At 67.9% G+C, this 57,671-nt stretch carries 36 protein-coding genes and 1 pseudogene; 27 read left to right on the top strand and 10 right to left on the bottom strand.

Annotated elements, in window-relative coordinates:
* Positions 1-104 precede the first annotated feature (104 nt).
* Positions 105-1,595 carry an ISNCY family transposase gene (locus BFF94_RS09185; RefSeq protein ID WP_128849320.1) on the top strand — a complete coding sequence of 497 codons (1,491 nt, stop codon included), beginning with the start codon at positions 105-107 and terminating at the stop codon, positions 1,593-1,595.
* A gap of 151 nt (positions 1,596-1,746) precedes the next feature.
* On the opposite strand, the pseudogene BFF94_RS09190 reads toward BFF94_RS09185, so the two are convergent.
* Positions 1,747-14,073, bottom strand: a pseudogene (locus BFF94_RS09190) (LWXIA domain-containing protein); the annotation flags it as partial.
* A gap of 590 nt (positions 14,074-14,663) precedes the next feature.
* On the opposite strand from BFF94_RS09190, the gene BFF94_RS09195 reads away from it, so the two are divergent.
* Together BFF94_RS09195 and pal are read left to right on the top strand one after the other, a co-directional pair.
* Positions 14,664-15,875, top strand: coding sequence for a porin (locus BFF94_RS09195; protein WP_128843936.1), 1,212 nt, complete (start codon positions 14,664-14,666; stop codon positions 15,873-15,875).
* A gap of 407 nt (positions 15,876-16,282) precedes the next feature.
* Positions 16,283-16,774: a peptidoglycan-associated lipoprotein Pal gene (gene pal / locus BFF94_RS09200; protein WP_128843935.1), complete on the top strand. Its 492-nt coding sequence runs from the start codon at positions 16,283-16,285 to the stop codon at positions 16,772-16,774.
* 130 nt (positions 16,775-16,904) lie between these two features.
* Here pal and BFF94_RS09205 read toward each other — a convergent pair whose 3' ends face one another.
* The 4 genes from BFF94_RS09205 to BFF94_RS09220 all read right to left on the bottom strand — a co-directional run bounded on the left by BFF94_RS09205 (position 16,905) and on the right by BFF94_RS09220 (position 22,682).
* Positions 16,905-17,483 carry a hypothetical protein gene (locus BFF94_RS09205; protein WP_308286034.1) on the bottom strand — a complete coding sequence of 193 codons (579 nt, stop codon included), beginning with the start codon at positions 17,481-17,483 and terminating at the stop codon, positions 16,905-16,907.
* A gap of 371 nt (positions 17,484-17,854) precedes the next feature.
* Positions 17,855-19,114, bottom strand: a complete 1,260-nt coding sequence (locus BFF94_RS09210) for a cytochrome c (RefSeq protein ID WP_219139229.1) — start codon at positions 19,112-19,114, stop codon at positions 17,855-17,857.
* The gene (locus tag BFF94_RS09215; RefSeq protein ID WP_128849662.1) at positions 19,111-19,806 is read right to left on the bottom strand and encodes a (2Fe-2S)-binding protein; all 696 of its coding nucleotides are present in this window, start codon (positions 19,804-19,806) and stop codon (positions 19,111-19,113) included. The genes BFF94_RS09210 and BFF94_RS09215 overlap by 4 nt, the downstream gene beginning before the upstream one ends.
* Entirely contained in the window at positions 19,803-22,682 is a 2,880-nt protein-coding gene (locus BFF94_RS09220) for a xanthine dehydrogenase family protein molybdopterin-binding subunit (protein WP_219139230.1), read from the bottom strand. The genes BFF94_RS09215 and BFF94_RS09220 overlap by 4 nt, the downstream gene beginning before the upstream one ends.
* 521 nt (positions 22,683-23,203) lie before the next feature.
* Between BFF94_RS09220 and BFF94_RS09225 the strand changes: the two genes are divergently transcribed.
* The 10 genes from BFF94_RS09225 (at position 23,204) to BFF94_RS09270 (ending at position 33,970) form a co-directional block, all read left to right on the top strand.
* The gene (locus tag BFF94_RS09225) at positions 23,204-24,754 is read left to right on the top strand and encodes a sensor domain-containing diguanylate cyclase (RefSeq protein ID WP_128844808.1); all 1,551 of its coding nucleotides are present in this window, start codon (positions 23,204-23,206) and stop codon (positions 24,752-24,754) included.
* Positions 24,755-25,013: 259 nt separating this feature from the next.
* Positions 25,014-25,289 (top strand): hypothetical protein, encoded by a 276-nt coding sequence (locus tag BFF94_RS09230; RefSeq protein WP_128844810.1) that lies wholly within the window; start codon positions 25,014-25,016, stop codon positions 25,287-25,289.
* A gap of 255 nt (positions 25,290-25,544) precedes the next feature.
* Positions 25,545-26,579: a succinylglutamate desuccinylase/aspartoacylase family protein gene (locus tag BFF94_RS09235; protein ID WP_128844812.1), complete on the top strand. Its 1,035-nt coding sequence runs from the start codon at positions 25,545-25,547 to the stop codon at positions 26,577-26,579.
* 30 nt (positions 26,580-26,609) lie between these two features.
* Positions 26,610-26,819, top strand: a complete 210-nt coding sequence (locus tag BFF94_RS09240) for a type II toxin-antitoxin system MqsA family antitoxin (protein WP_128844814.1) — start codon at positions 26,610-26,612, stop codon at positions 26,817-26,819.
* A 313-nt stretch (positions 26,820-27,132) separates the two neighbouring features.
* Complete coding sequence (locus tag BFF94_RS09245; RefSeq protein WP_128844816.1) at positions 27,133-27,693, top strand: GNAT family N-acetyltransferase; 561 nt, start codon at positions 27,133-27,135, stop codon at positions 27,691-27,693.
* 49 nt (positions 27,694-27,742) lie between these two features.
* A complete protein-coding gene (locus tag BFF94_RS09250) occupies positions 27,743-28,690 on the top strand; it encodes an ABC transporter substrate-binding protein (protein ID WP_219139231.1) in 948 nt (315 codons plus the stop codon).
* A 53-nt stretch (positions 28,691-28,743) separates the two neighbouring features.
* Positions 28,744-29,793, top strand: a complete 1,050-nt coding sequence (locus BFF94_RS09255; RefSeq protein WP_219139232.1) for an LLM class flavin-dependent oxidoreductase — start codon at positions 28,744-28,746, stop codon at positions 29,791-29,793.
* Between the two features lie 7 nt (positions 29,794-29,800).
* On the top strand, positions 29,801-31,153 hold the full coding sequence (locus tag BFF94_RS09260; RefSeq protein ID WP_219139233.1) for an LLM class flavin-dependent oxidoreductase: 1,353 nt from the start codon (positions 29,801-29,803) through the stop codon (positions 31,151-31,153).
* Between the two features lie 59 nt (positions 31,154-31,212).
* Complete coding sequence (locus BFF94_RS38190; protein WP_219139234.1) at positions 31,213-33,000, top strand: amino acid ABC transporter permease/ATP-binding protein; 1,788 nt, start codon at positions 31,213-31,215, stop codon at positions 32,998-33,000.
* 34 nt (positions 33,001-33,034) lie between these two features.
* Complete coding sequence (locus BFF94_RS09270; RefSeq protein WP_219139235.1) at positions 33,035-33,970, top strand: ABC transporter substrate-binding protein; 936 nt, start codon at positions 33,035-33,037, stop codon at positions 33,968-33,970.
* Positions 33,971-34,264: 294 nt separating this feature from the next.
* Here the strand turns inward: BFF94_RS09270 and BFF94_RS09275 are convergent, their stop codons facing one another.
* The gene (locus BFF94_RS09275) at positions 34,265-35,233 is read right to left on the bottom strand and encodes an ABC transporter substrate-binding protein (RefSeq protein WP_128849954.1); all 969 of its coding nucleotides are present in this window, start codon (positions 35,231-35,233) and stop codon (positions 34,265-34,267) included.
* Between the two features lie 299 nt (positions 35,234-35,532).
* Here BFF94_RS09275 and BFF94_RS09280 point away from each other — a divergent pair, with 299 nt between their 5' ends.
* From BFF94_RS09280 to BFF94_RS09290, 3 genes are all read left to right on the top strand, one after another.
* Positions 35,533-36,450 carry an alpha/beta hydrolase family protein gene (locus BFF94_RS09280; protein WP_128849952.1) on the top strand — a complete coding sequence of 306 codons (918 nt, stop codon included), beginning with the start codon at positions 35,533-35,535 and terminating at the stop codon, positions 36,448-36,450.
* Positions 36,447-36,890 carry a MarR family winged helix-turn-helix transcriptional regulator gene (locus BFF94_RS09285; RefSeq protein ID WP_128849950.1) on the top strand — a complete coding sequence of 148 codons (444 nt, stop codon included), beginning with the start codon at positions 36,447-36,449 and terminating at the stop codon, positions 36,888-36,890. The genes BFF94_RS09280 and BFF94_RS09285 overlap by 4 nt, the downstream gene beginning before the upstream one ends.
* 501 nt (positions 36,891-37,391) lie before the next feature.
* Positions 37,392-38,837 (top strand): sialidase family protein, encoded by a 1,446-nt coding sequence (locus tag BFF94_RS09290; protein WP_128849948.1) that lies wholly within the window; start codon positions 37,392-37,394, stop codon positions 38,835-38,837.
* A gap of 69 nt (positions 38,838-38,906) precedes the next feature.
* Here the strand turns inward: BFF94_RS09290 and adhP are convergent, their stop codons facing one another.
* Complete coding sequence (gene adhP / locus BFF94_RS09295) at positions 38,907-39,935, bottom strand: alcohol dehydrogenase AdhP (RefSeq protein ID WP_128849947.1); 1,029 nt, start codon at positions 39,933-39,935, stop codon at positions 38,907-38,909.
* Positions 39,936-40,348: 413 nt separating this feature from the next.
* Here adhP and BFF94_RS09300 point away from each other — a divergent pair, with 413 nt between their 5' ends.
* From BFF94_RS09300 to otsA, 6 genes are all read left to right on the top strand, one after another.
* The gene (locus BFF94_RS09300) at positions 40,349-42,427 is read left to right on the top strand and encodes a TonB-dependent receptor (RefSeq protein ID WP_246637257.1); all 2,079 of its coding nucleotides are present in this window, start codon (positions 40,349-40,351) and stop codon (positions 42,425-42,427) included.
* A gap of 617 nt (positions 42,428-43,044) precedes the next feature.
* Positions 43,045-43,713: a hypothetical protein gene (locus tag BFF94_RS09305; RefSeq protein ID WP_246637258.1), complete on the top strand. Its 669-nt coding sequence runs from the start codon at positions 43,045-43,047 to the stop codon at positions 43,711-43,713.
* A 10-nt stretch (positions 43,714-43,723) separates the two neighbouring features.
* A complete protein-coding gene (locus BFF94_RS09310) occupies positions 43,724-44,275 on the top strand; it encodes a PAAR domain-containing protein (protein WP_128849943.1) in 552 nt (183 codons plus the stop codon).
* Positions 44,262-44,933, top strand: a complete 672-nt coding sequence (locus BFF94_RS09315) for a M35 family metalloendopeptidase (protein ID WP_128849941.1) — start codon at positions 44,262-44,264, stop codon at positions 44,931-44,933. The genes BFF94_RS09310 and BFF94_RS09315 overlap by 14 nt, the downstream gene beginning before the upstream one ends.
* 1 nt (position 44,934) lies before the next feature.
* On the top strand, positions 44,935-45,423 hold the full coding sequence (locus BFF94_RS09320) for an OmpA family protein (protein ID WP_246637259.1): 489 nt from the start codon (positions 44,935-44,937) through the stop codon (positions 45,421-45,423).
* A 940-nt stretch (positions 45,424-46,363) separates the two neighbouring features.
* Positions 46,364-47,776 (top strand): alpha,alpha-trehalose-phosphate synthase (UDP-forming), encoded by a 1,413-nt coding sequence (gene otsA, locus BFF94_RS09325; RefSeq protein ID WP_128849939.1) that lies wholly within the window; start codon positions 46,364-46,366, stop codon positions 47,774-47,776.
* Positions 47,777-48,056: 280 nt separating this feature from the next.
* On the opposite strand, the gene ftsH is transcribed toward otsA, so the two are convergent.
* Entirely contained in the window at positions 48,057-50,033 is a 1,977-nt protein-coding gene (ftsH, locus tag BFF94_RS09330; RefSeq protein WP_128849937.1) for an ATP-dependent zinc metalloprotease FtsH, read from the bottom strand.
* A 403-nt stretch (positions 50,034-50,436) separates the two neighbouring features.
* Between ftsH and BFF94_RS09335 the strand changes: the two genes are divergently transcribed.
* Positions 50,437-52,101: an acid phosphatase gene (locus tag BFF94_RS09335; RefSeq protein WP_128849935.1), complete on the top strand. Its 1,665-nt coding sequence runs from the start codon at positions 50,437-50,439 to the stop codon at positions 52,099-52,101.
* Between the two features lie 100 nt (positions 52,102-52,201).
* Here BFF94_RS09335 and BFF94_RS09340 read toward each other — a convergent pair whose 3' ends face one another.
* Both BFF94_RS09340 and BFF94_RS09345 read right to left on the bottom strand, forming a co-directional pair.
* Positions 52,202-53,698 carry an FAD-dependent oxidoreductase gene (locus BFF94_RS09340; protein ID WP_219139237.1) on the bottom strand — a complete coding sequence of 499 codons (1,497 nt, stop codon included), beginning with the start codon at positions 53,696-53,698 and terminating at the stop codon, positions 52,202-52,204.
* 327 nt (positions 53,699-54,025) lie between these two features.
* Positions 54,026-54,235, bottom strand: coding sequence for a hypothetical protein (locus tag BFF94_RS09345; RefSeq protein ID WP_006483048.1), 210 nt, complete (start codon positions 54,233-54,235; stop codon positions 54,026-54,028).
* Positions 54,236-54,695: 460 nt separating this feature from the next.
* Here BFF94_RS09345 and BFF94_RS09350 point away from each other — a divergent pair, with 460 nt between their 5' ends.
* The 4 genes from BFF94_RS09350 to BFF94_RS09365 are packed head-to-tail and all read left to right on the top strand — an operon-like array spanning position 54,696 to position 57,646.
* Positions 54,696-55,112: a nuclear transport factor 2 family protein gene (locus BFF94_RS09350; protein WP_128847101.1), complete on the top strand. Its 417-nt coding sequence runs from the start codon at positions 54,696-54,698 to the stop codon at positions 55,110-55,112.
* Positions 55,113-55,115: 3 nt separating this feature from the next.
* Positions 55,116-55,973: an SDR family NAD(P)-dependent oxidoreductase gene (locus BFF94_RS09355; RefSeq protein WP_128847098.1), complete on the top strand. Its 858-nt coding sequence runs from the start codon at positions 55,116-55,118 to the stop codon at positions 55,971-55,973.
* A 40-nt stretch (positions 55,974-56,013) separates the two neighbouring features.
* On the top strand, positions 56,014-56,772 hold the full coding sequence (locus tag BFF94_RS09360) for an SDR family oxidoreductase (RefSeq protein ID WP_128847096.1): 759 nt from the start codon (positions 56,014-56,016) through the stop codon (positions 56,770-56,772).
* Positions 56,773-56,809: 37 nt separating this feature from the next.
* Positions 56,810-57,646, top strand: a complete 837-nt coding sequence (locus BFF94_RS09365; RefSeq protein WP_246637260.1) for an SDR family NAD(P)-dependent oxidoreductase — start codon at positions 56,810-56,812, stop codon at positions 57,644-57,646.
* Positions 57,647-57,671: the final 25 nt, after the last annotated feature.

Here is a 57,671-nt window from a genome sequence, read left to right on the forward strand (position 1 = left end):
TTGTAGTGGCTAGATAGAAATGTCCGCTTTTGGCTACATAGAAATGTCCGCTTTCGTGCCGCGTAAGCTGTCCGGCCGCCGGGTGTCCGGCGCCGGAGGCTGCGATGGCTGCAACGGAGCGGATCACGATGACGATGCGGGAGCTGGACCGGTTCAAGGTCATTCAGGACGTAGCCGACGGCAAGCTCAAGCCATGGCGTGCGGCCGAACGGCTGGAGTTGACGACACGGCAGGTTCGCCGGCTGGTCGCCAGGCTGCGTGAGCACGGCCCGGCGGGATTGGTGTCGGGACACCGAGCGAAGCCCGGCAACCGCCGCCTCGACCCGGGAGCCGCCGACCGGGCGCTGTCGATCATCCGCGATCGCTACACCGATTTCGGGCCGACGCTGGCCTGCGAGAAGCTCTGGGAATGCCACGGCATTCGGCTGGCCAAGGAAACGGTCAGGAAGCTGATGACGGACGCTGGCTTGTGGGTTCCGCGCCGACAGCGTCCGCCGAAGGTTTATCAGCCGCGGGCACGGCGGGCGTGCCTGGGCGAGTTGATCCAGATCGATGGCAGCGACCATCGGTGGTTCGAGGAACGGGCGCCGGCCTGCACGCTGCTGGTGTATGTGGACGATGCGACGAGCCGGTTGATGATGCTGCACTTCACGCAGACCGAATCGACCTTCAGCTACTTCGAGGCGACGCGGGCGTACATCGAACGCCATGGCAAACCGGGGGCGTTCTACAGCGACAAGGCCAGCGTGTTTCGCAACGTGAAGCCAGGCAAGACCGGTAACCGCGTGACACCGTTCGGCCGCGCGATGTACGAGCTGAACATCGACACGTTCTGCGCAAACAGCAGTTCAGCCAAGGGGCGAGTCGAGCGCGCACATCTGACGTTGCAGGACCGATTGGTCAAGGAGATGCGATTGCGCGGCATCAACACGGTGGCCGACGCCAACGCTTATGCGCCCTCCTTCATGGCCGCCTACAATGCACGCTTCGCGAAGCCGCCGAAGAGCGACTTCGATGCGCACCGGCCGCTACGGGCCGACGAGAGTCTCGACCTGGTGCTGACGTGGCGCGAGCCGCGGAAGGTAACGAAGTCGCTCACGGTGCAGTACGACCGGGTGATGTACTTGCTGGAGGACACGCCGGAGAACCGGAAGCTGATCGACCGCCAGATCGAGGTCTGGGAGTACCCGGATGGGCGGATCGAAATCCGGGCTGACGATCGTGCGTTGCGCTGCAGGCAATACGACCGCCTGGCGGAAATCGATCAAGGTGCCGTCGTCGAGCACAAGCGCTTGAGTCATGTGCTGCAGGTCGCACAAGCCCTTCAAGCGCAACGTGATAACAGCCGAATCGGCAAAGCTCCGTCTCGAACGCATCGTGGCGACTCGACCCGGACCAATCGAAACGAGACTGAGCCAGGCAAGAAGAAGCAACGCAAGATCACGCAGGCCGACGTCGAGCATGTGATCGTGGATCTGGCGCAACGCCGGCAAACCGCAAAGCCACCAGAAAAACCTGGCCGTCGGTCTGCAAAAACTGGAGAAACAGACGTGAGCGCCCTGCCCGTTCAAGCGCCGACCTTCGACACTGCGTAACGGTTAAAGCGAGGAAACAGAAGTAGCAAAACCAACCTGAAAACCGGACATTTTTAAATAGCTGGAAGGTGGACATCTGAATCCGGGTATGACACTCGCCCGGATTGCGCGCCAGATTCCTGTTGAGCTGCAGGATCTCGCTGAGCGCGGCGTTGATTCGCTGACCGTCCGACATCCGCTGCTGTTCGTCGGCCGGCACGTGGGCCGCGGCAAGCAACGACCCTTCGTGACTTTCGGCGATCGTCCACAACGAATCGCCAGGGGCCACCGCCACGGTGAGCGGCGCGGCGCTCGGCGAACTCGTCGGAGGCTGCGCCGGTTGCGATGGCGCGCCCGACGGCTGCGCACCAGGCGTCGACGATGCCGACGGCGTCGCGGACGCATTTGGCTGGGCCGGTGCCGTCGTCGCGCCCGGCGACGGTGCGAACGATGCGCCCGGCGCCGGCGTTCCGGCGTGCGAACCCGAATGATTCGGCTGCGTACCGGGCGGCGGCTTGTGCTGATGGTCCGGCGCCGTCGCCGCGGTAACAAGATTGATCCCTTGCATGACGCCGAAGATCGCCACCGGCGCCAGCGCGATGCCGGTCGGCAAACGCTCCATCCACGGCGTCGCATTCGGGAAATGCGAATGCAGACGCCCGGCGCCGAGCAGCACGCCAGACATCGTCGTCAGCGTGCCGGTGTACGGATCGCCCGTCATCGCGGTATGGATGCCGCTTGCGATGCTCATGGCGGATGTCAGGTAATCGCCGGTCGCGCTCACGGTACGCGCCAGTTGGCTGCGATTTTCGGCATTCACGCCGCGCAGGCTGCCCTTGTAAACGATGCCGGTATAGACGGCGCTGAACATCCCGCCCACGGCTTGCCCGCCGGCCAGCCAGTCCCCTTTCGCGAACGCCCGGGCCACATTCATCGTGATCGAGCCGCCGTAACCGCCCAGCGCCAGCATGCGGCCGACCCGGCCGACCGAATGTCGCGGGCTGCCATGGTGGAGCAGCTTCAGCGACGTCCCGCCGACCACGCCCTGCATCTGCGCGAGCATGTCGGCGGCGATCGCCTTCGTATGCATGACCGCGTCGTCGAACGACAGCATCCCGTCGTTGTTCAGCGCGCGTAGCTGTGCGGCCATCGCCTTGCCTTCGTGCGCGATCTGCTCCAGCTGCGTGCCGCGTGCGGTCACGTCGAAGCCGTTCGCCTTCAGCTGTGCCTGCAGCCCGCGCACGAGACGGTCGACGACGCGGTCGAACACGCGCGGATCGCCGTTCTTCAGGCTGGCCACCGCGCCGTGATGCAGCGCCTGGAACACACGGCCGACCCGCAGCCCCGCATACAGCGAATTCGTCGCGGTGCGCACCGACTCTCGCCCGACCCAGATGAGTCCGCCCGCGCCGGCGCCGCCGGTCAACGTGGCCGCGGTGATGTCGCCAGCGATCCGCCGCTTCGAAGGCGGCGGCGTGTTCTCGCCGATCGGTTCGTCGTGCACCCGCAGCGCATGCAGTTCCGCCTGCGCGCGTTTCTCATCGGGAATGTCGACCTTCGCGAGCTGGGCCGCTTCACGGCGGCTCGCACCGATCGGCTTGGTGCCGTCGTTGATCAGCACCGGGTCGTGCACCACCGCGTTCCAATGTTCGCGCGGGTCGACGGCGGACGGCCGCTTGCCGGTCGTCACCCGGTCGGGCACGTTGCCGCCGTACTTGCCCAGCCAGCGCCCGCCGAACGTGCGTGCGCCCTTGTCCGTCGTGGTACGCGGCGCGTTGCCGTCGGCCTCCCACAGCTTCGTCGCATGCTCGATCGTCGCCTTGCGCGCCTGGTTCAGCCACACGGTCGTGTTGCCTTCGTAGATCTTCTGGCGCAGCGCGGCCACCTCGGCGGGCGTCATCCCGTCCGCGGCGCCGAGCCGCTCGACTTCCGCGAACAGCAACTGATGCTGGTTCGCGAGCGTCTGCCGGTCGACGCGCTCGAACACGCGCGTCAGCGCATCGGCGCCATGCAGCCGGTTGATGATGTCGGGCCGGTTGCGGTTTTCGACGATCAGCTTCGCGAGCGCGCCAGTGAGATCCTGGTTGCCGATGAAGTCCGCGCCGTGCGTGCCGTACGACAGCCCCATGTGCACCCATTCGAGCCCCTTGCGCTCGAGCACCGCGCGCAGCAGCTTCTCGTGTCCCCCGCCCGGCACCGATTCCGGCACCGCGTCCCAGCCGTGGAACGTGACCATCACGTTCGGCGCCGTCGTATCGGGATGCGCGTTCGACCAGCTTTCGAGCGCGGTCATCACACGCACGTAGTCGTGATACGTGTCGTTAGTGCCCGACTGGAACCGGTAGTCGGCGCCGGACACGAGCGCGCGCGACGGCGCGGTCTCGAGCCGGATCGCGAAGCCGGTCCGCGCGGCCTCGTCGAGCCAGCGATGCAGATGCGCGAGATCGTCGAGCGCGAGCGCCGTGCCGTCCGAGTCGGGCCCGGGATGGATCATCCCGTTCTCCCCGTCGAACACCGCGTTCTTCTGGTCGCCGAGCGCACGCACCGCGCGCAGGAAGTCGGGATCGTGCGCCTTGCCGAGCACCGCGGCGAGCGAATGCGGATCGATCACGAGCGTCGCGACCGGCATCACGCCGCCGTACCGCTCGACGAGCGCACCCATCAGCGCCGGATCGTCGCTCAGCGAGAACGAGCGCGCCATCGGCACCATGCGGTCCTGCAACGCCTTGTTCGAGCGCGTGAAGATCTGCAGGATCCGCTTGTCGGCGACGGTCGCCGCGCCCAGGTTGCGCGTGCGCGCGCGCAGCTTGCCCGGCACCGGCAGGAATCGCGATGCCGACGTCGACACGTCGCGCGCGACATACAGCTTGTTGAGCAGCGTGCGCCACATCCCCACGTCGACCATCACGGCCTGCGGCTCGCCCTTCAGCTCGAGGTTCACGTTGCCGGGGCGCTGCGCCTGCTTGTTGTATGCCTCGATCTGCTCGTGCGTCGCGAAATACTGCTCGGGCTTCGCCGCGCCGTTGCGCAGGCCGAACTCGACGACGGTGGCCGCCGACAGGCCCGGCTGATACGGTTCGATCGACAGCGGCGCGGGCGCGGCACCGTTGCGCCGCAAGCGCCGCAGGTCACCGAGCACCTCGTTGTAGCCGTGCCGCGTGCGGGCTGCGAGCGCGCGGAACGGCGCCGAGTTCAGGCTGCGCGCTTCCGCATCCTTCCATTGATCGTGCAGCGCCTTCGCGCGCGCTTCGAGCGCGGCGACGCGGGTCGGCCGCGCGCTGTTCAGGAAATCGCGCGGCGACAGTTGCGTGAGCAGGAAATGCACGTCCGTACCGAAGCGATCGTTGCCGATCGGCATTTCGTCGAGCGGCACGCCCGGATGGTTCGGGTTGTTGGCCTGCGGGATCTTGTCGAACCAGCGCATCTCGCCGTTGCGCTCGGCGATCAGGCCGAGCGGGTCGCCGAGCGCCTCGGCCACCGCCCCGTCGGTCCTGAACACGTAGATCACGTGGCGGCCGCCGTCGAGCGCGCCGTTCCGGATCGCGCTCAGCAGGTGCGACACGCTGTTGCCGCTGAAGTCGACCGCGTTGAGCGCGGACTTGTCCGACGGCAACAGATGCGGATCGACCGGCGGCAGCGGCGCGGCGTTCGCGGCGTCGCCCCCTTCCGCGCGCGAGAGCGGCCGGCGTACCGGCACGATCGACTGGAACAGGTCGCCGGCCGAGCGGAACGGCTTCTTCTCGACGGGGGGGGCCTCCTTCGCCGGCCGGAATCCGCCGATGCGCTCGACGGTCGCGGGCGTCACGTCGCTGACGACGAAGCGGATGCCGCGGCGCGGCGACCGGCCGACCGGAATGCCGCCCCTGCGGCGACGGCGGAACACCGTGCGCAGATCCTGCTCGGGAATCTCGGTATCGCCGAGCGACGCCTTCTCGAAGTACTTCCACTCGTGGTTCGTGTTGCGTTCCGCATGGCCGAGCACCTTGCCCGTCTCGTCGTCGACCACGTGAATCCAGCGTTGCTCGCCGGACACCGCGCGCACGGCCTGGCGCGGCCGCTTGAAGACCGGTGCGTCCTGCAGCTTCGACACATCGGCGGCGAGCGTCTGCTCGATCGTGTGGCCCGACGTCGTCACCGGCCACGACATCTTGCCGTCCGGCGTCTCGATCTTCGACGGGCCGCCGAATCGCACCAGTTCGTCGTGCGCGACCGGCGACACATAGAAATCGTACTTGCCTCGTGCGCGTCGGCCGCCGCTGCCGGCATTCTCCAGCGCCTTGCTGAGCGCGTGCGGTACGCGCTTGCCGTCCAGCATCCGCACCGGGCCGAGCGCGCCGTTCGCGTCGGTCTCGAGCACCGCGACGAATACCGGTGCCGGGCGTGCGGCGGTCCCGGCGGGCGGCTTGGCATGCGACGTGATCAGCACATGTGCGTTGGGGCCGAGCTGGCGAGCGAGCCCGTCCAGCGTCGGTGCATGCCGGCCGTCGACCCGCGTGAGCGTGCGGCGGCCGAGCGTGTCGAGCCATGACGCGGCACGCGCCTGCTCCGCTTCGGCCACGGCGGTACTTTCCGGTGTGGCAGGCACGGCCGAATGACCGGGCACGGCGGCAGGCGTCGAGCCGGACGGGTCGCCCCCGGCGCTCGCGAGACGGCCGGCCGGCCCTCCCGGCCCGATCGTCGGCCAGGTCGGGCTGCCGTCGACCGCGCCGACCGCACGCGTTCCGCCGGCATGCACGACCGTATAGCCCTCCGGCAAGCCCGAACGATCGACGCCGGCGAGCCGGTACGACACGTCGCCGGTCGCCGCATCGCGGGTTCGCACGACATACATGTCGACGCCGGCCGGCTTGTACAGCTCGCCGCCGTCGGGCGTGGTGATGCGCAGCGCGCTCGCCGGATCGTGGCCGAGCGCCGACAGCAGCACAACGTCGGTCGGTGCGGCGCCCTCGACCGCGGCGAGGTTCGCGGCGGCGCTGGCCGCGACGCGCTCCTGCGGCGTCAGGTCGCCCTGTGCGAACGCGGTGCCATCCGGCAACGCTTCGGTCGGCACGTATGCGTGATTGCGCGGCCCGGTTTGCGCGGCATCGAGTGCCTGCCCGAGATCGTCGTGCGCGACCGTCCGCGCGCCTTCCGGCAACGCGAGCGGGGCATCGGCACCCGCGCGGCGCGGCGCGTGCGTTACGGCCGCCGCCGGCGCGTCGGGCACCTTCCCGCTGAACCGGAACCAGCCCGCCTCGGGATCGAGCGCGCCGAAATCGGTACCGCTGCCGAGTTCGATGCTGCCGTCCTGCGTCACGAATTCGACGCGCAGGTTGGTCAGCCCGGCGGCGTCGAACGCCTGCATCACGTCGTCGATCACGCGGGTCGGTTCGGCGCCGTCGAGGAAATAGCTCGGCCAGTACTGGCTCACGGTGCCGCCGGGTTGCGTGACGCGCGCGGCGTCGCCGATCACGCCCGGCCGGTCGGCCAGCGCGGTGCGGAACGGATGGTCGAGCGTGACCGATTCGAACGTGTCGTCCGGAATCGCGCTGAAGTCGTAGTCGGGATCGGCAAACGTCGGATCGGGCACGCGCGGCACCGTGGGACGCGGCGGCGGATCGGCCATCGGACGCGACGCGGTGCGGGTGGTCGTCTGCGCCGGTTCCGCATGCGGCCCTGCGGGCAGCGCCGGGCGGCCCGCGCGCGCAGGGTCGCCGCGGAAGCTTTGCATCGGTAGGCGATCCTTGTCGACCTGACCCGTCAGTCGCGTTCCGCGCACGGTGGCCGAACCGTCGGGTTCCACGAGCAGGATGTCCGGCGGCGCCCAGACCGATGTCGGCCGTCCGGTGATTTCGGACAGTCGCTGGGCAAGCGCCGCCGCGAACGTCGTGCTCGCGGCCCGCACCTGGCCCGGCGCCACGCGCAGCGGATCGTGCTTGTTCGATCCGCCGAAGCAGGAATACAGCGTGACGTCCTGCCCCGGCTCGAGATGCGGCGCGACGCGCTCGGCCACCTCGTCCGGCGTGAGCGGCCGGCCGTCCGGGCCCAGCATCGCGTCGGCCGACATCCCGTGTCCGAACACCACGTGATGACCGGGCGGCGACATCAGCCCGCGCGTGCCGATCGGGTGCAGCGGATCGTCGGGCGACATCAGCAGCGTGTCGGCCGGACGCAGGAATTCGGGATGCTGCGTCGCGTCGACGCCGGTCACGTCGTCGAATCCGGGCTGCAGCACCGAGTCGCCGTGGACCGTCGTCGTGACCACACCACCGTTGGCGATCTTGCGGTCCGTATAGACGCGGCTGGTCGGCGGATAGATTTTCTGCGTTTTCCCCGACAGGCCATCGTCGGCCTCGGCTTCGGCGACCTGCTCGGTGCGCGCGGCCCACTCGTCCGCCGTGAAGATCTGCCCCGGCCCGACCTCCACGAGCGGTGTCGGCTCGTAGACCGGCGGTTCGCCCGCGTCCGGCTCGGGCGCGAGCCGCGGATGCGCGGGCCCGCCGGGCGTCACGCCCTGCCGGCCGGCATGACCCGGCGCACCGCCGGCGCCGCGCCGCCCGCTGTCCGCGTCCGGATCGATCTGCGCTTCGATCGGATGCACCGGTTCAACCGGCGCATCGCCATGCGCGGTCGTGCGCGCCGCCGGTTCGCCGCGCTGCGCAAACACCATCGGCGGGTCGCTGGCATCGGGCGCCTCGGGCACATGCAGATAGAGCCGCGTCGCGACGTCAGGATCGTGAGCCGGCACGCCGATATCGCCGTCGAGCGGATAGATTTCCAGCGCGCCGGTGCCGCGCACCGAGTTGGACGAGATCGACGCGATCACGGGCACCTGCAGCTCATACGCGAGCTCCTGCGCAAACGGATAACCGCCGGAGGCGAGATAGCAGCCCGTCAGCAGCACGCCGTTGCCCTCCGTATAGGCCGGATCCTCCAGCAGCCTGCGCGCGAACTCCTTCGGCGCGATCGTCTTGCCGTCGGTCGTGACGGCGATCGAGCTGTCCCAGCTGACGTCGCTCGGCTTCGTGCCGTGCGATTCGACGATATCGAAACCCGACACCTTCAGGAACTGCCGCGCGGTCGCGTGACCGAGCAGGTTCACGACACTCGACCCCGGTACGGGCCGCAGTTCCAGCGGATTGACGCGAACCGGCTGCGCGCGGCCCGGCGAGAACTTGCCGCTCACGTCGGGTTCGATCTGGAAGCGCGCGAGCCGGCGGTTCGGATTGGGGAGCGCGCGCCACCATCCGGCCGCGTCGTCGTCGCCCAGCCGGCCGAATACCGGCGCCTGGATCAGGTCCGCGAACTCTTGCAGCAACTCGGGATTGGCGCCGCTGCGCGGCCCATCCAGCGCGATCGGCGTGCCCGGCGTATAGCCTTTCCACGCCAGATCCTCCAGCGCGTGCGTCATCTCGAGGGCGCTGGCGGAACGGCCGCTGCGCGGATTGATGATCGACCCGCGTTTCGTCAACATGCGCCACACGTACACGCCGATCGGCACCCGCACGTCGCCCGTCGTCGCGCTGCCGCCCCACTGATTCGACACCGGGCGCGGCGCGACGCCGCTCCAGTTGACCGGATGCGCGCCCTGGTCGATGACCGCGAGCGCCGGCGAGAATCGGTAGGTGCGCGGTTCGCCGCTGACGGAATGGTCCGGTACGCCGTCCCGATCGGGCGCACCGGGCTCGATCAGGATGCCGCTCGTATAACCGGAATCGGGACTGCCGTCGGTGCGATAGCGCGGCGAACGCCATGCGACGAAGCCGCTGGCGCCGTACACGTCGACGCCCAGCACGTTCGCGAGCAATTGCGCGAGCGGACTCACGCGCGTGCCGGCGCCGCACGCATAGAGGATCACCGGCGATTTGCCGTCCCAGCCGCTCTGGCGCACCATCTCGGCCATGTCTTCCGCGCTCATCGCCTTGCCGGTCGCGCTCGCGAATGCATCGGCCCACGCGTGCGCGTACACGGCGAAGTAACCGGGCGGCACCGGCATCAACGGCCGCTCGCCCGGCGGCAGCCGGTTCTCGGGCTGGCCCGCGTTGTTCGAATAGATCGCGAGGTCGGCCTCGCGGCGCGGATAGGCGGCCCACTGCGTTTCGCTCATGCCGAACGGCGCGTTGATCACGTCGACGCGCCGGCCGTCCTCGCTGCGGATCAGCGGCTTCTGCGGATCGAAGCCGCGCGGGTACACCACGCGCAGCGTGCGGTCGTACGCATCGTTCATCGACAGCATGAACGCATCGCCGGCGTCGGTCAGCCCGACATGGCCGACGACCGCTTCGGGCGGCACCGTGCCGTCCGCGGCGAGCGCCCCGTGATCGACCAGCGCAATCCGGTAGCGGCCCCCCGCGACGCCGTCGGCGCCGACCATCAGCGCGTCGTGGTACGTCGTGTAGCGTGTCACGCCGATCGTGCCGTCCTCATCCGGCGCAGCGGCCGCGTGCGCCGGCGCATCGTCGGCCGCCTTCGCGCGCTGCTCGTCCGCCTTCGCCGCGTTCATGTCGTCGAGCAGGTTGCCCTTTTCGGTCGCGGGTAGCCCGTCGTCCTCGGGGTTGCGCACGTTGCCTTCGGCATCCTCCAGCGCATACACGTAGTACTCGACGTCCTCGAGCCGATTGCCGCTTTCGAGGATCCGCCCGACCACTTCGCTCAGCATCGCCCGATCGGCCGCAATACGCGCGGGAATCTCCCACGACGCGGGGCGCGCGCCGTTGGCCGGCACGCCGGCTTTGGCCTGCGACGACGCACCCTCGCCCGCCAGTGCGTCGGCGACGGCCGGCGTCGCCGCGCCGTCGATCGGTTCACCGTCGGGTGCGAGCCGCAACGCGATCGCGCCATCGTCCGGCGTGCCCTGTGTGCGGCGCGCGCGCAGCCAATCGGAGAAGCGCGCCCGCAGCCCCTTGTCGGCCGGCGCGACCGTGCCGCCGTCGTCGGCCGGTTCGCCGAAACTGTGCGCCTGGTCCTCCGCGTGCTGCCATGGGTTGCCGATCTCGCCGACCGCGAGCCGCTGGTTCGCCAGCCCGTTGGCGAACATCGCGTTCGCGACGTCGAATGCGACCGGCCTCGGGATTGTCGGCGGCGCGGGCGTTTTCGTGATCGCGCGGATCGGCCGCTCCATCAGCGTGTGCGAGCCGAGCCCCATCTGCGCGACGCCAATGCCGAGGTTCAGCAGTTGCTGCGCGCGGTCGGATTCGGACAATGCGTCCCAGTTCTTCACCAGCGACGCACCCTGGTCGAGCATCTGGTAGCCGCCGACCACGCCGCCCGACACATTGAGCACGCCGGACGTGCGGCCCGTCGTCTGCGCGAGCGACTGGAACGCGTCGGCTTCCTGCGTGAAACGGCCGAGACCGGCCATGTCGGCGGCGACGCCGTCGCCGCGCGAAGCCACCGTGAGCAGGTCCGAGACCTGCCCCGTCGTACGCAGCAGCGACGAGGCCTCCGCGAGCGACTTCGCCGCCACGCCGAGACCGCCGCCCGCGATGCCCGCGCCGCTGCCGATCAGGCTGATCCAGTCGCCGCGCGCCTGTGCGTTGCCGAAGCCGGTCGACTGGCCGTGATCGCTCAGGTTCTTCAGGTCGCCGATCGCGGCCGGCACGCCGACGGCCATGCCCGCGCCTACCGCCGTCCACGCGGCGCCGAGCAGCACGCCGCCGACCGGCGCGCCGATGCCGCTCGCGACCAGCACGACGCCGCCGGCCGCGGCGAGAATGCCGGTGCCGATCTCGAGGTAGTGTTCGGCGTGCTGGTACCACTCCGTCTTGTGCGCGTCGATCGGCTCGTATTGCGAGAAATCGCCGGACGCGGAATCGCTCGTCAGGCTCTTCGGCACGTACAGCTTGCCGTCGTCCGACAGCGCGTTGTTGTGCTGGTAATCGTCGACGGTGTCGTACTTCCAGCCGCGATCGTCGATCAGCTTGTACTGGCCCGGATGGTCGGCGACCTGCACCTTGAACAGCGCGCTCGGTGCGGTGCCCGTCCCCTTCGACACATAGTAGATCGGCACCAGCGATACGACCGCGTGATCGCCGCCGACTTTCCGGATCTGGTCGACGACGGTCTGGATCATCTGCGTCGCGGCCGAGTTCTGCGCGTACAGCGACTGGCTGTTGACGGCCGTGCCGTTCTGCAACTGCCCGTTGCCGACGATCAACTGCTCGAGCATCGCCATCGACGGCACGTCGTTCCTGTCGGTCGGCACCGCGCCGGGGACGTCGGGCTGGATCCCGAGCCCGGCGCCGACGAAGTTCGTCATCTGATCGGAGCCGGTGGTGAACGTATAGGACTTGTCGTTGAAGTTTTTCTGGAAGTCGTCGAAATACGCCTTCAGCTGCTTGTCCGGATCGGCCTGGAACAGCTTGTAGCTGGCCGACGCAGCCTGCTTGTTCTGGTTGCTCTGCGCGTGCTCGGTACCTTGCTGGTAACGCAGCTGGAAGTCGTTCGCGAAGCCCGCGCGGAAGCGGTCGTCGTTCTGCATCTTCGACAGCAGCGCCTTCGACAACGCCCGATCGACGCCCGACGAAAGGGCCTCGCGCACCGTGTCGAAACCGTATCCCGTGTTGCTGCCGCGCAGCGTATAGATCAGCGTCTTCGCGTTGCCCTTGTCGTCGAGCAGCCAGTTCGCGACGTCGTCCTCGCGCTGCACGGGCACGCCGCTCGCGGTCGGCTGCTGGTCGGCCAGCCCGACCGCCTTGCTGAGCCCCTTGTAGAACTCGGTGCCTTGCCCGTATGGCTGCGGCGTGCCCGTGTTCGTCTGCATCCACTTGTTGCTGAAATCCTTCTCGACGGTGTCGAGCACGACGCCCGCGAATTCGGGCGGCGCATTGTTCAGGATGTCCTGCATCCACTTGCCGGCCTTGTCGGCGTTCATCCTGCCGTCTGAACGCGCCTGCATGCTGGCTGGGTCCGTCGCCTGCGAATCCGGCTTCTGCATCAGCGGATCGATCTGCGAATGGATGAAGCTCGCGTTGAAATGCGGCTGGCCGGCCTGCGTCCACAGTGTCTGGCGCTCGTCCAGCGAGAACGACGCGTCCATGTTGGTCGTCAGCACCTGCAGCGCCGCGCCGGGGTTGCTGCCCGGGTTCTGCATCAGTTGCGCGACCTGCTGCTTCGTGTATTGCAGCCGGACGTCGGGCGCCGCCGCGAGCAGCATCTGGATCTGCTGGTAACCGGGCGAATTCTTGTCGACGTGCGCCATCGCATACGCGAACACGCCGCCCGCCTGGTCGATCTGGCCGTTCAGTGCCTTGGCGTTCGCGTCGCTCAGGCCGTCCGTTCTCACCGGAACGCCCGTCAGCTTGACGAACGCTTCCGCGAGCGGATTCTGCTGGGCCAGCGCCTTTTCCTGCGGCGACAGCTTCGGGTCGTTCGGATCGACGGTCTGGCCGGTGTCCTGCAGCAGCGCGAACGTGACCGGATCGGACTGCGCGAGCTGCTTCATCTGCGGCGACAGCGACGGATCGTCGGGATTGATCGTCGCGATCGTGCGCTTGAGCTGGCTTTCCTCGCCCAATGCGTCGACGAGGCCGGTGTACCACATGCCGTCGTGGTTCTGCTTCACGGACGCGACGACCTGCTTCTGCTCGTCGGGCGTCACGTAGGTCAGCGCGGTGTCGTCGCCGCCCGTCACCACCTTGTCGTACTGGCTCTGCGCCTGCGACATTTCCTGGGTGATGTCGGCCTCGTCGGCACGGCGCAACCCGCCCGGCTCCTTTTGCCACGCCGCGTAATCGGCCTTCGCGTCGTTCAGGCGCAGCGTCGCGGCCGACGTGCTGTATTCGTGGCGCAATGCGGTGGCGAGTGCCGTGTACGCGTTGTTGGCGTTCGTGTCGGCTGTGCTGGCCGCCTCGCGCAGTTGCGCGCCGGTGTCGGGATCGGCGCGCCGGATGCCGCCCGGCAGCGCGTTGTACTGCTGCACATCGGCGTTCGCGGCCTGGTCCTGCTGCATCGCCAGCGCGAACTGGAACGCCTTCTCGCTGGTCGCCCGCTCGGGCGCCGATTCGGCCGAGACCGCCTTTTGCGCATCGTCGAGGACCTCGCCGAGCACGGGATCCTTCGGCGATGCATTGCGCAGGTCCGATGCGACGCCCGCGATCGCCTTGTTCGTGTCGCCGCCGCCTTCCGCGGCGAAGCGCATCTGGTTCTCGACGGCCGCCTGCACCGCGCCCCACGCCGATTCGGCCTTCTTGACCTGGTTGTCGAGATCGGCTTGCGACGCGCCCTGGTCGTTCAGGCGCTTGAGCGTCGCCATCTCCGCCTGCGCGAGCTGGAGCAGGCGCTGCGTCTCGGCCTGCGCCGCGGCGAGGGCCTTCTGTTCGGGTGTCTGGGCCGGAGGGCTGCCGGCGGCGCCGTTAGCGTTCGTCCCGTTGTTGTTCGTCGGGTTGTTGTCATTCTGCGGCTGCGGCACGTCAACCGGTGCGCCCCCGCCTCCTCCCACAGCCATCAACACCATGTCCGTTCTCCCGCGACATGCGTGACAGACCGGGCAAGCGGCAGGCCGCCACGCGCAATAGTCCATTGTGCCGAACCGGTAGCGCGCAAACAGTCGCGAATTACGTAGTCGCCGGCACGGTTACGCCTGCGCCGGGAAACCCGCGCTACGAATGTGACGCGGGCAACGGCCGTTGCTTTCCGATGCCGGCCCGAAGTCGCACGAACGGTAATTTTTTCCCGTGCATCCGGCCGTGCCGTCCATTCAACCTCATTCAAGCGATCAGCAACAAATTCGACCGGCGCGCCGCCCCGCGCGCTCCGGCCGGGCACCCCGACATTCGCAATGCACTACCACCCCGACGACATCGACCGGCTTTTCCCGGGCGTTCCGATGCTGCTGCTGAACCGCCGTTAATCGCCCGACCGACGGGCACGCGACCGCGGCTTGAACTACCCGGCGTCGCGTTCGCAAGCGTCGCGGGCATCACGACGCACTTCCCGCTGCGCCGCCCACTCTCCGTTCCCGACTGAATCCCTCGTCGCCGGCGCGCCGCGATTCCGCGTGATTTCGCAGAGGACCTTTCCTGTGCAACGCCTTAATCGACCGCCGCACGATCTCCAATAATGGCCGCTCGATCCGCCGGCCACCGGGCCGGAAAAACGATAAAAACTCCTATGCATTCCTACAAAATGAACAAGCACGCCACCACTCGCGTCGCGGGGACCGTCATTGCCGCCTGCCTGACCGGCTCCGCGCCGGGCGTCGCGCACGCACAGAGCAGCGTGACGCTGTACGGCCTGATCGACACGTCGATCACCTACTCGACGAACCAGCGCACGCACGGCGCCGGCTCGCCCGGCAGCGGGAATGTCGCGATGACGAGCGGCGCACTGAACGCGTCGCGCTGGGGGCTGCGCGGCCGCGAGGATCTCGGCGGCGGGACGGCCGCGGTCTTCACGCTCGAGAACGGCTTCTCAGGCACCACCGGCGCGCTGTCGCAGAAAGGCGTCGACATGTTCGGCCGCCAGGCGTGGCTCGGCGTGAGTTCGAAGACGGCCGGCACGCTCACGTTCGGCCGCCAGTACGACCTGATCCTCGATTTCGTGACGCCGCTCGGCGCGTCCGGCCCCGGCTGGGGCGGCAACCTCGCGGTCCATCCGTACGACAACGACGATTCGAACCGCAACCTGCGCATCAACAACGCGGTGAAGTACACGAGCCCGACGTATCACGGGCTGACGTTCGGCGCGATGGTCGGGTTCTCGAATACGGCCGGCCAGTTCGCCAACAACGCGGCGTGGAGCGCGGGGCTGTCGTATGCGAACGGGCCGCTGAAGCTCGGCGCCGGCTACCTGAAGATCAGCCGCGACCGCAATGCGCCGAACCCGAACGGCGCGCTCAGCACCGTCGACGGCTCGGCGACGATCACGGGCGGCAACCAGCAGATCTGGGCCGCGGCCGGCCGCTATGCGTTCGGGCCGCACTCGGTCGGCGCCGCGTGGTCGCACTCGACCACCGACGGCGTGACGGGCGTGCTCCAGGGTGGCAACATCGCGCCGCTGAAGGGTGAATCGCTGGTGTTCGACAACTTCACGGTCGACGGGCGCTTCTTCGTCACGCGTGCGTTGAGCCTCGCGGCCGCCTACACGTTTACGATGGGCCGCTTCGACACGCGCACGGGCCAGACGCGCCCGAAATGGAACCAGGTCGTCGCGCAGGCCGACTATGCGCTGTCGAAGCGCACGGACGCGTATCTCGAAGGCGTCTACCAGAGCGTGAGCGGCGGCAACGGCAATCCGGCGTTCAACGCGACCGTCTGGACGCTGACGCCGTCGGCGAACAGCAACCAGGTCGTCGTCGCACTGGGGCTGCGGCACAAGTTCTGACGACGCGGCGCTTCACTGCTGCACCGCTGCGCCGACCGCGCGCCACGCGCATCGAGCCTCGCTCGTTCGTCGTGCCCTACGCTGAACAGCGCCGCGCCCGTGCGCGGCCTGCTTGCCGTGGCATTGCGCATCGCGCGCCGCCAGCGGAAGCAAGAATGTCTCCTCGACTGTCGCGTCGGCGCAAAAAATGCGAAGAAACTGGTCACGCTGTGACATTTTTCCTAATCTACTTGCAGCGACGCCGTGATTCGGCGTTCCGGTCGCAACACTCTTTCATATGGCGCACCACCGGCTTACGAATCCGCATCAAGCCGTGATGCCGGACCTTTCGCGCCGTTGCGGCCGGATATGTACGTGCCGATGGCACGCACCGCGCTTTCTACGCAGTCAATCGCAGGAGACGAACAATGAGCAAAACGAGCCGATTTGCGGTCCTGGCCACCCTCGCGCTGCTGGCCGGTTGTCACCACGCAGCGAAAACGCCCGAGAATGCCGGCATGGCGCCGACGCCCTCGAGCGAAACCGTCGCAACGGTTGCGGCCGACGATCTCGACAATCCGAACAGCCCGCTCGCGAAACGCAGCATCTACTTCGATTTCGACCAGTACTCCGTGAAGCCCGAATTCCAGTCGCTGCTGCAGGCGCACGCCGACTACCTGCGCAGCCATCCGGCGCGGCGCGTGCTGATCCAGGGCAACACCGACGAACGCGGTACGTCCGAATACAACCTCGCGCTCGGCCAGCGCCGTTCGCAAGCCGTGTTGAGCGCGCTCGAAACGTTCGGCGTGCCGGGCACGCAACTCGAGGCGGTCAGCCTCGGCAAGGAAAAGCCGGTCGCGCTCGGCCACGACGAGGATTCGTGGGCGCAGAACCGCCGCGCCGATCTCGTCTATCGTTGATCGCGAGCCGCCGCGACGGCGGCATCTGCACGAAGGAAAGCATGGCAGGCCGCTGGCCGCAGTCGCGGCCACTCGGCGCTGCCCGGTTTGTTCGGTTCATGCGCGTCACCGGTCGCGCACCGCTTTGCGCTCAACGCCGGCGTTCGAGCCGCCGATGCAGCCAGTGCGACATTACGGCCGACGTCACGAGCGCATCGAGCGTGGCGATCGCATTGATGTCGCCCACCTTGTCGCCCTCTATCACCCAGGTCATGAGCAGGACATAGCCGATCATCGTGGCGGTGCCCACGATCACGCCCAGCAACACGAACCAGCGCCGCCGGATACGCGTGCCGATCGCGCCCATGATGCCGCCGGTCACGATCGCGGGCAGGAAATAGCCGAACAGGAACGACGCGAAGAAAATCAGCGGCACCATGCCGGCGCTGACGCCCAGAACTTCCCAGGACGGGCCGTCGATCAACGACCACGCGATCAGCATCACGGCCGGCCAGACGAGCGCCGCGACCAATGGGCCGCCGACGGCAAACGACAGACAGCCGAGCACGACGGGACGGGATGGACGGGATGGACGCGACGGCGGGCACTCTTGGGTAGCACTCATGTTTTTTTGTAGTCGGAATCGGAATGGCGGCGTGCCGGAGTGTACCAAGGCACCGCGCGATGGCTGCGATCCGGCCCCTTCGCGCGCGGCGACGACGATACGCAAAAAGCATGGAATAACCCGCCCGTACGAAACGTTTCGTCATCGCGCAGACGCACGGTTCACGCGAACCGGCCTTGTCCGCGGCCTGCGCGCTGCAAGGAGATTGCAATGAAATCGGCAACGTTGGCTGCGGCGCTGCTCGCGGCACTGATGCTTGTGCTGTCGGCGGGATGTGCGCCGTCGGGCAGCGGCGCTTCGCAAGGATCCGGCATGAGCCGGTACGGCGGCGGCGGCTCGGGAGGCAGCGGAGGCGGAGGGGGTGGCGGAGGTGGCGGCGGCTACTGAAGAACCGCCGCAGGAAGTCGGGCGACGCATCGCGCGCGAGCGCCGGAAACCGGCCGCCTCGCGCGCGACGCCCCGCCCTGCGGCACGACTTAACGCATGGCCTTCACGTCGGCCGGCGTGACGCTCGCGGGCTGGCCGCCCCACGTCGCGCGCAGGTAGTTCGCGAGCTGCGCGAGTTCGTCGTCGCTCAGCGTATGCGCGAAGCCCGGCATCGGCTGCAGGTTTTCGAGGCCGGCGAACTTCTGCTCGTCGATACCGTCGAGCATCGCGACCAGCAGGTTGCGCGGGTCGCCCTGGCGCACCGTCGAGTTGCCGTTCATCGGCACCGCCACGTGCGGCTTGCCTTCGCCGTTGAAGCCGTGACAGCCCGCGCAGACCGCGAGATACACCGAGCGGCCGGCCGCGAGCTGCGCGGCGTCGGCCGACACCGGCTTCACCGGTTGCGGCGCGGGCGGCGTATCGCCGAGCAGGTACACCGACAGCGCGCGCAGGTCGTCCTTCGTCAGGTACTGCGTGCTCAGGTGAACGACCGGATACATCTCGCCGAACGCCGAGCCTTGCGGTGCGATGCCGACGCCGAAGAACGTCTGCAGGTCGGCGCCCGTCCAGCCGCGCGCGGCAAGGCCGGCCGGCGTGATGTCGGGCGCGGCCACGCGGCCGAGCGCGGCGCCCGCGAACGGCTTCGCGCTATCGAGTTGGCCCGTGAACGCGCGCGGCGTATGGCATTCCGCGCAGTGGCCGAGCGCACCCGCGAGATAGCGGCCGCGCGGCCAGTCGGCGGATTGCCCGGCCGATGCATCCGGCAGGCTGTCCTTCAGGAACACCATGTCCCAGAACGCCATCCCGAAGCGCAGGTTGTACGGGAATTTCAGGTCGTGCGCGCGGTTTTCCTGCGCGACCGGCTTGACGGTCTTCAGGTACGCGACCATCGCGTCGGAATCGGCGCGCGTGAGCTGCCGGTACGACGTGTACGGCATCGACGGATACAGGCGCTTGCCGGGCGCCTTGCCGTCGTGCAGCGCGGCGTAGAAGTCGTCCGCGCTCCAGTTGCCGATCCCGTGATCCTTGTCGGGCGTGATGTTCGAGCCGTAGAACGTGCCGAACGGCGATTCGAGCGCCGCGCCCCCGGCGAACGGCGCGCCGTCCTTCGCGGTGTGGCACGCCGCGCAGTCGGCAGCCTTGACGAGATAGCGGCCGCGCGCGACCTGGTCGGCGCCGGGCGCGCCGGAAGCCGCGTTCGCGGCCGGTGCGTCATGGCCGCCGCAGGCGGCGAGCAGCAGCGCGCAGGCAGCCGCGAGCACGGGGAAACCGGCGAGGCGCGCGACGCGATGGGCGAATGTGCGTTTCATGCGGCGTCCTTCACGAGTCCCGGCGTCGTCAGCACCACGTCCTTGACGGCTTCGTAGTAGCGGACATAGCCCGTGCAGCGGCAGAGGTGCGCGTCGAGCGCCTCGGTGATCGTGCGTTCGACGTCGGCCTTCGCGACCGGCTCGCGCTTCAGGCGCTCGATCAGCACGGTCGCCGCGTTGACGAAGCCCGGCGTGCAGTAGCCGCACTGGAAGCTGAAGTGCTCGAGGAACTTCTGCTGGATCGGCGACAGCTCGACCACTTCGCCCGCGTCGTTGCGCTTCGCATGGCCTTCGATCGTGCGGATCGAGCGACCGTGGAAGAAATGCGCGCCGGTAATGCAGGTGCGCATTTCCTCGCTGGTGCCGTCCGGCTTGTCGACGATCACGACGCACGCGTGGCAGACGCCCTGCCCGCAGCCGAGCCGCGAACCGGTGAGGCCCGCGTACTCGTGCAGGAACTCGATCATCATCAGCCCCTCGGGCACCTGCATCGGGCCGACGGACTTGCCGTTGATATTGACCGACAGCGGCTTCTGCTGGAACCGGACGAGCGGACGCTCGACGGCGGCCGATGCTGATGCCGGTACGGCCGGGGCAGAGACCGGTGCGGCCGAAGCCGCGGTCGGCGCGGAAGCGCCGGTCGCAGCCGCGCTGGCGCTCGCGGCCGAAGCCGCGGTTTGGGCGGTCGTCATGCGAGCACCTCCTGAATCTTTTGCGGGGTCACCGGCAGGTCGGTGAAACGATGGCCGATCGCGTGCGCGATGCCGTTCACGATCGCGCCGACGACGGGGATCATCACCACTTCGGCGACGCCCTTCGGCGGATCGGTCTCGGACAGCGGCGGCAGCACGTCGCCGGTCTGCGTCCACACGGCGACGTCGGACGCGCGCGGCAACTGATAGCGGTTGAAGTTCCACGTGCCGTTGCCGGGGCCGTCTTCATAAAGCGGCAGGTACTCGTGCAGTGCATGCCCGATGCCCATTGCGAGGCCGCCCTGCAACTGGCCCGACACGAGCTGCGGCGAAATCTGGTTGCCGCACTCCATGATCGAGTGGTGCGTGAGCAGTTCGACCTTGCCGGTCGCTTCGTGCACGGCCAGCTCGACGAGCGTGCCGACGGCCGTGTAGTACGTGACGGCCGCGTTGTTGCGGCTCGTCGGCGGGATGAACACGCGCTTGCGGTCCAGCACGCGATAGCCGTTCGCGGTCGGCGCCAGCGTGCCGCGCATCGCGGTCGCGCCGGCCGGCGCGGCGGTGCCCGGCAGCGGGCCGTTGTCGGCGCCCGTCTTGGGCGCGCCGACGCGCAGCGACAGCCCGTCGATCGGCAAGCGTTCGACCGTGCCGCCCACGTCGAACTCGGCGTCGGTCCATTGCCAGCGGTTGAACACGTGCACGACGGCGCCGGTCGGCAGGCCGAGCGCATACGCCTGCTTCGCGAGCTGTTCGAACGTCAGCGGCTCGAGACCGTCGGCGGTCAGCTTGCCGTCGACCCAGCGCGCATCCTCGATGCGGATCGTGTACGGCGCCGCCTGGCCGCCGCCGAGGCCGCGCGTCCAGATCGACATCGCGGCCGGCCACAGCCCGTAGCGGAACACGGCGCGCGCGGCTTCGCGCGTGCTGTGCGTGAAGTAGTACGCCGAGTTCGTCGCGCTCGACGGCGACGCATAGCCCGGCGACCAGCGCGGGTTCGCGCTCAGGCGATCCTGCTCGGCCTGCGACATCAGGTACGGATCGCCGCTCGTCTCGACCGGCAGGTCCGGCCACTCGGTCACGGCCACGCGCACTTCGGTTGCCGGACGACCCAGCCACTTGGCGACCGCGACGGCCTGCGACGTCGACATCCCGGTGCCGATCTCGGCCGCCGTGTGCTGCAGCGACACCTTGCCGTTCTCGTCGAATTCGACCTTCGCGAACGACGCTTCCGCGCCCGTGCCGAAATCTTTCTGCACGCACGCGAAGCCGACGCCGTAGCGCTTGCCCGGATTCGCGGCCTCGAATTCGGCCTTGCGCGCGACACGGCGCGTCCACAGCGGATGCTGCTTCGCGCGTTCCAGCACTTCGTCGACGCGCAGCGCGCCGGCGGGAATCGCGCCCTGCGTGTTCTTCATCCCCGAACGCAGCGCGTTGCGCAGGCGGAAATCGATCGGGTCGATGTTCAGTTGCGCGGCGATCTCGTCGACCGCCATCTCGGTCGCGGCCATGCTCTGCAGCGTGCCGTAGCCGCGCGCCGAACCGGCGTCGATCGCGCGCGACGCGATCGCGACTGCCGCGAGGTCGCTCTTCGGGAAGTAGTAGATCGATTGCGCGGCCGTCGCACCGACCATCGCGACCGACGGCGAGAAGTTCGAGCGTCCGCCGCCGTTCGCCTCGAAGTCGCCCTTGAACGACTGCAGCAGGCCGGTGTTGCGGTCGACCGCGATCCGGTAATGCATCTTGAACGCGTGCCGCTTCAGCGACGTCTGGAACTGCTCGTAGCGGTCATTCGCGAAACGCACCGGGCGGCTGTCCGCGTACAGCGCGCAGACGAGGCCGTAGAACGGCACGTTGAAGTGATCCTTGGAACCGTAGCCGACCGTGTAGCACGGATGCACGAACAGCTGCTTCACCGGGAAGCGGCATTTCGCGACCATCGCGGCTGCGCTCTCCGACACCTCGAGCGGCGACTGGGTCGGCACGACGAGGTGCAGCGACTGCGTCGCGGCGTCGTACCAGCAGTTCGCGTTGTCGGGCTCGAGCGCGGCCGTGTCGACCGACTGCGTGTTGTACTCGCGGTCGAACACGAGCCAGTCGGCTGACGGGTGGTCGAGTTCGCCGGCGATCTGCCCCGCGAGGAACATGCCCTGCTCGTCGAGCTTGCCGTGCTCCTTGCCGTCCGGCCAGACCGGCAGGTGCTTGCGCATCATGCTCGGGAAGATCGGCGCGTCCTTCAGGCTCGAATAGACATCATCGTCGTAGGCCGTCTTGCCGCCCACGCGCACGTAGCGGAAGGTGCCCCACGGATCGCGCTCGAGCGGGCCCGTGACCGCGCCGTAGCGGATCACGTCGTCGCGGAACTTGAGCGCGTTCTTCGCGAAGCGGAAGCGCGCGAAGTCGTGATAGATGAGGATCGCGACCGCATGGCCGAGATACGCGGGCGTCTTGCCGGCGGGCAACAGCATGTCGTCGCCGTAGAACGCCGGGAACGCGACGCCATCGCGCGCGAGATCGTCGGCCGTGACCACGCGGTCCGGTTTCAGTTCGTCGCCGAGCAGCGAAAGGTCGAAGCCTTCGTAGGTGCGATCGGCCTGCGCGACGCGCAGGATCAGCGCATGCGACTGCTGCTGCGGCCAGTGCGGCATGTCGGCTGCGCGCACGTCGCGGGCGAACACTTTCGAGCCCGTGACCTTCGCGATGCCGTCGATGCGGAATTGGGGGATGCCGGTGACGCTATCCCATTTGACGGGGGTAAGGAGTTTTTCTTCGAAGAGCGCCGCGAATGCGCGGCTGCCTATGGGCGCGACATACACCGCGACGCCCGCCAGCACGCTGGCCTTCAGAAAACCCCGCCGTGACAGGCCGTGGTTTTTCATGTGGGGGGAACCTCCTGATGCGGCTCGGACGACGATCGGGTGTCGCGGCGTTCGGAGCGGCGCGCATTCTGGCATTGTTTTAGATATATCGCCTATAGGCTTTCCCGCATGAAATACTTATTGAATTTCTTATAACGGGATTCAGCCGGGCTGCGGCGGGCGGTCGCGGGGGCGATTCGCCTGCGTCGACCTGCGTGCGCACCGGTTTCCGCAGGGGCGGCAGCACCCGGCGGGAACGCGCGCCGCGCGTCGCGGCCGGTATCCGGACGGCCGCCGCGCATCGTTCCGTTCGCAACGATGCTGCCTTCGCGCCGTCGCATGCGCAAGACTTTCGCTGGCGTGGCGTGCGACTGGCGGCAGGTGCTGTGCGCGGTGCCGCCGCCCTGCCCGCGCATGCGCCCGGGCACTCCGCGCCGCCAATGTTTCGTGGTAATGTCGTGCGCATCCGGCCTGGCCGGTATCCCGCCATGTACCGTGCGGGCGCCGCCAGCCATCGCGACATCGTGTCGAGGTCAAAAACCATGGCAGTCGGGGCTTCTCTCCTGCACTCCGTTCTCGCCACTCCCCCCTCCGGCAACCACCGCGTGACGGCCGCGCTGCGCCCGTCGATGCTCGTTACCCTGTTCGAGGACGTCCGCCCGATGGCGCTGTCCGGGCTCGCGAGCGGCTTCGTCGCGGCCATCGCGCTGATCCGGCTGCAGCAGCTCTGGTGCGTCGCGTGGTTCATCGGCGACGTCTGCCTGCTCGCCGCGCGGCTCGCGATCGCGCGCGCGTATGCGGTTCGGCGCGACGCCGGCGACGACCGCGCCGAATACTGGGCGATGCGCTATGCGCCCGTGTCGCTCGTCGCGTGCTTCGTGCTCGGCCTCGGCGTGATGGGCTGCGTGCAAGCCGTCGACGTCGAAGTCGGCACGCTGTCGGTGATGGTCGCGGGCGGCGTGTTCGGCGGGATCGCGTCGCGCAATTCGGCGCTGCCGCGGCTCGCGATGATGCAGGTCACGCTCGGCGTGCTGCCGATCGGCGTCGGCGCGCTGCTGGCCCCCCGGCCGGGCGCGTGGCTGCTGCTGCCGCCGCTCGCGATCTATCTCGTGGCCATGCGCACGGTCGTCGAGCGCCACTATCGCGTGCTCGTCGCGCTGATCGCCGCGCGCCAGCGCAACGCCGAACTCGTCGCGCGCTTCGACGCCGCGCTCACCTATATGCCGCACGGCCTGTGCATGATCGACGGCGAGAGCCGCGTGATCGTCGCGAACCGGCGCACCGCGCAACTGTTCGGTTCGCCGCGCGAGATCATGCTCGATACGCCGCTACCCGCCGTCGTCGCGGTGCTCGGCGCGAACGCCGCGACCGATCCCGGCGGCGCCGGTCTCGCCGCGCAATGCGATGTCTGGCTGAACCGCGACGAACCGGAGCCGCTCGACATCGCGCTCGCCGACGGCCGCCAGCTCGAACTGACGCGCCACCGCGTGCCGGACGGCAACGCGGTGATCATCGTCGAGGACGTCACCGCGCGCCGCCAGACCGAACAGCACATCCGGCACCTCGCGCGGCACGACCCGCTGACGGGCTTGCCGAACCGCCACGAACTGCATGCCGAACTCAAGCGGATGCTCGCGCGCCGGCCGCGCCTGCCGAGCCCCGCGCTCGCCGTGATGTATCTCGACCTCGACGGCTTCAAGGCGATCAACGACCGGTTCGGCCACCAGGCCGGCGACGAAGTGCTCACGCAGGTCGCCGAGCGGCTCGGCAAGACGCTGCCGCCCGGCGAGCTTGCCGCGCGCGTCGGCGGCGACGAATTCATCGTCGCGATCGACGATACGACGATGCAAGCGTGCTCGATCCTCGCCGCGCGGATCATCCGGCAGATTTCGGCGCCGTACACGCTGTCGATCGGCAAGACCGTCTGCATCGGCATCAGCGTCGGCATCGCGCTCGACGACGGGCACGGCTCGCCCGACGAACTGATCCGGCAGGCCGACAGCGCGCTGTACGACGCGAAGTCGGCCGGCAAGGGCATCTACTGTTTCTATTCGAGCGGCAGCCGCCGCATGGCACCTGCCACCGCGAGCTGAGCCGACTGCGCGCCCGCCCGCCGCGTATCCGTCTTTCCCTGCCCGCCCCCGCCTCCCGACGATTCAATTCCGAAACGCTTTGCGTGTTCGCACGTGGCGCCGCGCGCTCGCATGTCACGTGACGTGTTCCGTAACATCGCCGTTCGCCACGCATCACGTTGGCCACAGAAGGCGGCACGATCGAGGCGGCGCAAGGCTTTTCATGGCTGGCACCCTTATTGCTCCCTGTCAGGGAAACAGGTTGTCAGGGAGACCCACCATGAATACCGTCGAAGTCCTCAGCCGCAGCGAAAGCATCGACGAACTGGACGTAATCGACGGCGCGTCGCTGATCCGGCGGCTCGTCTCCGATCGCCGCATGCCGGCCGCCCGCGAAGCCGCGTGCGTCGACAATCCGCCGCTGACGCTGTACGGCGCATTTCGCCAGGGCGTCGCCGATCACGGCGCGCGACGCGCGAATCCGTATCGCGCCGGCAGCCGTTTCTGGGCACTGTGGGAAGAAGGACGTCTCGAAGCTGAAACATCGAGCCGGTAAGCCGGCCGCGAGCGCCGGCCCTGTCGCGGCAAGGGGCCGGCGCGAAACCTGACGCACGCATGCAGCCGTCCGGCGCACCGGCATGCGTTCACCGCTGCAACATCGCGCGCGGCCTCGCCGGCCGGCAATGCGGAACGCCCATGCGGATCCCCGCGCATGCCGGTTGACGCAGTTCAGCGTCGCACGCCACCGGCGCGGCGCGCGGCGATCGTTTCCCGATAAGATGGCAGATTCCGTTCATCGAACGATGCCGCCATGACCGCCTCCTCCTCACACCGAAATCCCATCCACTGCGAGATCGATCTCGACGCGCAAGGCAAGCACGCGGGCTACCTGCGGCTGCCGCATTCCGTGCACCGCTCGGCGTACGGCTGGCTGCCGATCCCGATCGCGTCGATCCGCAACGGCGACGGCCCGGTCGCGCTCGTGATGGCCGGCAACCACGGCGACGAATACGAAGGCCAGATCATCGTGTCGCAACTGATGCGCGAGATCGAGCCCGGGATGGTCAGCGGGCAACTGATCCTGCTGCCGATGGCGAATTTCCCGGCGGCGGACGCGGGGCTGCGCGTGTCGCCGCTCGACGAAGGCAACCTGAACCGCAGCTTCCCCGGCGACCCGACCGGCACGCCGACGCAGATGATCGCCCACTACATCGAGCATGCGCTGCTGTCGCGCGCGCAGTATCTGGTCGACCTGCACTCGGGCGGCAGCTCGCTGCTCTACCAGGGCGGCAACATGCTCGCGATCGATCCGCTCGACGCCGACGAAGCCGCGAAGCTCAACGGGTTGCTGGTCGCGTTCGGGTTGCAGAACGCGCTGCTGCATGCGCCGAATCCCGTTCATTCCGCGTCGGCCGCGCGCCGGCAGGGCGCGATCTCGATCGTGACCGAACTCGGCGGCGCGGGCATGGCCGATCCGTCGCTGATCCGGCTCGGCCGCCACGGGCTGCTGCATTACCTCGGCCATATCGGCCTGCTGCACGGCGCGCTCGTGCCCGACGCGCCGCCGGCCGTCACGCGCTTCATGCGCGTCGACGGCGACCGTCATTTCGTCTATGCGTACGAGCGCGGGCTGTACGAGCCGCTCGTCGAACTCGGCGACCAGGTGACGGCCGGGCAGCCGGCCGCGTGGGTGCATTTCCCCGATACGCCGCTGCGCGAACCGGTGCTGCACCGCTTCAACGGCGACGGCGAAGTGGTGTGCAAGCGCGTGCCCGCGCAGGTGCGGCGCGGCGATTGCCTGTTTCAGCTGGCGGAGCCGTCGGCGGCGCCGAGCGTTGGCCAATGAGTCGGATCGTACCTTCAGGAGGCCACGAACATGAAATGTCCCGCCTGCGGTGACGCGCAACTGATCCGTGACACGCGGAACGTTACGTACACCTGCCACGGTCACTCCACCCTCATACCGCACATAACCGGAGACTTCTGCCCTGCATGCGGCGAATCGGTGCTGGACATCGAAAATGCAAGCCGCCTCGGAGAAGCGGTGACACAGTTCGCAACGCAGATCGACGACCAGGCCACATAGCCGCGCGTCATCCGTCGCACGGTATTCATCAAGCGGGCGCTCCTCTGTGCGAAGCGCCCCTTCGATCCCCACCCCACTCCCGCTGCAAGCCTTCTGACGTCCGCCGCGAAATCCTTATCGCAATTGCTTCGTTCGCCTTTGCCGGCCGCGCCGCTAACGTGTTCGAAACGGCGGCGGCCCGCCACCTGCAGCGCAGGATGCGCACCGGCCGCCGTCATGACGACAACCGCGTCGCGATAACGGAACAGACCGGACGGGCCGTGTGCCCGCACCCCGCCAGGAACGTCCGCATCGCGCGCCTTTCGCGATGCCCATGGCCACGACCGACCGCATCATCGACACGACGTCGCTCGACGTCCGCGCGCAACCGCTGATCGACGCGCTGATCGACGAGTATTCGAACCGTTACAACGCGTACCGCCCCGACAGCCGCGCGTCCGCGCGCGACGAACTCGCACGCTACCCGGCCGAACTGTTCGCACCGCCCGAAGGCGCTTTCGTGCTGCTGCTGCGCGACGGCGAGACGATCGGCGGCGGCGCGTTCAAGCGCTACGACGCGCAGACCGCCGAGCTCAAACGCATCTGGACCCGCACGGACCTGCGCCGCCAGGGCCTCGCGCGGCTCATCGTCGAGGCGCTCGAACTGCGCGCCGCGCGGCAGGGCTACCGCCGCCTCTACCTGACCACCGGCTTTCGCCAGCCCGAAGCGTGGGCGCTGTACGACCGCACCGGCTATACGCGGCTGTTCGATTCGTCGATCGACCCCGAAGCGTATTTCCACCTGCGCTTCGGCAAGGATCTCGCCGATCCGTCGCGCACGTCGACGCTGGCCGACCTGTGGGCGCCCGTGCCCGACCCGGTGCTGCCGCGCTGAGCGCGCTCCCCCCGATCTCCGCTTCCGCTTTCCACGACAGGACGTTTTCATGCAACGAGCCGTACCGCTATCTTCCCGTGCCGTGCGCACGCTGGCCGCCGCGCTGATCGGCCTGACCGCATTCGCCGCAGCCGCGGCCGCCGCGACGTTCGACCTGAGCCCCGAGCAGCGCGGCCGCCCGCGCGGCACGGCCGATGCGGCAGTCGAGCGCGCGGTGCCCGCGTCGTTCAGGTTCGCCGAGCCCGGCACGCTGACGATCGGCATCGCGCCGAGCCTGCCGCCGATCAGCTCGTATGCGACCGACGCGCGCACGGTGATCGGCTTCGACGCCGACGTCGGCCAGCTCGTGTCGGACAGCCTCGGCCGCAAGCTGAAGATCGTCGCGCTCGCGTGGGCCGACTGGCCGCTCGCGCTCGAATCGGGGAAAGTCGACGCGGTGATCTCGAACGTCACCGTCACCGAGGAGCGCAAGCAGAAGTTCGATTTCTCGACCTACCGCAAGGACCAGGTCGGCTTCTACGTGCGCAACGACAGCAAGATCCAGGCGATCCGCGAGCCTAAGGATGTCGCCGGGCTGCGCGTCGTGACCGACGCCGGCACCAACCAGGAAAAGATCCTGCTCGCGTGGGATCGCGAGAACGTCGCGCACGGGCTGAAGCCCGTACAGATCCAGTACTACGACGACCAGGCGATGCGCATCGTCGCCGTGCAGTCGGGCCGCGCCGATGCCGTGTTCAGCGTGAACTCGGTGCTCGCGTACCAGAGCGCGCAGCAAGGCAAGACGCGGCTCGTCGGTGCGATCAGCGGCGGCTGGCCGCGCACGGCCGACATCGCGATCGCGACGCGCCGCGGCAGCGGGCTCGCCGATCCGCTGACCGTCGCGCTGAACGGGCTGATCAAGAACGGCCGCTACCAGCAGGTGCTCGACCGCTGGAACCTCGCGTCCGAAGCGCTCGACCAGTCGCGCACGAATCCGCCGGGGCTGCCGAAGAGCTGAGCGCCGCGCCCGCCCATCGTCCATCCACGCCACACGCAGGAACGCCGCTCACCATGTCTTACTCGCTTTCGTTGCTGGACAAGAGTCCGATCGCCAACGGTGCGAGCGCCGCCGACGCGCTGCGCTTCACCACGACGCTCGCGCGGCGCGCCGAACAGCTCGGCTACGCGCGCTTCTGGGTCGCCGAGCATCACGGCACGCCGGGCTTCGCGAGCTCGGCGCCGGAGATCGTCGTCGCGCACCTGCTCGCGCACACGTCGCGCATCCGCGTCGGCTCGGGCGGCGTGATGCTGCAGCACTACAGCCCGTTCAAGGTCGCCGAGACGTTCAAGCTGCTGGCCGCGCTCGCGCCGGGCCGCGTCGATCTCGGTATCGGCAAGGCGCCCGGCGGGCTGCCGCTGACCACGCGCGCGCTGCAGTGGTTCCACGACAAGGCGCGCAAGCCGGACTTCGCGGGACAGCTCGCGGAGCTCGACGCGTTTCTCGGCTGGGGCGTCGCCGAAGATCATCCGCTCGCCGGCGCGGTCGCGATGCCGGTGCCGCCGCAGCCGCCCGAACGCATCCTGCTGGGCGGCTCGCCGGACAGCGGCGCGCTCGCCGCGCGCCACGGCTGGCGCTTCTGCTACGCGGGGCACTTCAACGGCGACGACGCGAATCTCGAACGCTCGCTCGACGCGTACCGCAGCGCGGGCGGCACGCGGCCGCTCGTCGCGCTGTACGCGGTGGCCGCGCCGACGCGCGACGAGGCCGAGCGGCTGATCGGGCCGCTGAAGATCTTCAAGCTGCAGTTCGCGGGCGGCCAGAGCTTCAACCTCGCCAGCGCGCAGGCCGCCGCCGAATTCGCGCGGCAAAGCGGCGCATCCGACTACCGGATCGACGAGCTGCGCCCGACGGTGCTGGCCGATACACCCGAACGCGTGCACCGCGCGCTCGACGCGCTGAGCCGGCGGCTCGATGTCGATGCATTCGTGATCGACTCGCCGGTGACCGACTACGCGGCGCGGCTCGCGTCGGCCGAATGGCTCGGCGGCGCACTGTCGGCCACGCCGTTGCAGGCGGCCCTCGCGGCCGACCGCTCCCTTTCCCCTGACCAGGACGCGTGACGCTCCCATGACGACCCGACGATCGATCCCCTTCGGCCTGATGCTGCAAGGCGCAGGCAGCCACATGAACGCCTGGCGGCACCCGAGCAACCCGCCGGACGCGAGCATCAACCTCGACTTCGCAATCGGCATCGCGCGCAAGGCGGAAGCCGCCGGCATCGCGTTCGCGTTCGTCGCGGACGGCCTCTACATCAACGAGAAGTCGATCCCGCACTTCCTGAACCGCTTCGAGCCGCTGACCGTGCTGTCGGCGCTCGCGGTCGCGACGAAGAAGATCGGGCTCGCGGGCACGATCTCGACGTCGTACAGCGAGCCGTTCACGGTCGCGCGCCAGCTCGCGTCGCTCGACGCGATCAGCGGCGGGCGCGCGGGCTGGAACGTCGTGACGACGCCGCTCGAAGGCACCGCGAAGAATTTCGGCAAGGCGCATCCCGATCACGAATTGCGCTACGAGATCGCCGACGAATACCTCGACGTCGTGCAGGGCCTGTGGGACAGCTGGGACGACGACGCGTTCGTGCGCGACCGCGCGAGCGGCCGCTTCTTCGATCGCGACAAGCTCCACACGCTCGATCACCACGGCCGCTTCTTCCAGGTCGCGGGCCCGCTGAACATCCAGCGCTCGCCGCAGGGGCAGCCGGTGATCTTCCAGGCCGGCTCGTCCGACACCGGGATCGGGCTCGCGGGCAAGTATGCGGACGCCGTGTTCACGCATTCGCCGTCGCTCGACGAAACGGCCGCGTTCACGCGGCGCGTGAAGCAGAGCGCGATCGAGCACGGGCGGCAAGCCGGCGACGTGAAGATCTTCCCCGGCGTCGGGCCGATCGTCGGCCGCACGGCCGCCGAGGCCGAAGACAAATACCAGGCGATCCGCGACCTGCTGACGATCGACGAGGCGCTCGCATATCTCGGCCGCTATTTCGATCACCACGATTTCACGCAGTACGCGCTCGACGCGCCGTTCCCGGAGCTCGGCGAGCTCGGCCGCAACAGCTTCCGCTCGACCACCGACCGGATCAAGGCCGATGCGAAGCAGAAAGGGTTGTCGCTGCGCGAGACGGCGCTCGCGGTCGCGACGCCGCGTCCGAACTTCATCGGCACGGCCGAGCAGGTGGCCGACGAGCTGATCCGCTGGCACGACGCGGGCGCCGGCGACGGCTTCATACTCGGCTTTCCGGTCCAGGCGCAGGGCGTCGACGATTTCGTCGAACTCGTGATTCCGGCGCTCGAGGCGCGCGGCCGCTACAGCCGCGACCTGCCCGGCGCGACGCTGCGCGACCATCTCGGCCTGCCACGCAAGGCAAGCCGCCACGCGGCGCCCGGCGCCGCGCACGAAACGGCGGCCGAAGCGCACGCCTGACGCCACCGCGCCGCCCATGCGCGGCGCGCCTGCCCGACCGATTCGAGGACTCCAGAAACATGAGCGACACGACCCACCTCGGCGGCGCGCTGCCGCCGCTCACTTCCCCCGGTGCGCGCGACGCCGGCACGCGCTTCCAGATCGTGCCCGCGCGCCACCGGTCGCGCGCGGCCGGCACCGTGCTCGCGCTCGTGCTGATCGCGATCGCGCTGCATTCGATCCTCGGCAACCCGCAATGGGGCTGGCCGGTGTTCGCCGAATGGTTCCTGTCGCCGCCGGTGCTGTCGGGGCTCGCGCGCACGCTGGTGCTGACGCTGCTCGGCGCGGTGTTCGGCTTCGTGCTCGGCGCGTTCGTCGCGCTGGCCCGGCTGTCGCGCTCGCGCCTGCTGGCCGCGAGCGCATGGACCTTCGTGTGGCTGTTCCGCTCGATTCCGCTGATCGTGCTGCTGCTGATCCTGAACAACCTCGGCTACCTGTACGAGCACGTGCGGCTCGGCGTGCCGTTCACCGGCATCGTGTGGTTCGAGGCGCCGACCACCGACCTGATCAGCCCGTTCCTCGCGGCCGTGCTCGGCCTCTCGCTGAACCACGCGGCGTTTTCCGCGGAAGTGATCCGCGGCGGCATTCTCGCGGTCGACCAGGGGCAGCTCGAAGCGGCGGCCGCGCTCGGGCTGCCGCGCGGCCGCCAGACCGTGCGGATCGTGCTGCCGCAGGCGATGCGCGCGATCCTGCCCACCGCATTCAACGACCTGATCTCGCTCGCGAAAGGCACGTCGATGGTGTACGTGCTCGCGATGCCGGAGCTGTTCTACACGGTGCAGGTGATCTATCGCCGCAATCTCGAAGTGATTCCGCTGTTGATGGTCGCCACCGTCTGGTACCTGATCATCCTGACCGTGCTGTCGGCGATCCAGGTGCAGGTCGAGCGACACTATGCACGCGGCGCGCTGCGCAATCCGCCGCCGTCCGTGCTGACGTTCGCGCTCGCGCGCATCGGCGTGCTGTGGCGGCGTGCAACGGCGGTGCGTAACACGCCGTCGACCGTGCCGGCCGAAGGCGATATCGACACCGCCGCCGTGCCGCGCGCGGGCGGCGAAGTGGCCGTGCATGGCGTATCGAAGCAGTTCGGCACGCAGCGCGTGCTCGACAACGTGTCGTTCGTCGCGCCGCGCGGCAGCGTGACCGCGATCGTCGGGCCGTCGGGCTCGGGCAAGTCGACGCTGCTGCGCACGATCAACCATCTCGAACGCGTCGACGACGGCTTCATCGATATCGACGGCGAACTGATCGGCTATCGCCGCGACGGCGACGTGCTCCACGAGCTGAATGAACGCGACGTGCTGAAGCGCCGCACGGCCGTCGGCATGGTGTTCCAGAACTTCAACCTGTTCCCGCACCTGACGGTGCTCGAGAACCTGATCGAGGCACCGGTCGCCGTCGGCGGCGCGACGCACGACGCGGCCGAACGCACCGCCCGCACGCTGCTCGCGCGCGTCGGTCTCGCGGATCGAGCCGATGCGTACCCGCGCCAGTTGTCCGGCGGCCAGCAGCAGCGCGTCGCGATCGCGCGTGCGCTCGCGTTGCGCCCGAAGGTGCTGTTGTTCGACGAGCCGACGTCGGCGCTCGATCCCGAACTCGTCAACGAAGTGCTCGACGTGATCAAGGAACTCGCGCGCTCGGGCACGACGCTCGTGATCGTCACGCACGAGATCGGCTTCGCGCGCGAAGTCGCGGACAACGTGCTGTTCATGGAGCGCGGGCGCATCGTCGAGGCCGGGCCGCCGGCCGTCGTGCTCGACGCGCCGACGCATCCGCGCACGCGCGCGTTCCTGTCGCGGGTGCTGTGATGCGCGCCGCTCCCCGCCTGCGAGGTACGCCACGATGATCGACCGACGTCAGTTCATTGGCACCGTGCTGGCCGCGGCATCCGGCAGCCTGCCGTGGCGCGCGGCGAATTCAGCCGCCGCGACCGCGGATCTCGATCCGCGCCAGGCCGGCCGCATTCGCGCGCCGCGCGATGACGCCGCCGTACGCGCGGCGAGCGGCTACCGCTGGGTGCGCGACGGCGCGTTCACGGTCGCGATTTCACCGCACGCGCCGCCCGTGTCGACCTACGCGACCGACGCGCGCACCGTGGTCGGCGCCGATCCCGACTATGCGCAACTGGTGGCCGACGCGCTCGGCCGCACGCTCGCGCTGGTGCCGATCGCGTGGGCCGACTGGCCGCTCGGGCTGACGTCCGGCAAGTACGACGCGGTGATCTCGAACGTCGGCGTGACCGAGAAGCGCAAGGAAAAATACGATTTCACGACCTACCGGCTCGGGCTGCACGGCTTCTATGTGCGCACCGGCAGCCCGGTCGCGAAGATCGCCGAGCCGAAGGACATCGCCGGCCTGCGCATCATCACCGGTGCCGGGACAAGCCAGGAGCGCATCCTGCTCGAATGGACCAAGCGCAACGTCGCGCAAGGGTTGAAGCCCACCGAGCTGCTCTATTTCGACGACGATGCAACGGCGCGCGTCGCGCTGCTGTCGGGCCGCGCCGATGCCGAGCTGAACCCGAATGCGTCGCTTGCTTACGAGGCCGCGCGCACCGGCAAGATCCACCGTGTCGGCGTCGTCAATGCGGGCTGGCCGGCCAGTGCCGATGTCGCGATCGCGACGCGTCGCGGCAGCGGGCTCGCGAGCGCGCTGACACTTGCGACGAACGCGCTGATCGGCAGCGGCCGCTACGGGCAGGCGCTCGCGCGCTGGGGATTGCAGAGCGAGGCGATCGCGCGGGCGGAGACCAACCCGCCGGGGTTGCCGTCGTTCTGAATCGAATGCCAGCACGACACACGCAATGCAATCGCCCCGGCATTCCGCGATGGAAATGCCGGGGCGAATCGAAGTACGGCTTGTCGCCGATCCTCGCCTACGCCTGCACCGCCGCGATAGCGGCCGATTTCCGCGACAGGCGCTTGAATCGCCGGAATCGGGCCGCGCCGCAGGCCAGCACATCGACGCGGATCGAACCCGCGAATCAGGAGCGTCGACACGCCGAGCCAGCCGGTAATACACGCCCAGCGCCCGCGCGACCTGTTCGGACAGGCCGACCCGCGCTGTCGAATATCACCGCGCGGCGGCCGTCTTCTGCGCGGGCGCCGCGAACGCGCCCGCATACGAGCGGTCGAGCAGCTTCGACGTGTCGTACGCGGCCGGAATCACGCCGGCCTTGTGCAGGAAGTCGGCCGTGTTCTGCGCGTCCTTCGCGGCCGTCTCGTCGACGGGGCCCACGCGCTGCTTCGCGTGGTCGAGCCAGCGGTATGCGACGTCGGGCTCGAGCTTCGCGCGCTTCGCCCACAGATCCGCGTACTCGCGCGGATGGCTGTCGACCCACTGGCGCGCGGCAACCACGCGCCGCAGGAAATCGGTGATCTCGGCGCGCTTGCCCGACGCGGCCGGCTCGTTCGCGGCGACGAAGCTCAGCGCGGGCATCAGCCCCTGCGCGGTCGTCACGGGCCTCGCGCCCTGCCGCAACGCGAGCGTGCTGACGAACGGCTCCCACAGTGACACGGCGTCGACCGAGCCGTTCGCGAGTGCGTTGGTCGCGTCGATCGGCATCAGGTACGCATACTTGACCGAATCCGCGCGCAGGCCGGCGTGCTCGAGCGCGCGCAGCACGAGCTGCTGGCTCCATGCGCCACGCCACACGGCGACGGTCTTGCCCTGCAGGTCGGCCACGCTGCGCACCGGCGAATCCTTCGGCACGAGGATCGCGACGCCGTCGAGGCTTTGCCGCGACACCGCGACGACCTTGACCGGCGCGCCGCGCGCAGCCAGCGTGAGCAGCGCGGAATCGCCGAGGAAGCCGAGGTCGATCGCGTTGCCGTTCAGGCTTTCGGCCACGGGCGCGGCCGCCTGGAAATGCTTCCACTCGATCGTGTAAGGCAAGTCCTTCAGCACGCCGGACGCCTCCATCGACGCCTGGATGTTGAAGTAGTTCTGTTCACCGACGCGCAGCGTGACGGTGTCTTTCGCGATGCCCGGCTGCGCGGCAAGCGCCAGCAAGAGCGCCATGACGATTCGGCTCGGCAACATGATCTCCCGGAGGGGTTGGCGGGCTGCCGCGCGACGGCGGCGCCTCGTTGTCCGCCGTGGCGGACGGCCGGCGGACCGGATGGAACCGATGAAGATACGTCGATCCGCTTCATGAGACAAACGCAATGTTCTTCTATGCAAAGATGCAAATATTTTATGAATCGAGCACAACCGCCGGATGCCGGAAACTGGCCTCCTGCGCACGGCGCTCGAGTGATTCCTCGATAAATATTTCGTGCGCGAAATAAATCCCGGACTATATTTCGCATACGAAATAACTATCCGGAGCGAGGACAACCATGACCTCCCAGCCCATCGAGTTTTCCGCCATCGACGGCTATGCACTGCACGGCACGCTGTGGTCGCCGAGCGCGGCGCCACGCGCGCTGGTGCTGATCCATCCGGCGACGGCCGTGCCGGAGCGGCTGTATGCGGGCTTCGCACGCTTCCTGACCGAACGCGGCTTCGCGGCGCTGACCTACAACTATCGCGGCATCGGCACGTCGCGGCCCGCGCGCCTCAGCGCGCTACAGGCCAGCATGCGCGACTGGATGGAGCTCGACGTGGGCGCCGCGACCGCCTGGGCACGGCAGGCGTACGAAGGGCTGCCGCTGCTGGCAGTCGGGCATAGCGTCGGCGGGCACGCGATCGGGCTGTCGGCCAGCACGACGCACCTGCGCGCGGCCGTGCTCGTCGCCGCGCACGCGGGCAGCACGCGGCTGATCGTGCAGGCGACCGAGCGCCTGAAGGTGCGGCTGATCCTGCGCGTGCTCGGCCCGCTGATGTCCGCGCTGCTCGGCTACGTGCCCGGCAAGCGGCTCGGGCTCGGCGAGGATCTGCCGGCCGGCGTGTTCCGCGAATGGAGCCGCTGGACGACGCTGCCGCGCTATTTCTTCGACGATCCGACACTCGGCGCGGCCGAGCGCTTCTCGAAACAGCGGCTGCCGATCCTCGCGCTCGGCTTCGACGACGATCCGTGGGCGAACCCGGCCGCGATCGGCCTGCTGGTAAGCTATCTGGCCCGCGCGGCGGTCGAACGCCGCCAGATCGATCCGCACGCGGCGGGCAGCGGCCCGGTCGGGCACATGGGCTTCTTCCGCAGCCGGCCCGGCGCCGTGCTGTGGCCCGACGTCGCCGACTGGCTCGCGCAGGCACTCGACACGCCACGCGCCGCGAGCCGTCCCTCCCTTTCCATTGCAGCCGGGAACCCAGCTTGAGCGAAGACCGACGACTGTTTTTCATGTTGAACATCGGCCAGCGGCGCGTGCAGCGCTGGATCGACCGCAAGGCCGAGGCCGAGACCGAGACCGAGACCCGCGCGAGCGCCGCGCAGGCCGGCGCGCTGTTCTGTCTCGCGAAGCAGGATGGCGCGCTGGTCGGCGAGGTCGGCGCCGCGCTGCAGCTTGCGCCGTCCGCGATGACGGGGCTCGCCGACCGGATGGCGAAAGCCGGCCTCATCACGCGTCACGCCGATTCGGACGACGGCCGCGCGACGCGGCTGTACCTGACCGACGAAGGCCACGCGGCGCTCAAGCGCGCGCGTGTGCTGCTGCGCGAACTGAACGGCAAGCTGTGCGACGGGTTTTCCGACGACGAACTCGATACCGTCGCACGCTGGCTGCACGCGTTGCAGGACCGCTTTCCGGCGGAGCGCTGAGCGGCGCCGACACCGCCGCCGCACGACCGGCCGGCGGCACGTCGCATCGGCACCATCGACACCACCGGCCCGCATCGCACGCAATCGGAAGCGATTCCGATTCGCCTTTTCGATTCGATTTTCGGAACCTTCTCCACGGCAAATTTTGCGTTCGCGCCGTGCCGCTCCGGCAACGCTTTCCGGCTACGTACTGTTACAAAAAATTGCCTGTCGGCCCGCATTCGAATCGCCTACATTGCAATCCACTTCGACACATTCGTCGCATGCCCGGACCGGCCTTCCCGTCGGGTCGACATCGCAGGCAGACCCGACAATCAATGAAAAATGAAGAGGAGTCTTAACCGATGTGCTGGCGGCATCCAGCACACGCGGATCGCGATGGCTGAAGCGGCATCCTGAACGGCACGTATCGGCGTGATGTGCGGCATGTGCCCGCGCGTCGACTCGCGCTGCCCCGTCGTGCCCGCATCATCGCAGCCGCACGTCAACGAGGAGCAGTTCATGCGACGCCCGATTGTGTCCCACTCGCTTGTCACCCGCCTGTCCGCCGCGATGGCGATGGCCGCCGCTGCCGCGGCGCACGCCGACCCCGTCGTCGTGTCCGGCCCGAGCCCGTTCGCCGCCTGCACCATCGGCGGCCCCGGCACCAACTACGTGAACGCCGAAGTCGAGCCGTGGCTCGCGGTCAACCCGGCGAACCCGACGAACATGATCGGCGTCTGGCAGCAGGATCGCTGGTCGAACGGCGGCGCACACGGGCTCGTCGCCGGCTACACGTTCGACGGCGGCGCGACCTGGGCGCGCACGCCGCAGCCGTTCAGCGCATGCGCGCCGGGCGGGCTCAAGTACGAGCGCGCGTCCGATCCGTGGGTGTCCTTCGGCCCGGACGGCACCGCATATTCGGTGTCGATCTCGTTCAACCAGTCGAACAACAGCAATGCGGTTGCGGCGTCGGTGTCGACCGACGGCGGGCAGACATGGAGCAGCCCGGCCTTGCTGATCGTGAACGACGAACCGACGACCCAGTTCTTCAACGACAAGGAATCGGTGACGGCGAACCCGGTGAAGGCCGGCACCGCGTACGCGGTATGGGACCGCCTCGAACTGCCTAACGGCAACCCGTACGCGAACCTGCACACGCAGGCGTCTCGCGGGCCGACGCTGTTCTCGAAGACGGTCGACGGCGGCAAGACGTGGAGCACCGCGAAAGTCATCGTCAACGTCCCTTCACGGCAGCAGACCATCGGCAACCAGATCGTCGTCGACCCGAAGAGCGGCACGCTCTACGATTTCTTCGACCTGATCCAGCCGCCGTTCAGCAAGGCGGCCGGCAAGGTCGCGTTCATCAAGTCGACCGACGACGGCGCGACATGGACGAAGCCGCAGGTGATCGCGGGGCTGCAGACGGTCGGCGTGACGGATCCGAACACCGGCGAACCCGTGCGCACCGGCGACATCATTCCGGAGCCCGCGATCGATCCCGCGTCGGGGCAGCTCTACGTCGTGTGGCAGGACAGCCGCTTCAACGGCGGCACGTACGACGAGATCGCCGTGTCGACGTCGAAGGATGGCGGCGCGACATGGAGCACGCCGCAGCAGTTGAACACGCCGACCGGACGCCCCGCGTTCAATCCGTCGGTGCGCGTGGACAACACGGGCGCGGTGATGGTCACCTACTACGACTTCCGCGACCTGCAGGCCGGCAACACCACGACGCTGCCGACCGGCTTCTGGCGCAAGATCTCGCACGACGGCGGCGCCACGTTCGCCGACGAACGGCGCGTCGGCGGCCCGTTCGACATGAAGCTCGCCCCCAACGCGGAAGGATTCTTCATCGGCGACTACCAGGGGCTCGACGTTCTCCCGTCGTCGTCGTTCCATCCGTTTTTCGTCCAGACCAGTGCGGGCAACCTGACGAATCGCACGGACGTGTTCTTCGCACCGTGACGCGCGCATGACCGCCACGCCGCCGCGCGACGCCATCCGTCGCGCGGCGGCTTGCGCGTGTTCGCGGCATCAATGCATGTCGGTCAGCACGATGCGCCCGTCGACCGTTCCTTGACGCAGCTTCGCGAACACGTCGTTGATGTTGCCGAGCCGGTCGCGGTGGATGTGTGCGCGCACCAGGCCGTCGGCCGCGAATTCGAGCGATTCCTGCAGGTCGCGCCGCGTGCCGACGATCGACCCGCGCACGGTAATGCCGTTCAGCACGGTCGAGAAGATCGGCAACGGGAAATCGCCGGGCGGCAAGCCGTTGAGCGCCACCGTGCCGCCGCGCCGAACCATCCCGAGCGCCTGTGCGAACGCGCTGCGCGACACGGCCGTGACGAGCACGCCGTGCGCGCCGCCGATTTCTTTCTGGATCACCTGTGCCGGATCGTCGACCGACGCATCGATCGTCAGTTGCGCACCCAACCGCCGCGCAAGCGCGAGCTTGTCCGGTGAAATGTCGATGGCCGCGACATGCAGGCCCATCGCACGCGCATACTGCACGGCCACGTGCCCGAGACCGCCGATGCCGGAGATCGCGAGCCACTGGCCCGGGCGCGTGTCGGTGACGCGAATGCCCTTGTAGACCGTGACGCCCGCGCACAGGATCGGCGCGATCTCGTCGAACGCAACCTGCGCGGGCAAATGGCCGACATAGTCGGGATCGGCCAGCACGTATTCCGCATAGCTGCCGTTCACCGAATAACCGGTGTTCTGCTGGCCATGGCACAGCGTTTCCCAGCCCGTGCTGCAGTACTCGCAATGGCCGCAGGCCGTGTAGAGCCAGGGCACGCCGACGCGGTCTCCCTCGCGCACGTGCGTGACGCCCGCGCCGACCGCCGCGACGATCCCCACGCCTTCATGGCCCGGGATGAACGGCAACGACGGCTTGACGGGCCAGTCGCCGTCGGCCGCATGCAGATCGGTATGGCAGACGCCCGATGCCTTGATGTTGACGAGGATCTGGCCGGCCCCCGGCGTCGGGACCGGGACTTCCTCGATGCTCAGCGGTTCGCCGAACGCGTGTACCACGGCCGCTTTCATGGTCTGGGTCATGCGTTGCTCCTGTTTGGTCGATGAGCGATCCAGTATCCGGTTTCGGCATCGAAGCACGTTGATACGTATCAACGCATCGGAACGCATCCGACGATCGAGGCGGCTTCGCCACGACCTGCAACGCTTGACGCGAAGGTCGAACCGGCGGTGACGCACCGCCCCGTCGCTCCCGCCGCCATTTCAGCCATCCGACAGAAACCCGACAAGATCCCGCTATTCGGCTTTGAATTTGAAATGATATAACATATCATTTCGCGTGCTCGTCCGCCTGACGCCGTTCCACCGTGGGTGGCCGAGCCTCGCCGAGCCATGTTCCAACGGGTCACTCCGCGCGCAAGACGCAACAATATATCGTATCCAGCGGTGACCCACATCGCTCGTTATCCGATCCGATTCCAACCGATTCACCGACCATGCGCGACCTCCCTCGTCTACCGCTTCGCCCGCTCTCGTCCCTTTCGCTGATGCTGTTCGCCGCCGTCGCGCACGCGCAGACCGATGCGCCCGCCGCGTCGGGCACGCCTTCGGCCGTCCCGCTCGCGCCGATCTTCGTGACCGCGAACCCGCTCGGCGACACCGAACTGATCGCACCGACCGTGCAGCTTTCCGGCGACGCGCTGACACGCCGCCAGGCCGATTCGCTCGGCGAAACGCTCAACGGGCTGCCCGGCGTGTCGACCACCACCTACGGGCCGATGGTCGGCCGTCCGATCATCCGCGGGATGGACGGCGACCGGATCCGGCTGCTGCAGAACGGCGTGGCGGCCTACGACGCGTCGTCGCTGTCGTACGACCATGCGGTGCCGCAGGATCCGCTGTCGATCGAGCGCATCGAGATCGTGCGCGGCCCGGCCGCGCTGCTGTACGGCGGCAACGCGGTGGGCGGCGTCGTCAACACGATCGACAACCGGATTCCGCGCGAAGCGATCGAAGGCGTGACGGGGGCGCTCGACGCGCGCTACGGCGGCGCGAACTCCGTGCGCGCGGGCGCCGCGCAGGTCGAAGGCGGCAACGGCCGCTTCGCGTTCCACGTCGACGCGTTCGACCGCGAAACCAGCAAGCTGCGGATTCCCGGCTATGCGCGCAGCAGCCAGCAACGCGCGATCGACGGCCCCGACACGCCGCAGCCGGAAGGCAACGTGCCGAACAGCGACGGCCGCGTGCACGGCGGCGCGCTCGGCGCGTCGTACACGTGGGCGGACGGCTTCGCGGGCCTGTCGTACAGCGGCTACGAATCGAACTACGGCTCCGTCGCGGAGAGCGACGTGCGGCTGCGGATGCGCCAGGAACGCCTCGCGTTCGCGTCCGAGGTGCGCAACCTGAGCGGGCCGTTCACGAAGCTGAAGTTCGACTTCGCGTACACCGACTACCGCCACAAGGAAGTCAACAACGGCGAGACGGCGACCACCTTCCGGAATCGCGGCTACGAGGCGCGCATCGAGGCGCGGCATCGCAAGATCGGCCCGTTCGAAGGCGCGATCGGCGTGCAGTTCGGCCAGAACACGTTCTCCGCGCTCGGCGACGAGTTGCTCGTGCCGTCCACGCGCACGAACAGCGTCGCGCTGTTCGGCCTCGAGGAATGGCAGGTCGTCCCCGCGCTGAAGCTGAGCGTCGGCGGCCGCTTCGAGCATGTGAAGGTCGATCCCGATCCGGCCGGCGTCGAGAAATTCGCGGGCGCGCAGCCGCGCGATTTCAACGCGGGCAGCCTGTCGGCCGGCGCGCTGTTCTCGCTGACGCCCGTGTGGTCAGTGGCGGCCAACGTCGCGTACACCGAACGCGCGCCGACCTTCTACGAGTTGTATTCGAACGGCCCGCACGATGCGACCGGCCAGTTCCTGATCGGCAACCCGAACGCGTCGAAGGAAAAAGCCGTATCGACCGACCTGTCGCTGCGCTATGCGAGCGGCCCGAACCGCGGCAGCGTCGGCGTGTTCTACAACCGCTTCTCGAACTACCTGGCCGAGTACAACACGGGCCGCGTCGTGAACAGCGACGGCGAACCCGTCGCGCCGGGCGCCGACGGCTCGTTGAACGAAGCGATCTATCGCGGCGTGCGCGCCGAGTTCTACGGCATCGAGCTGGACGGCAAGTGGCGCGCATTCGCGCGGCGCGGCCATACGGTCGACCTGGAAGTGACGGCCGACTACACGCACGCGCGCAATGTCGACACGGGCCAGCCGCTGCCGCGCATCGCGCCGCTGCGCGCGACGCTCGCGGCCGACTACGGTTACGGACCGTTCGGTGCCCGCGCGCAGGTCACGCACGCGTGGTCGCAGCATCGCGTGCCGGACAACGACTTCTCGACGGACGGCTACACGTCGCTCGGCGTGATGCTGACCTACAAGTTCCGTGTCGGCGCGACGCACTGGCTCGCGTACCTGCGCGGCGACAACCTGACGAATCAGGAGATCCGCTACGCGACCTCGGTCGTGCGCGGCTTCGCGCCGGAAGGCGGCCGCAGCGTGACGGCCGGGTTGCGCACCACGTTCTGACCCTCTCATGGCCCGCGGCGCCCGCCGCGGGCCGCTTTCCGGCGCGAACCGCGTCCGGCGTGAATTCCCGTTTATCGGCCATGACAGCCATCGCGACGCACGCCGACCACGCATGGCGATTCCCTCCCCCATTCGTTCGCAAGAAAATTCCGTTATTCATCCATAAATTGAAACAGCTTAATCAGATAATTGCCGAACAACGGCATTTTTATTTCACCAATAAAACCGGTTTCATATTCCACGTATAAATCCTTGAATCGCGGGCAATCCAAGGATTTCTGATGGAAATCAAGAATGCCCGCACGACAAGGCCTTCATCGCTAAAAAAATGAATAGCCGGGTTTTCGAAGGAGCGGCCTCCGTGGCATTTTTTTGTCCGTTGAAAGACGGGCATCCCGGCCCCGGCCCGGAAGGTCACTTCATCACGCAACAAGAACACGAAGCCGAACAAACGAAAGTGCGTTGATGAGTATTCGCAGCCAGGAACTGATCTAGTTGCTACACAGCGCGGTCATCTCAAAATAAAAAGAGATTAAATAATCATACTCATCCTATAGACAAATACAATCTTACCGGCGAATGTCTGAGGCACGTCAATGCATAAGGTATCCAAGCCTATGACAGAAAAAGAACATGCCGATTGTCCGTACTTCCTGCATTCATCGATCCACCTTCACGCGATGGTGCAACAGTTACACACGTCGCCGAACGATGAGCCGAATGCAGTTAGCCCGAGATACAGCGGCAACATGCAAATGCTGTTGGTCCGCACGCCGGACCCGTGCATTTCCACCTACCTGTCGCCCCTTGATGCGGTCATGGGTTCCCGAGCGCTCATGCGTGACGACGGCCACTTTTGGCCGATCGACTTTCGGCAAGTCGATACGCGTCGTTTCATGGAACAGCAAGGCCGTTTGTTGGTCGCCGTGAACTATGCCTATGGGGCGACCGGGGGGCGTCTGGTCGCGTCCGATACGGGGCACCCCTTGATGGTCTACTTCTCGTCGTGGTTCGATGTGCCAGTCGAGCAACGCGACCATTTCGCGATCCGATTCGACGATAGCGTGACCGAGCAAATCGACGACACCTATCGGCGCGCAGGGGTTCCATGGTTTGCCGAAACGCTGGACATGATGCGGACGTGGACCGCCGAAGAGATAGCCGACGCAGAAGCCGAAGCACTGGCATGCATGCCACCTACAGTCACTGTCGCAGGTGCGGCGGTCGATCAATACGCGATCTACGACCCTGAATCGGGCGAATGGATCATTACCGACTTCGATTGAGGAAACGACCATGAGCCGACGGGCAGTCAGGAACGGCGACCCCACGACAACAGGCGGCATCGTCATTGCTACTTCGTCAACGATCACGAATCACGGAAAGAAGGTTGCCCTTGATGGTGACAAAGCGACATGCGGAAATTGCGAAGGGACGTTCCTGATAGTTGGGGGCGCACACCGCATGACCAATCGCGGACGTTGCATTGCCTTGGATGGCGATCATGTACTCTGTCCGTGCGGGCAAAACCGTCTGATCGCAGGCGGCGATAGCACTATCTTTTATGGCGGCGGAGGCGGTCACAATACGGCGATGCCGTTCTTCGGTAACGTTGCATACTCTCCCGAGCGATACGAGCCCGCACGGGGCACCCATGATGAACAATACGTGTTGCGCGACGCACACAACGGGCAACCGCTCGCCAATGTCCGCTATCGTATCCGCTTATCCTCCGGAAAGGTCTTTACTGGCGCTACAGACGCTACAGGTCACACGCAGCGCGTTTCATCCGCGTATGCGGAGTCGATCAAGTTCGAGATTGCGAGGAACAGAAATGCCGAATCCTGACGACGACTACGTGTTGGTACACGACACGGCCACGACGAACACGACGCCCGGCTCTAAGGTGTATGTCGATATCAACACGACACCGATTTGCCCGAACATGAGCAACGAAGATTTTAGAAAGACCGTCATGCGCGCTCGCGATCATGCCGTCCGCCTGATTAACGCCCGCATTGCAGGGCTAGCGCGATGGGACGCAAGCGAACAAGCGCGCGTCACCACCTATTTTGGGCGTGTTAACGCACAGATTCGCAGCAAGTTATCTTCCGGTCTTCCCCGATTGCGTTCCGCGATGCAAGAGTTAGTGCCGGAAAAAATTGTTCGATGGGACAGCGCGACCAGCAGGAATCTATCTTGTGCAGTCACACCCGACAGTGGCCAAAACCGTGCCGCCGTGTGCAAACCCGACTCCGATAAACGAGTCATTGCCATCTATTCTGCATTTTGCGATGACCCGTTTGGCGATCTTCGCCGCGAAGCGCAAATAAAAACCCTGATTCACGAATGCACCCACTTCACCGACACATTCGATTCAGTTGACGCAATGTATGGAAACTCAGAAATTGGAATGAAGATATTTGCCATGAATAACCCTGAAATCGCTATCACGAACGCGGACAGCATTACAGGGTACATCGCAACTTTCGACATAAAGATATAAAATGAACATGAATTTACTAAAATCCACCATCTGCCTGCTCACAATGTCCATGCTCCTATCTGGCGCTGCGACTGCATGCACAATAGGCGAAACAGCGGCGCTATATTTCCCATTCAACACAACCACACTTTCCAATACTGACAGAGTGGCGATAGCGAATAAGGTTATCGAGGCGAAAAGATGGCCAAATGTTGAAATCCGAGCGATAGTAATTGCAGGCGCTTACTTTCAAGAGAGGAATATCGAAAAACTGAAGGATATTCGTGCAATTAACATGAAGGATTATTTGCTGCAACTTGGCATCAACGCCGAAAATATCTATATCGACAAAAGAACATTTACCGATGAAGTGGCCTCAAAGCGACCCGACGGCTCAATCGACATTCAACAGGTGATCGTCGAATTTACGCCGATATGTAAAGGTAGCTGCGCATGGATGTGTGACGATCCCCGCGTGACGCCACACAGCAGACTCATCAATAATTATTGATCTGCTCAGGCCCGCGCAATGCGGGCCCGCTTCCTCCAGCCCTTCCAGTACCGCCACTCACGATTGATAGAGGATGCACGTCATCGCCGTGACGCTAACGTGGACCATCGGAAGATGGTTGCCCTTATTCCTTGCCCGCATCACGAACGGTTCTACCGCCGGAAAAGCAAAAAGCCCGCTCGATGGCGGGCCTTGTTCATGCTGCTGTCGAGCCCACTTCACGCGGCGTTCGCGGTGAAGGGAATTACATTCGTATCTGCGCACTCGACGCCGAAAACATAGTCCGCCCGTTGCTGCGTCAACGGCGCGCGTTCCTCAATCAGCGGGTTTCGCATGTAGGCCGCGAGAGCCTGACCGCGCGGCCGCACGCGGCACGCGGTGCGGCTGCGCAGCATCGCCGTCCGGCGCGCCCTGCACCCGCGCACGACGTCATGCGTCGCCGATCCGCGTCGCGCGTTCACGGCACGCGTGCGGGTAGCGCACGCACCGGCGCAGCCGCATCGACGGCATTGCAACCGGCCGGCACGACGCAGTGCGAATGCGTTCGCTGTTCGACCCTGCGCATACGCGCCCCGGCACGGACGATCGCGCCCCGCGATCGCGCGATGTTGTCCCGGCCGTCCGCTCGCCTTGCGTTGCGAACGCTGCGTTTGCAGCCATGCGCAAGTTTCGATCCCGCTCGCGCGTCGGGCGCTTTCACACCGATGTCACGCACGGCGCGCCGCATGCGCCCCCCGCCTCGTTCGCCGAAGCAGGCTTTTAAAACGAGCGAATGACGAGTATCCTAAAAAGAGCACTCCCCGGTCGGCCGGCGAATCGCATGCCCTGATTCCCGTCCGATCGCTGCGGCCCCATCGCATCGCGCATCGCGCGCCGATGGTGGCGTCCGCTTCGCGCCCCGGCCGCACGAACCTTCCCCCAACAATCGTCAGGAGAGCTGGTGAGCCGACTCGTCGTCGTATCCAATCGCATCGCAGATCCCCGTAAAGCCGCGGCCGGCGGCCTCGCCGTCGCCGTGAAGGACAGCCTGCAGGAAACCGGCGGCGTCTGGTTCGGCTGGAGCGGCAAGCTACGCGGCGGCAGCGATCAGTCCGCGCCTGGCGACGACGTGCAGATCCAGAACGTCGGCGGCATCCAGCTCGCGACGATCGATCTCGACCCGCAGGATTACGACGCGTACTACCTCGGCTATTCGAACAACGTGCTGTGGCCGGTGTTTCACTACCGGCTCGATCTCGCGCAGTTCGACCGGCGCTTCGCCGACGGCTACCGGCGCGTGAACCAGTTGTTCGCGCGCAAGCTGCGCACGCTGCTGCGGCCCGACGACGTCATCTGGGTACACGACTACCAGTTGATTCCGCTTGCCGCCGAGCTGCGCGCGATGGGCTGCACGAATCCGATCGGCTTCTTCCTGCACATCCCGATGCCGCCGCCGCTGATCATGGCCGCGATCCCGGAACACGAATGGCTGATGCGCTCGCTGTTCGCGTACGACCTCGTCGGCTTCCAGACCGAGTCGGACCTGCTGCACTTCGAGCATTACGTCGAAGCGGAAGCCGGCGCCGCACGGCTGCCGGACGGCCGCCTGCGCGCGTTCGGCCGCACGCTGTCGGCCAGCGCATTCCCGATCGGCATCAACGTCGACGAGTTCGAGTCGCTCGCGCGCGATCGCGACGGCATCGACATGTTCGACCGGATGCGCGACGAATACTCGCGCCGCCAGTTGCTCGTCGGCGTCGACCGGCTCGACTACACGAAGGGGCTGCCGCAGCGCGTGCACGCGTTCCGCCAGTTGCTCGAACAGTATCCGGAGAACCGCGACCGCGCGACGCTGATCCAGATCGCCGCGCCGAGCCGCGAGGATCTCGGCGCGTACGACGATCTGCGGCGTGAGATGGACAGCCTGTGCGGCGCGATCAACGGCGACTACGGCGAACTCGAATGGATGCCGATGCGCTACATTCACCGCACCGTCGCGCGCAAGCGCTTGCCGGGCCTCTATCGCGCGAGCCGCGTCGCGCTCGTCACGCCGCTGCGCGACGGGATGAACCTCGTCGCGAAGGAGTTCCTCGCCGCGCAGGACGCGGCCGATCCGGGCGTGCTCGTGCTGTCGCGTTTCGCGGGTGCGGCCGAGCAGTTGAAGTCGGCGCTGCTCGTCAATCCGTACGACACGCAAGGCACCGCGCAGGCCATCCAGCGCGCGCTCACGATGCCGCTCGAGGAACGCCGCCAGCGTCACTCGGCGCTGATGGCGATCGTGCGCAAGACCGACGTGCACTGGTGGCGCACGCGCTTTCTCGACGCGCTCGCCGAGGCGGCCGAAGTCGCGGCCGCAACCGCGACCGAATCCTGACGCGCGCTCACGCAATTCGTCGCCGCGCATTCGCGCGCCGCGCCGTTCACATCGCACACGTCGACCGAAATCGGCATGCCCGCGCGGATACGCCCGGTCACCACGCAATACGCATCGAACTGATCGAGCACGCGCGTCGCCGCCGCGAGATCGGCCCACGCCCGGCCCACGCCCAGCCGATAGACAGCCGCACGGCGATCGCGCCCACCCGCACTCTGCCCGCTTCGTTCCGCTCCATGTCGACGTCGATATGCGCGCCGATCGCGGCTTCGCCGCGCGTTCAGCGATCGGGTTCGCGCGGCGTCCCGTACGCGACGAAATCGCGCTCGACTGCGGATGCCTGCTCCGTGTCGATCGCGCCGCCGCGCGCGCCGGCTTCGTCATCGGGCGCCGCCGTCGTGGCGGACGACGGCTCGATGCGCCCGTCGATCAGCGCCTGCAGCGCCTCGCGTTCGAGCACCTCGCATTGCAGCAGCCGTCGCGCGATGCGTTCGAGCGCATCGCGGCGCTCGCCGAGCGTCGCCGCGACCCGCGCATGCGCGTCGGCCAGCAGCGTGCGCACCTCGTCGTCGATCATCCGCGCGGTGTGCTCGCTGCAGCGCCCGTCGCCCGCATGCCATGCGCCGGGCATGCCCTGGCGCGCATCGCCGTCATCGAACGTCGCGAGCCCGATCTTCTCGCTCATCCCGTACTGCATGACCATGTGGCGCGCCATCGCGGTCGCGCGTTCGAGATCGTTCTGCGCACCCGTCGACACGTCGCCGAACACGAGCTCTTCCGCGACGCGCCCGCCGAGCAGCGCGTCGATCCGGTCGAGCAGCTCGCTTCTGCGCAGCACGTAGCGATCCTCGGTCGGCACCTGCTGCGTATAGCCGAGCGCGGCGACGCCGCGCGGAATGATCGACACCTTCTTCACCGGATCGCAATGCGCGCGGCTTTCCGCGACGAGCGCGTGGCCGGCTTCGTGATACGCGATGGTCAGCTTCTCCTGCGCGTTCATCACGCGGCTCTTGCGCTCGAGGCCCGTCAATGCACGGTCGATCGCCTCGTCGAAGTCGGTCATGTCGATCGCCGGCTTGCCGAGTTCGGCCGCATGCAGCGCGGCCTCGTTGACGACGTTCGCGAGATCGGCGCCGACGAAGCCCGGCGTGCGCGACGCGAGTTCGCCGAGATCGACGTCGGCCGCGAGCTTCACGCTCTTCACGTGCACGCCGAAAATCTGCCGGCGGCCGTTCACGTCGGGCCGGTCGATCGCGATGTGGCGATCGAAGCGGCCCGGCCGCAGCAGCGCGGGATCGAGGATCTCGGGCCGGTTCGTCGCGGCCATGATGATCACGCCGGAGCCGGCCTGGAAGCCATCCATCTCGACGAGCAACTGGTTCAGCGTCTGCTCGCGTTCGTCGTTGCCCGACATCGGGCCGACGCCGCGCACCTTGCCGAGCGCATCGAGCTCGTCGACGAACACGATGCACGGCGCCTTCTGCTGCGCCTGCTCGAACAGGTCGCGCACACGTGCCGCGCCGACGCCGACGAACATCTCGACGAACGCCGAGCCGCTGATCGAGAAGAACGGCACGGCCGCCTCGCCGGCCACCGCGCGCGCGAGCAGCGTCTTGCCCGTGCCCGGCGCGCCGACGACGAGCACGCCCTTCGGAATCTTGCCGCCGAGCCGCTGGTAGCGGTCGGGGTTGCGCAGGAACGCGACGAGCTGCTGCAGCTCGGCCTTCGCTTCGTCGATGCCCGCGATGTCGTCGAACGTGATGCCGGTTTCCTGCTGCACGTACACACGTGCCCGGCTCTTGCCCATCCCGGTGAAATCCTGCAGCCCGCCGCGCTTGCGCAGCATCATGTTCCAGATGAACACGAACAGCATGAGCGGCAGCAGCCACGACGCGAGCGACGCGATCCAGCCCGTGTCGGGCGTGCCGTGATAGCGGATGCCGGCGGCGGTCAGCGTATCGGTCAGGTGCTCGTCGGTCACGCGGTTGGTCGTGAAGCGCCACGGCGCGCCGGTCTGCTGCACGACCGCGGCTTCGGACGCCGGCAGCAGCGGGCCGGCCTGCGGCATCTTCAGCGTGCCCGTGATCGACGTGGGGCCGACCTCGAGATCGTCGACGAGCCGCGCGGCGACGAGCCGATGGAAATCGCTGTATGCGATCGGCGTCGACGATGGGTGCAGCATCAGCAACTGCGCGGCGAACAGCACGAAGAAGCCCGCCGCGATCAGCAATCCCGGGTAGTCGAATTTCTTGTCCATGGCATCGGCGGCCAGGCTGAAGCGGCATTCATCCGCGCCATCGTCGCCTCCCGTTATCGCCTCGTTTCGTCGCATCGATGACGCCGCGACGACGCCGTCGGCCGGCGCCGCCGGGCGGTCCTCGCCCGGGCGACACGCCGCGACGCATCGCCCCTGAATCCAGTCTAGTTCGCGCGCGAGCGTCTCGCATCGCCCGCGGTGCGAGTCGAATCGTCCGACAAACACCTTTCATCGGCACCCGTCGTCGCGTTATAGTCGCGTTTATGACATTTGTATGACATTCGCATCGCGCCCGCATGGGCGCCACGCCGGCCGCTGCTTTCCTGTCACGCGTCGCGGCAGCCCGAGCGGCGCCGCTGCGCAGAACGATATTGCCCATCCGCCCATTCGAGGAGCACACGACGTGACCGACACCCCCGATCGCCCCGACGACCTTCCCGCCGATCCCGACCGCCGCCGCGTGCTCGGCGGCCTCGCCGCGCTCGGTGCGGGTGTCGCGCTCGGCGGCTGCGAAACCACGGCCGACAGCGCGCCGCGTTCCGCCGCCGACCTGCGCGTCGACGAAGCGTTGCGCCGGCGCGTGCGCCACATCGTCGTGATCTATGCGGAAAACCGCAGCTTCGCGAACCTGTACGGCGATTTCCCCGGCGTGCGCCATCCGCTGAGCGAGGTGCGGCCCGAGCATGCGCGGCAGCTCGATCGCGACGGCAAGACGCCGCTGCCCGTGCTGCCGAAGATCTGGGGCGGGCTCGTGCCGCAGGCGCAGGAAGTGGACGGCAAGCGCTACGCGATCGCCGAGCGCGACCTCGACAAGCTGCCGAACGCGCCGTTCCGGATCGCCGACGCGCACGGCAAGCCATTGCCGAACGCCGTGATCACGCGCGACCTGTGGCACCGCTTCTACCAGAACCAGATGCAGATCGCGGCCGGCCGCAACGACCAGTTCGCCGCGTGGGCCGATTCGGGCGGCCTCGTGATGGGCCATTACCGCAATTCGGCCGATACGCTGCGGCTGTGGAATCTCGCGCGGCAATACACGCTGTGCGACAACTTCTTCATGGCGGCCTTCGGCGGATCGTGGCTGAACCACATGTTCCTGATTTCCGCGCAGCCGCCGCTGTATCCGGACGCGCACAAGCATCCGCACGCGGCGAAGCTGCTGTCGAAGGTCGAAGGCGACGATCCGGCCGGCACGCGCCTGAAGCTCGCCGACGATTCGCCCGCATCCGCGCTCGACGGCCCGCCGAAGTTCGCGGTCGACGGCCCGCTGACGCCCGACGGCTACGGCGTGAACACGATGGCGCCGCCGTACCAGCCGAGCTATGTGCCGCCGCCCGACCCGGGCAACGCCGCGTATGCGGACCCGGCCGACCATCGCGTGATCCCGCCGCAGGGCTATGCGACGATCGGCGACCGCCTGTCGGAAAAGAACGTCGACTGGGCGTGGTACAGCGGCGCATGGCAGTACGCGCTCGAGCATCGCGACACGGGCACCGTGCCCGATTTCCAGTACCACCACCAGCCGTTCAACTACTTCGCGAACTACGCGCCGGGCACCGACGCACGCCGCAAACACCTGCGCGACGCCGGGCTCGGCGACGAGCCGTCGACCAACCGCTTCATCGCCGACATCGACGCGGGCCGCCTGCCGGCCGTCACGTTCTACAAGCCGCAGGGCAACCTGAACATGCACGCGGGCTACGCGGACATCGAATCGGGCGATCGCCACATCGCGAACGTGATCGAGCGCATCCGGCGTGGGCCTCATTGGGAAAACACCGTGATCGTGATGACGCACGACGAGAACGGCGGCTGGTGGGATCACGTCGCGCCGCCGGCCGGCGACCGCTGGGGCCCCGGCTCGCGGATTCCGGCGCTCGTGATCTCGCCGTTCGCGAAGAAGGGCTTCGTCGATCACACGCTGTACGACACCAACTCGATCCTGCGCTTCATCAGCCGCGTGCACGGCCTCGCGCCGCTCGACGGCGTGGTCGTGCGCGACAAGGCGTTCGCCTCGCGCGGCGCGACGCCGCCGGGCGATCTGACGAACGCGCTCGATCTCGGCTAGCGGCCGGTTGGGCGCTTGGTTAAGCGATTAGCCGCTTGAAACGACGACGCCCCGGGCAACGCGATTGCCCGGGGCGTCGTTCATTTCAGGCCACGCGACCTTACGCAGCGCTGCGCAATGCGTCGCGCACCGCCTGCGCGGCGTGACGGCCTGCCTGCCGGCCGAAGAACGTCGCGTCGGCCAGCGACAGCCCCGAGCTGTACCCGGCGCCCCAGCGCGGCAGCCCGCACGTCGTGCGGCCGGCCGCATAGAGCCCCGGCACCGGCGCGCGCGCCGCATCGAGCACCTGCCCGGTCGGCAGCGTGTCGAGCCCGCCGAGCGTGAAGTGCGGATAGAACGCGTAGTCGATCCGGCAATCGAGCGCGACGAACGGTGGCTCGATCAGCGGCTGCAGCCACTTCTTCGCCTTGTGGAACAGCGGATCGGCGCCTTCGGCCGCATGGCGGTTGTAGACGTCGACGGTCGCCGTCAGCGTGCCGGCCGGCATCTGCAGGTCGCGCTCGACTTCGTCCCACGTTTCGCCGGCCGCCGCGATGCCGATCCGCGCGATCGCGGGCGGCTCCTGGTACGTCGCATGGTCGACGAGCAGGTAGATCCGGTCGTCGGCCTGGTGGAACGCATGGTGGCCCGTGCGGCCGTGATAGCCGTCCTCGTTGATGAAGCGCTGCCCGCGCGCGTTCACGAAGATCCCCTTGATCAGCGCTTCGGGCGCGTAGAACGGCAGGCTCACGAAACCCTGGTCCATGTGGATCGCCGCGCCGCCCGCGCTCTGGCCGAGCAGGATGCCCGAGCCGTCGTCGCCGGGGCTGCCGATCGGTTCGTCCGAGCGCAGGAACTGCGGCGCATGCCGGCGCACCATGTCGCGGTTCATCGCGAAGCCGCCCGCGCACAGGATCACCGCGCGGCGCGCCCGCACGAACACCGTCTCGCCATACGCGCGCAGCACGACGCCGCGCACCGCGCCGCCGTCGTCGACGATCAGCGCGAGCGCGCGCGTGTCGTAGCGCGTCACGACGCCGAGCGCGGCCACGCGTTCGGCCAATACGCGCATCAGCATCTGCCCGCCGCCCCAGCCCGGCCATTGCGGCGTGTGGCCGCGCGGGCACGGCTTCGCGGCCTCACTGAACGGCCAGGCTTCCTCGCTGCCCGACCAGATCAGGCAATCGTCGGTTTCCGGTTCGACGATCCGCTCGGCGACGAACGTGTTCTTGTAGGTCAGGCCCTGCGCGACGAGCCAGTCGTGGTGCGCAAGGCTTTCGTTCGCGTAGAGACGCACCTTCGACTCGTCGGCGTCGCGGCCGCCGGCAAGCATCAGGTAGCGGTACAGGTCCTCAGTGTCGTCGGTGAAGCCGGCCTGCTTCTGTGCGGGCGTGCCGCCGCTGCCGCCGAGGTAGATCTCGCCGCCCGATAGCGCGCTCGTGCCGCCGTAGCTCGATGCGCGCTCGACGATCAGCGTGTCGGCGCCGGCGCTCGCGGCTTCGATCGCCGCGCACGCGCCGGCCGCACCGAAGCCGACGATCACGACATCGTGTTCGGCATCCCAGCGATGCACGTCGCGGATGTTCAGGGGGTGGGTCAGGGAATAGTCTGATGACATGAGGAATGGATCGGCGTAATGGGAATCTGCGGGAATTTGCGGAAATTTGCGGGAAACCACGGTCGTGGCGGCAGCCTGCCGGGCACAAGAACCGGCTCGCAGCCGCGGGGTCGATACGAACACGCGGCAGTGCGAACGCACGTCACGGGCGGCGTCTTGCGCGGTGGACCCGGTAGAAATCGAACGGCCGTCGAACAGCATGAAGCCGAACCGGCAGCGCGATCCGGTGCACCACGCAACGATCGAGTCGTGGCCTCGGCGAATGCGGCCCCTGCGACGTCGCGCCGCGCCGGCTTGCGCCCTGCGCGGCCCGCAGCCGCGCCGGCGTCACATGCCGCGCAATGCGGCGAAACCGAAGTGCGACGGGTCGATCGGCACGCAACCGGTCGGCAGGCCGTTCGGATCGACCGAGCGGCATTGCAGGATGCCGGCCGCATACGGCGGCGACGGGACCTCGTCGGCTCCGTATCGCGCCATCGCCATGGCAGCGAACGTGCCCATCGCCAATACGCACAGCTTGCGAGTCGTCAGTCTCATGATCGTCGTCCCCTCCGGTTGACCGCTGGTGCGGTTCGTGTCCGGCGCGCATCGCCTGCGGCACCGGATGACTGCACGGTAGCCAGCGCCCGGCCGCCGGCCATCGTCCGTTTCGACTAGGGACAAACGCTGAGCAAACGGCGCAAGCCATCCTGCACCGCAACATCGCGAGCGGCGGATTTGCCTGCGTGGATGAAACGCGCTACGTCGCGCGCCTTTCGCGGCCGGTCACGCCAATCATCAGACGCATGCCGTGCCTCGGCCGCTGCGTCGCACCATCGACGCGCCGTCGTGCACCGTGCGGCCGCCGGCACCGGTGTTTTCCCCGAGCCTCGCCCTGCTCCGTATGGATGATGAATCTCGATCGGTCCGATGCGAACCTGCGCATCGACGTCGCAATGCCGTCGCGCCCGGATTCGCGGCGCGGCCGACTCTTTCCGTTCTTCCACGGGAGCACCGCATGACCGATCCGAATCCCCGCCACGCGCTGTATGAACTTGCGTGCCGCTACGCACAAGCCGTCGACCGGCGCGACTGGCCACGACTGACCGCCCTCTTTACCCCCGACGCAACCCTGGCCGGCCCCGGCTTCCGCTTCGACGACCGCGATGCGATCGTCGCCGGCATGCGCGTGATCGAGCGCTACGAAGCGACCCAGCATCACGTGCACAACCAGCTCGTCACGCTCGACGGCGGCGAGGCCGACGTCGAGACCTATGGCGTCGCCTGCCACGTCTACGTGCGCGACGGCGTGAAACGCAAGCTCGACTGGGGGCTGCGCTACCGCGACCGCTGCGTGTTCGACGGCGGCACGTGGCGCTTCGCCGCGCGCACGCTGCACGTCGACTGGGCGCAAGACCTGCCGCTGGAGGGCTGAACGATGCGTACGTCCCTTCCCCTCGATGGTCGCACCGCGCTCGTGACGGGCGGCGCCGGCGGCATCGGTGCGGCCTGCGCGCGTGCGCTCGTCACCGACGGAGCGGCCGTCGTGCTGATGGGCCGGCGCCGCGACGCGCTCGAACGCACCCAACGGCAACTGACCGACGCGGTGCCCGGCAGCCGCGTCGCGATCCATGCGGGCGACGCGTGCGACGAAGCCGACCTGCAGGCCGCGCTCGATCGCGCATGGGCGCTGGACAATCGCCTCGACATCGTCGTGCCGACCGTCGGCGGCGCCGGCTTCCGGCCGCTGCTGATGCACGACGCCGACAGCTTCCGCGCGGAAATCGACCTGAACCTGCACAGTGCGTTCGCCGCGATCCGGCATGCGGCGCCGCGGCTCGCCGACAGCGGCGGCGGCGCGATCGTCTGCATCTCGTCGACCGCCGCGCGGATCAATTTCCGCTGGCTGTCCGCGTACTGCACCGCGAAGGCCGCGCTCGAAGCGCTCGTGCGCGGCGCGGCCGAGGAGCTGGCCGGCGCGCAGATCCGCGTGAACGCGGTGCGCCCGGGCCTCACGCGCTCCGAGGCGACTGCGCCGATGTTCGACAACCGCGCGCTGGTCGACGGCTTTCTCGAACAGATCCCGCTCGGCACGCTCGGCGAACCGGAAGCGATCGCACACGCGGTGCGCTATCTCGCGGGCCCCGAGTCGGGCTGGGTGACCGGCCAGAGCTTCGCGGTCGACGGCGGCCACGAACTGCGCACGAACCCGCGCGTCGACGACACGATCGCGCAGATCTACGGCACGGCCGCTTTGGATGCGATCAAGGCCGGCCGCGCGCCGGGCGCCGCATGAGCGCCCGCCTTCTTTCAACCACAACGGAAAACGACCGACCATGAATCGAGTCGCAAACAAGGTCGCGCTGGTCACCGGCGCGGCAAGCGGCGTCGGCCGCGCGGACGCGCTGCTGCTGGCCGCCGAAGGCGCGCGCGTCGTGCTGACCGACATCGACGAGGATGCGGGCCGTGCGCTCGCGCGCGAGATCGGCGACGCGGCGCTGTTCGTGCGCCACGACATCGCCGATGAAGCCGGCTGGCAGCACGCGATCGCATCGACGCTCGAGCGCTTCGGCCGTCTCGACGTGCTCGTCAACAACGCGGCGATCTGCCCGGTCGGCTCGATCGAGGACACGAGCCTCGACACGTGGCGGCGCGTGATGCGCACCAACGCCGACGGCTATTTCCTCGGCTGCAAGTACGCGATCGGCGCGATGAAGGGCAACGACACGCCGGGCTCGATCGTGATGATGTCGTCGGTCGCCGCGCTCGGCGGGCTGCCGATGATGTGCGCGTATACCGGGTCGAAAGGCGCGGTGACGGCGCTTGCGCGCAGCGTCGCCGTGCACTGCAAGCGCAGCGGCTACCGGATCCGCTGCAACTCGATCCATCCGGACGGGATCTGGACGCCGATGACGCAGGCGCTGATGCCCGACCTCGACCCGGCCGCGCTCGGCATCGGCAGCGATCCGATGGCGCGCATGTGTGATCCGCGGGACGTCGCGAATCTCGTGCTGTTCCTCGCGTCCGACGAATCGCGTTTCGTGAACGGCGCGGAACTGCGGATCGACAACGCACAACTGGTGTCGTCGCTGTGACGCGGCTTGACGCTTTCCCGTTCCAAGGAGTGATCTGATGATTTCATTCACCGGCAAGACCGTGCTGGTCACCGGCGGCGGCGCGGGCATCGGCCGTGCATGCGCGGAAGCATTCGGCGCGGCCGGCGCGCGCGTCGCCGTGGCCGAGATCGACGCGGCCCGCGCGCAGGACGTGCGTCACGCGCTCGAAGCGGCGGGCGTCGACGCGCTCGTCGGCACCGTCGACGTCACGCGCCGCGACGAGGTCGATGCGTTCGCGCGCACGGTCGACGCGCGCTTCGGCGGCGTCGACGTGCTGGTCAACAACGTCGGCGATTTCCTGCAGATCGCGAAGCCGTTCGACGACTGCACCGACGACGACATCGCGCGGCTGTTCGACGTGAACCTGCGCCAGGTATTCATCGTCACGCGCGCGATGCTGCCGTTGCTGCGCAAGCGCGGCGCGGGCAGCAGCATCGTCGGCGTGTCGTCGATCGAGGGCTTCCGCGCGATCCCGAACTGCACCGTGTATGCGTCGTTCAAGGCCGCGCTCACCGGCTTCACGAAAAGCCTCGCGCTCGAACTCGGGCCGGCCGGCATTCGCGTGAACCAGATTGCGCCCGAGACCACCGAGACGCCGCAGGTGCCCGTCAGCGCGATGGTCGCGGCCGAGCACCACGGCCATATCCCGCGCTGGATTCCGCTCGGGCGCTTCGGTGCGGCCGGCGATATCGCGGGCGCCGCGCTGTTCCTCGCGAGCCCGCTCGCCGCGTGGGTCACCGGCACGACGCTGCACGTCGACGGCGGTGCGCTCGCGGCGGCCGGCTGGTATCGCGATCCGAACGGCTTCTGGACCAACCTGCCCGTCGTCACGGGCAACGGCTTCAATTTCTGAGCGACGACCGCACGCATCTGCGGAT

Origin of the sequence: Burkholderia catarinensis (genome assembly GCF_001883705.2) — a bacterium.
GTDB lineage: Bacteria > Pseudomonadota > Gammaproteobacteria > Burkholderiales > Burkholderiaceae > Burkholderia > Burkholderia catarinensis.

Bases quoted from the DNA above. Each gene is read 5' to 3' on its own strand.
- BFF94_RS09350 (WP_128847101.1), top strand. From the start codon at position 54,696: ATGACCGATCCGAATCCCCGCCACGCGCTGTATGAACTTGCGTGCCGC.
- ftsH (WP_128849937.1), bottom strand. From the start codon at position 50,033: ATGGACAAGAAATTCGACTACCCGGGATTGCTGATCGCGGCGGGCTTC.
- BFF94_RS09270 (WP_219139235.1), top strand. From the start codon at position 33,035: ATGATCGACCGACGTCAGTTCATTGGCACCGTGCTGGCCGCGGCATCC.
- BFF94_RS09275 (WP_128849954.1), bottom strand. From the start codon at position 35,233: ATGTTGCCGAGCCGAATCGTCATGGCGCTCTTGCTGGCGCTTGCCGCG.
- BFF94_RS09230 (WP_128844810.1), top strand. From the start codon at position 25,014: ATGAATACCGTCGAAGTCCTCAGCCGCAGCGAAAGCATCGACGAACTG.
- BFF94_RS09365 (WP_246637260.1), top strand. From the start codon at position 56,810: ATGATTTCATTCACCGGCAAGACCGTGCTGGTCACCGGCGGCGGCGCG.
- BFF94_RS09195 (WP_128843936.1), top strand. From the start codon at position 14,664: ATGCATTCCTACAAAATGAACAAGCACGCCACCACTCGCGTCGCGGGG.
- BFF94_RS09245 (WP_128844816.1), top strand. From the start codon at position 27,133: ATGGCCACGACCGACCGCATCATCGACACGACGTCGCTCGACGTCCGC.
- BFF94_RS09250 (WP_219139231.1), top strand. From the start codon at position 27,743: ATGCAACGAGCCGTACCGCTATCTTCCCGTGCCGTGCGCACGCTGGCC.
- BFF94_RS09300 (WP_246637257.1), top strand. From the start codon at position 40,349: ATGCGCGACCTCCCTCGTCTACCGCTTCGCCCGCTCTCGTCCCTTTCG.
- pal (WP_128843935.1), top strand. From the start codon at position 16,283: ATGAGCAAAACGAGCCGATTTGCGGTCCTGGCCACCCTCGCGCTGCTG.
- BFF94_RS09235 (WP_128844812.1), top strand. From the start codon at position 25,545: ATGACCGCCTCCTCCTCACACCGAAATCCCATCCACTGCGAGATCGAT.
- BFF94_RS09355 (WP_128847098.1), top strand. From the start codon at position 55,116: ATGCGTACGTCCCTTCCCCTCGATGGTCGCACCGCGCTCGTGACGGGC.
- BFF94_RS09280 (WP_128849952.1), top strand. From the start codon at position 35,533: ATGACCTCCCAGCCCATCGAGTTTTCCGCCATCGACGGCTATGCACTG.
- adhP (WP_128849947.1), bottom strand. From the start codon at position 39,935: ATGACCCAGACCATGAAAGCGGCCGTGGTACACGCGTTCGGCGAACCG.
- BFF94_RS09255 (WP_219139232.1), top strand. From the start codon at position 28,744: ATGTCTTACTCGCTTTCGTTGCTGGACAAGAGTCCGATCGCCAACGGT.
- BFF94_RS09260 (WP_219139233.1), top strand. From the start codon at position 29,801: ATGACGACCCGACGATCGATCCCCTTCGGCCTGATGCTGCAAGGCGCA.
- BFF94_RS09225 (WP_128844808.1), top strand. From the start codon at position 23,204: ATGGCAGTCGGGGCTTCTCTCCTGCACTCCGTTCTCGCCACTCCCCCC.
- BFF94_RS38190 (WP_219139234.1), top strand. From the start codon at position 31,213: ATGAGCGACACGACCCACCTCGGCGGCGCGCTGCCGCCGCTCACTTCC.
- BFF94_RS09305 (WP_246637258.1), top strand. From the start codon at position 43,045: ATGACAGAAAAAGAACATGCCGATTGTCCGTACTTCCTGCATTCATCG.
- BFF94_RS09315 (WP_128849941.1), top strand. From the start codon at position 44,262: ATGCCGAATCCTGACGACGACTACGTGTTGGTACACGACACGGCCACG.
- BFF94_RS09345 (WP_006483048.1), bottom strand. From the start codon at position 54,235: ATGAGACTGACGACTCGCAAGCTGTGCGTATTGGCGATGGGCACGTTC.
- BFF94_RS09340 (WP_219139237.1), bottom strand. From the start codon at position 53,698: ATGTCATCAGACTATTCCCTGACCCACCCCCTGAACATCCGCGACGTG.
- BFF94_RS09290 (WP_128849948.1), top strand. From the start codon at position 37,392: ATGCGACGCCCGATTGTGTCCCACTCGCTTGTCACCCGCCTGTCCGCC.
- BFF94_RS09310 (WP_128849943.1), top strand. From the start codon at position 43,724: ATGAGCCGACGGGCAGTCAGGAACGGCGACCCCACGACAACAGGCGGC.
- BFF94_RS09210 (WP_219139229.1), bottom strand. From the start codon at position 19,114: ATGAAACGCACATTCGCCCATCGCGTCGCGCGCCTCGCCGGTTTCCCC.
- BFF94_RS09320 (WP_246637259.1), top strand. From the start codon at position 44,935: ATGAACATGAATTTACTAAAATCCACCATCTGCCTGCTCACAATGTCC.
- BFF94_RS09220 (WP_219139230.1), bottom strand. From the start codon at position 22,682: ATGAAAAACCACGGCCTGTCACGGCGGGGTTTTCTGAAGGCCAGCGTG.
- BFF94_RS09240 (WP_128844814.1), top strand. From the start codon at position 26,610: ATGAAATGTCCCGCCTGCGGTGACGCGCAACTGATCCGTGACACGCGG.
- BFF94_RS09215 (WP_128849662.1), bottom strand. From the start codon at position 19,806: ATGACGACCGCCCAAACCGCGGCTTCGGCCGCGAGCGCCAGCGCGGCT.
- BFF94_RS09185 (WP_128849320.1), top strand. From the start codon at position 105: ATGGCTGCAACGGAGCGGATCACGATGACGATGCGGGAGCTGGACCGG.
- BFF94_RS09360 (WP_128847096.1), top strand. From the start codon at position 56,014: ATGAATCGAGTCGCAAACAAGGTCGCGCTGGTCACCGGCGCGGCAAGC.